Genomic DNA, 51,678 nt, shown 5'->3' on the forward strand with positions numbered 1-51,678 from the left:
TGAGAATTCAAGAATTTGTTTATCGTTTGCACCACTATCACCACTGCGAATAACGAAACCACCGTGTGGCATACCAGTGTGGTTCGCTTTGAATTCCTCTTCGGTAATGAAGTTTACTGTTGTGTTGTACTCGTCAAAGTAGTTTGGCATTGTCACAATTTCTTGCTCCACTTTTGCTGCATCTGCCCCTTCTTCTAGAACAACCCAACATTCACGTGCATGTTTTTCACGTGTCGTTAACTCAGGGTTTTCGCCATTGCGAACACGTTCTACCGCATCTTTAATTGGCAACGTATATTGCACTGCATTTTTTACGCCCTCAATACGACGCACTGCATCTGAGTGTCCTTGGCTTAAACCATCACCCCAGAATGTATAAGTTGTGCCTACCGGCAATACTGCCTCTCCAAGTATACGATTTAATGAGAACAAACCTGGATCCCAGCCCACTGAAATTACTGATATTTTACCAGATTTTTGTGCTACAGCATCAACTGCTTCGAAAAACTCAGGAATTTTCGCATGAGTATCAAAGCTGTCAATTGTATTAAACCATTGTGCAAAGTGAGGTCCTTGCTCTGGTAAATCAGTTGCAGAGCCACCACATAAAATCATTACATCAATGTCTTGTTGGAATTTTTCAGCATCATCTACTAAATATACGCTTGCGTTACTAGCAACGCTTACTGTTGAAGGGTCACGACGAGTGAATACAGCTACTAATTCCATATCTGGATTTTGTGAAATTGCGTATTCCACACCGCGTCCTAAATTTCCATAACCTACAATACCTACTCGAATTGCACTCATTAAAATTCCTCCTCACGTTAACGTGACTTTGTGAAAATTTTCACGTTAAATCTAATTACAATAATACTGTGTGTTAGAAAAATTCACAATAGTTTGAGTATGTGTTTTTCTTCGTAATCTATATAAGTTTTGTATGATTTCAATACGTCAACGGCATGAATACGGTTACATATACAAAACGTCAAAAACGGAACCATTAAGTTTTCGTAAAAGCCTTGTAAATGAAGACTTTTTCCATGGCAGGTCTTGTACAATAAAACTAACGACAAAGGGGGCATGTTGAATGAAAAGTACGGGTCACTCACCAAGCACAGCATTGGCACAAGAGGAACTATTTGCATTCCAGAATGCACAGAAATCTGCTGAAGCTCATAGTGCCAACAGTAATTTAATTCCAGATGAGGTAAAACACCAAAGATATTCACCCTACAAACACCTATGTATTGGGATTTTACCTTTTGACGTTATGCAAGAAACCCTAGACATCTCCATCAAAAAACACAAGGTCAATGCGATTGACTACTACCATAGTGGCAAGGAAATTGCACGCTGGTTCATTAAAAAAAGTGAATATAACAAGCCTCGTCCAGACTTCTTTATTTGAAGTCTGTCATAATGAATTTAACCTTTTTATTGCGCTTCTGCATCCTCGATATGCATCCTATCATGATTGAATTATTTATTCGGTGTTTGAATTTTTACAAATGATATGTGCTCCCAATTGATGCACTTTTGTCGATGTAGGTATGGAATCTCTCTTTTTCAACTTTGAAACCTAGTTAATAAATTATTTTTTTATGCCTAAATAAGTGATGGATCTCCAAACATATTCTAATGGTCCAAAGCGAAATTTCGATAGCCATAATTTACTCATAATTATTTGGAGCGCAAAAATGCCAATGGCGATGATGATGGCTGTTGTTAAATGTAGCTTCCCGTATACGCCCAATGCAAACGGCCCAAATAAAAATGTACAAATGATAGATTGACCAATATAGTTTGTAAATGCCATTCTTCCTGGGAACGCTAACCACTGTAAAACTTTCTTTCCTTTAACCGTGTGATAGATAAAGATTAAGCTAATAGCATAAGAGATGGTCAGAAGTGGTGAGCTAATATATTGAATTAGTTGAGCAGCTGATGAATTTTCTAAAAAGAAAGGTAGTATCCAGCTACAACGTTCCACCAAAAATCAATGTCAATAACCAAGTAATGAAAAAGCCTTTTCGATATTCTTCAAAACGATGAATCCATTTTTTCTTCGCAATAGCTGACCCGAATAAAAACATTAGTAAGAACGGAAGATTTGTCAATAAATAAAATATAGGGTTACCTAAATAAAGGACGTACAACCCATTACGCATTGTATAAAAAGTTCTTTCCATAAAATTTGCATCCATTAATTCTTGAATGCCTCCATTTTGATGGGCCTCTATCGTAGCTTGCGTGAGCTGACGATTTTCCTCTGACATTGTCATGGTCATCGTAGAATCGGAGGTTAGCGCTCCTAATGTTAATAGTCCGAAAAATAAGCAATATAAAGTAATGCTAATGATTAACATGGCATTAGATTTTAACTTATGCATGGCAAGGAGTAATAATCCTAAAATTGCGTAGTCTGTTAAAATATCTCCGAACCAAATGAAATAGGCATGGATACAACCGAAAATAAATAAAGCAAAAAGTCTTCGAGAATATATTCCCCAGAAGTTTAATTGCTTTGCAGCTGCTCTTTCCTGCATGATAACCATTCCAAAACCGAACAGCATGGAAAAGAGCATGACAAATTTCCCATCGACAAACATAGAAAGAAGAGTTTTGACGGTGTAATCAGCTTGATTCCAAAAAGAAGTCCATTCATTTTTAAAACTTGGATCTTCTTGCATGTAGACAGGATAAAGGAACCAAACAATATTTGCTAGTATGATTCCGAATAATGCGAAACCCCTTAATATATCGAGTGTTTCTATCCGCTCTTTGGCAGAAATGGGTGAAAGCTTTTGTTTCATATATATTCATCCTTTTGATTGTTATTTAGTTTTTTCAACAACCTTGTTATTGCTGATAAAACTTTACTAATAAAACTTTAAATTATAATTATCAAGATTTTATAAGGAAAACTAAAATATTATAATTTTATAAAATATTTCCTTAGAAAAATTTCATCTTTCTTTATGTATTTATGTAGAACTAGAAAAAATAAAGTGCTTGTCTTTAAGTTGGACATCCATTTTAGTCCTTAAGACCCGTTGTTTCAACGACTTCTAATGACCTCGATGTTAAGCCTCTTTAAAAAACTATCAAAAAGGAACTAAAATAATAGACAACGATACTTATGACGAGATGATAGAACCTATTGGAATATCTAACAGGATAAATGGCGCAGCATCCTCCATCTTTATTGAATCTCCTGCGCCAATTGGTTAAGGCGTTGCACATCGATAATGTGGTAGCCATTCTTTTGCTTTTCAAGGATGTTTTCTTCACAAAATTGGGCGAGGACATATAATAAATGGCGATAGGAAACGCCTAAATATTCGCAGATTTCCGTATGCTTTTCTTTATAGATACCTTGATCTGATGATAATTGGATAAAGGCAGCTAGACGGTTTTCCAGTGGATATGCCTGATTTTGTGTGTATTTCGAAGTCATAGTAGTGGCTTTTTCTCCTAAAAATACACATAATCTGCGTAAAAAAAGTGCATCGGCGAGTAGCCTTTCTTTACATGGCTGTGTTGCAATTGATAGACAAACTGTTTTTGTCACCGTTTGAATCCCCTTTGTATATCTAGCCTCATTGAGCAATTCTATTTCCCCCATAAACCGTGGTGCTTCTAAATATTCAATGAGCGATACTTTTCCATTCTTATGCGTCATATAGAGCTTTGTTTTCCCCTCGATCATGTAATACATCGTATCTGGGTATGATCCTTCTTGAAAAATCCATTCCCCTTTATCGAATTGACGGACTTCTAAAAATGGATAGATGTTGAAAGAGAAAAAATCATTAATCGGATAATTATCTATATAATATTGGCGTATTTCCCCTGTCAGTATTTGCATCTTTTTATTCTCTCCTATTCAAAATATGAGATATCTCACATTATTGTAACGACTATCGTGCTATCATTCAACATAGTTAATGGAGGTACATAATTTTATGAACAATCAACGATGGCTTTCTCAAAATTTCTTTACATTTTTTATTACGTGGGGTATTTTCTTACCTTATTGGACAGGTTGGCTGGTGGACGCCAAACAACTAACGGTCTCTCAGGCAAGCGTTGTGATGGGCTGTGGTCTTTTAGCAAGGGCCACTTCTAACCTCTTTTTCTTCCCAACGCTAGCAAAATATGTACACAACAAAAGACTTATTACGATTTTAGCAGTTGGGGCTTTGATGACAACATTACTTTACATACCGAGTACAAGTTTCATCATGCTCCTTGTCGTGACAATATTATTTAGTGTCTTTTACCCTGCTCTTTTACCTGCCGTTGAAAGTAGCGCAGCAACACTTGTGCAGCATGGCAATGTCCACTATGGAAAAAGCCGCTCCTATGGTTCAGTTGGATTCGTTATAGCGGTGTTAATTATCAGTATGTTAACTGGTGTCCTTGGTAAAAACGTAATCTTTTGGAGCATGATTATCGGTCTTATTGGTATGCTGTTGATGCAGCAATTAGCGACACCGAAGGAATTACTCGTTGTACCTACAAAAGAACAGCGTGCAAAATCATTATCGATGAAAACATTATGGCAGATTAAAGGCTTCCCTATTGTGTTATTCATTGTCATTTTACTACAAGGCGCACATGCCTCGTATTACAGCTATGGCTATATCTATTTAGAGGATCTGCAGGTTGATCCATTCTATATGGGGATGATTATTAACATCGCCGTGATTTGTGAAATCTTATATTTTATGAAGGCTGATACATTATTTACAAAATGGCGTCCTTCCTCATTATTACTGTTAGCAGCAAGTGGGTCTTCCTTACGCTGGTTACTTATTTATTTGTTCCCAAATGTTTGGGTGTTTATCGCCTCTCAAACCTTGCATGCATTATCGTTTGCACTGGCACATTTTGCCTTTATCGGTTATTTAACCAAAACATTACCAAAGGAACAAATTCCAAATGCACAGGGACTCTATTCTGCATTAGCAATGGGGTTAAGTACCGCAATCCTGACGTTTTTAGGTGGCTATTTATATGAAATTTCGCCGGGACTATCCTTTGCAGCCATGCTTATTTGTACCGTTCCAGCAATCGGTATCTTGCTGGTGACTAGAAATAACTATAAATTTTAAAAAAATAAGCAGGTGGGAAAGACTATTTGTCTTCTTCCACCTGCTTTGTTATGTTCACCTAGGATAATAAGAAAATCCAGGATATTTTACAATCGGCCATTTTTCCTTTCTTAAAACGTTGAGGAGTTCAGGACCTACACATAAGTTGCGTTGTACTAGCTCAGATGGGGTTAAAGCCATCCATTGATTTAACGACACATCTTGAAAACGATCACTTTTAAATATTTCAAGGAACCATAATGTTTCTGTTCCCGTGTTCTCAATGTAATGACCATTTGCAAATGGCACATATCCTACATCACCTGCACGATAATCAAATGTTCGAGCAGCACCGTTAGCTGCAAACACCGTCATACGTCCTTTTCCTTTTAGATAATATTGCCATTCATCATTATTTGGGTGCCAATGCATTTCTCGCATTGCGCCAGGTTCAACCTCAACAAGAGCTGCAGCGATATTTTGTGAAATGGGAAAGTTTGAGGAATCTACAATTCTTACACTACCACCCGGTGTTTTCATAGGAGCTTGGGCAAGCAGTCGATGTTTGAAGTTTCGAGGGACTTTGCCATAAGGTGATTGAACTTCCTGCGTTTCGATTGGTCCTGGTACCCTGTCTTGATAAATATATACCTGTTCAGTAGGGATATGATTAAAAGCGTTTATCGGAACGCCAAAATTTGATGAAAGCACATCTTTGGGCGTATGGGCAAACCAATCGGATATAGAAAATGTATTAAGATCTGAGAAATTCCCATCGTCAAACACAAGCAGAAATTCACATCCGTCTTCGAGACCCTGAATGGAATGAGGAATTCCTGGTGGAAAATACCATAAATCACCGGGCCCGACATCAGCAATAAAATTGTGACCATTTTGATCTACCGCTGTTATTCGAGCATGACCAAGTAACATATAAGACCACTCTGCTTGTTGATGCCAATGAAGTTCCCGTACGCCACCAGGTGTTAAGCTCATATTGACACCTGCCAATGTTGTGGCAATAGGAAGTTCACGAACGGTAATTTCTCGGGACCAACCACCTTTATTTAATGTCATATGGGTATCGGAATATGAGAATCTAAGATTTGGAATAAGTCCAGCATCTGTTTTAGGAGGGACTAGCATATCAGGATTTTGCATATCTCTCATAATATCTCTAGGTCCTTTATCCACACCCCCAGTACCATCATCACGAATGGGCTGTGGAATGTAATAATAGCCTTGTGGCATTTTCTCCAATGATTCACCTCTTTTAAAAAAATTAATTTACTGCTTTTAGCAGCAAACATAGTCGTTGTGTATTTAAGAATACTCATTTTAAAATGTATGGAAACGACAGGTGAATTATTCTATTACTTTAATGGCAAGCAATTTGTTGTGGCATACTAGCGGGCAAGTAGCCGCTATTGTTGTGTAATAAATTTAGATTGCGACCTTGATTTGGAAGAATAAAACTGAAGCGCATGTTCAAAAAGATGAATCAATAGATGCTTGTTTTTTCAACTCTTTTTTAACTAAAACTCTTGTCATGTATTACAGAGATTTTGGTGTTAAACAAATTTCTGTTGCGATTAATCCATTATGATTTAACCAAAAAAATCTAATGAGCCATTTTCTAAAAAAGTTATTTCTCTAGGTTTTGTTTTTTATGTTTTACAATCGCTTCATCCACGGTTTCATGTAATATTTGTAAGCCGCTTTTTAATTCTTCGTCTGTTGCATAGGCATACGATAAGCGAATGTGTTGGGTATCTTGTGGATTGTAAATGTAGCCTGGATTTATTAGGACTAGTCGATGTAATAGCTTAGTAAATAACTCTTTATCAACGATTGGTGCATGAAACTTTAGCCAAATATAGAAGCCTCCCTTTGGCTTATCCCATTCAGCAATATCACCAAATTTCTCCATTAAAATAGCCTCTACTAAATCTGCTCTGTGTTGTAATTTTTGGCGTAAGCTCACGATATACTGTTCATACTTTCCAGATTGTAGCCAATGCAACACAATTTCTTGTGAGATGGCACTTGAACCATAATCTGTTTGCATTTTTATATCCGCTAACCGTTCAATGACGGTTGTTGGTCCTATTAACCAGCCAATGCGTAGTCCTGGACTTAATGTTTTCGATACACTGCCAATGTAAAGTACTTGCCCACTATCATCTATTGATTTTATTGTAGGCGTTACTTCACGAAAGAGCAATTCATGATAAACGTCATCTTCAATAATGGGAATACGAGACTGTTTACATGCTTCATATAGGTGCTTTTTTTCTCGTGTCGTCCAAACTCTGCCAGTAGGATTATTTAACGTTGGCACGGCATAAAATACAGCCTGTCTTTTTCTTTTCTTTTGCGCCAATGTTTGAGTAAGCTGTTCATCACGATCGATAGCCATCATCTGCATACCTACAGATTGAAATGGATGAACTGAATTTAAGTAAGATGTTTTTTCCTGAAACACTATTGAACCCTGTTCAAGCAGGCCAACCGCAATAAGCTGCAATGCTTGTAGTGCACCCGAAACGATACAAACATTGTGTGGTTGTGCATGTATACCTCTTTTTTCAACATAATCGCAAACAGCTTTTCGCAGTCTATCGTTGCCTTGGGGCGATGAGTAGCCTAAAGTTTTAGGCTGTAAGGAAAGCGCCTTCAATGACGCTTCAATTTCAGCAGTGGGCAATAAACTCGGTGCTAACTCCCCAGTGCCTAACCGTATAATATCATCGCGTTGTTCGTATTCATTGATTATTTGAATGGTATGATAATTCGGCTTATGAAGGCTTGTATCAATATAACTTTGCCAATTTGGTTGGGTTTGTTTAATCAATGAATGCCAGGAATCATGTGAGACATATATTCCTGAGCCCACCTTCGCCTCCAGTATTCCAGCTGACTTTAACTCCTCTAATGCTTGCTGAATTGTACTTCGATTTACACCAAATTGCATGGCAAGTTGCCGCTGTGTTGGCAGCTTTGTGCCAGCAACCCAATCGCCTCGCTCAATATGTTCTGTAATCCATGTCGAAATTTGTTGTTGTAACGTCAGCTCTCCCTGTCTTGTTGGTTGCCAGCTCATGTAGTCACCTCTTAAATTGGTTGGGTAAAAAACCATCCAATTGGTCGTTTTCTTTTAGTTATAGCACAACTAAAATGAAGAATGAAAGGAGAGATACTTTTTGGAAGCATTTATTCACGGCATTATCTTAGCATTTGGACTTATTTTGCCACTAGGTGTACAAAACGTTTTCGTTTTTTCACAAGGTGCCACGCAACATCGTTTAGTTCGTGCCTTACCGGCTAGCATCACCGCAGCACTTTGCGATACATTACTTATATTACTTGCTGTTTTCGGCCTATCTATAATTGTGTTGCAATTTGAATGGCTACGCTTTACCTTAATGACTGTCGGAATCCTCTTCCTGTTATATATGGGCTATGCCATTTGGCAATCCAACCCGACAAAAACTGAAGACAGCGAAGCACTTCCAGTCAAAAAACAAATTTTGTTTGCACTCTCTGTATCCCTATTAAACCCACACGCTATTTTGGACACGATTGGCGTTATTGGGACAAGTGCCTTAAAGTACAATGGCACTGAGCAAATTATCTTTACTTCGGCGTGTATCCTTATTTCTTGGCTATGGTTTTTTGGCCTCACATTTGCAGGTGCATCACTCAAAAAAATCGACAGCTCGGGGAAGCTCATGAACGTCTTCAACAAATGCTCCGCGATCTTTATCTGGGCTACCGCCATCTATTTACTGATTGGCTTACTGTAAAACTATATGGTTTTACAGTAAGTTTTTGTACCATCTAAAAGTTGATTTCCGTGGCTATACTCGCTTTGTTTTGGAGACCCAAGTCTTCCTGTAGCAGACCTGAGCGTTCCTACAGCAGACCCGAGCGTTCGTGGTCCTTACCTGAGCGTATCTTCAGCAGACCCGAGCATTAATGGTCGCAACCTGAGCGGTTCTCCAGCAGACCCGAGCGTTCGACCCCCTGCTCACCTACTATCTCTTACTTTTTCTAAACCTTGTCTCGCCACTAATTACAGCATGAAATAAATTGTCACTTTTTCGTTAAATAGCTCAGTATCAATAAATGTATCGACTGTGCTATCTTGCACGAATTGTAAGTCATTTAGTAACACATTCGCTTTAAGTAGCGCTTCGTGTTGTTGGATAATTCTAGCTGTTTTTGCATCTGCTGAGATGGCAAGAGATATATACTTTTCAACAGGTAATGCCCATTTTTTACGAGTATCTTGAATGGTACGGATTAATTCCCTTATTTGCCCCTCCTGCAGTAAATCCTCTGTTAAATGTGTATTTAGCAGTACACGACATGACGTTTCCTCTGCTAAAATATAGTGTTCTTTCACTATGGATTCATTTAGCACGTGTTCTTGCATCAATGTTATCTCAAGCCCATCAATGTTAATTTTTACTGCGCTATCTTGTTGTAATGATTTTTTTTCGGTAGCACTTAAATTCACAACGTAATCTTTTACTTTATTGACGTTGGGTCCAAAGGCTGCACCAGCCGTTTTGAAATTTAGTTTATAATGAATTGTTTCATATGCTGAAAAATCATTTGTCCAAAGACATTCTTTAATATTTAATTCATCTTTGATGATAGCTGTATATTGCGCATAACTTTCTAGCTCATTTGTAACGGCAACAATTATTTCTCGTAAGGGCTGCTTCACTTTTATTGCTTGACTATTACGAAGACTTCTACCGAGCTCTACAATGGTTAAAACATTGGCCATTTCTTTTTCTAGCTGAAGATTAAGCAATGTTACATTACATGTCGGATAGTTTTGTAAATGTACACTTTTTCCGCTTAACTCCCTGTATAAATCCTCGGCAATAAACGGTGTGAATGGTGCTAATAGTTGACAAATAGTTGTAAGCAATTCATACAGCGTGCTAAATGCTCCACGTTTGTCTTCTGATAATCCGTTTGCCCAAAATCTTGCTCGTGAGCGACGGATATACCAGTTACTCAGCTCTTCCACCAGCTTGCCAATTTCACGTGTTGCTTGTGTAAATTGATAGTCGTCCATGTTCGACGTGACGAGCTGAATTGTATGATGTAATCGAGACAAAATCCAATCATCTAATTTTGTTCGTGTCCCTGTATTTTCTGGATCGTATTGGAAGCCATCTATATTGGCATACAGTTGATAGAATTTAAATGTATTATCAAGTGTATCGACCAACTTTGATTTTGCGTCCATGACAATTTTCTTTGAAAAGCGCTTAGGGTTCCATGGCGAGCTATCGACTAAAAACGACCATCTTAAAGCATCTGCTCCGTACTGCTCTATCAATTCAATCGGCTCTAATGCATTGCCTTTACTTTTCGACATTTTTTGTCCATGCTCATCTAGTACATGACCTAATGACAGTACATTTTTATAAGGGGCCTTTCCTGTAAATAATGTCGATACAGCTAATAAACTATAGAAAAAGCCTCGTGTTTGGTCGATGCCTTCAATGACCACATCCGCAGGAAATTGCTTGTTAAAGGTATTAAGGTTTCCAAAAGGATAATGATGCTGAGCAAACGGCATTGAACCACTATCAAACCAGACATCAATTACTTCAGGCGTGCGGTCCATATCCCCGCTACATTTTGGACAAGAACAGACAACTTCATCAATATACGGTTTATGAAGTTCTAGATTTTTATTGAAGGCTCCTTTCACTAATTTTTTTAAAGCAGCAATACTATTTGGCGCTTCTTCATGACCACAATCCTGACAAATCCACACATTGAGCGGTGTACCCCAATAGCGATTACGGCTAATATTCCAGTCCACTAAGTTTTCTAGGAAGTTGCCAAATCGACCATGTTTAATGTGCTCTGGATACCATGTGACGCGGTCATTATTTTGTAAGAGTTTATCTTTTAATGCCGACATATTGATAAACCAGCTGTCAGTCGCATAATAAAGCAGTGGTGAATCACAGCGCCAACAATGAGGATAGCTATGCTCATACTTTTCTTTCTCAAACAACAGCTCTTTTTCTGCCAGCATTTTAATAATATCGACATCGCAGTCTTTCACAAATTTTCCGGCAAGTTCTGGCACCTCTTGTGTATAACATCCTTTTAAATCCACAACGTTGACAAAGGACAAACCATTTTGTTGAACGGTTTTATAATCGTCTTCCCCATAAGCGGGTGCAATATGCACAAGCCCTGTTCCACTATGTTCTGTGACATAATCCGCTAGTACCACAACATGCCCCTTTTCAACTGTGACATAGGAAAAGGGCGGGATGTAAGAAACGCCTTCAAATTCATGACCATCATGCTCACTTAATACCTCAACTGGCTCAGACAATACTTTTTCAATGAGCGATTTTGCGAGGATATAAATTTTATCTTGTTTTTTTACACGCACATATTTTAAATGAGGATTTAAGGCCAACGCGACATTTGCTGGCAATGTCCAAGGTGTCGTTGTCCAACCAAGAAAATATTCGTCTTTATCTTTCAGCTTAAACATTGCTGTGACAGATAAATCCTTTACATCCTTATAGCCCTGTGCCACTTCATGGGAACTTAATGATGTTTGGCAACTCGGACAATAGGGTGAAACACGGTGGCCTTTATATAAGAGCTTCTTCTGATGTACTTGGCTTAAAATATGCCAAACTGATTCAATATAATGATTACTTAACGTTAAATAGGGATCTTCCATGTCAATCCAATAGCCTAGTTGTTCTGTAAAGGATCGCCATTTCTTTTCATAGGTAAAGACGCTACCTTTACATTCTTGAATAAATCGTTCAACGCCATAGTTTTCAATATCTTGCTTACCAGATATGCCTAACTTTTTTTCTACACCTAATTCCACTGGTAAACCATGTGTATCCCATCCAGCTTTTCGTTCAACGAGGTAGCCTTGCATCGTTTTATAACGAGCCACGACATCTTTAATGGTTCTTCCAAATGCGTGACCTACGTGTGGTAACCCATTGGCTGTCGGTGGTCCTTCGTAAAATACGAAAGGTTTATTGCCAGCACGATTCTTTACGGACGCTTGGAACGTTCCTTCTTGTTCCCATAATCCACGAATCCTCGTTTCTCTATCCACCGTTGTTTCTTTTTTTTCTTCCACTTGCATGTCATTTCCTCCTATACAATCCGTTTGTATAAAAGGCATACAAAAAACCCCGTCCCAAGTAAGGGACGGGGTTAACCGCGAATACCACCCTAATTCTATTGAAAAACGCTCAATAGCACTCAGCAACGTACAATCATACGTGTTCTTTTTAACGGTAGACACCCGAATTAGCCTACTGAAGCTTCAGCTAACCTTCTCAGAGAGGATCTTCATGTAACATTTGCACACCGACTTCCACCAAACTGTCAGCTCTCTGTAGAACAAAATGTAACACTACTCTTTCTCATCAACGAATTTGTATGCTTTTATTGTGACTCATCGTAACAAACTAACATTTAATTGTCAACAATTTCAAAATAATAATCTTGTGAGTTTTTTACAATTTATGTGACTAACCTTTCCAATCCAGTAGTGCTAATATGGCATTTTCAATTAGGGCATGTTCATCTTGCTGCACGAGCATGTCCCTTTTTGTGACAGCATGCTTGTTAAAAATTTTCTGTTGCACCTGTATTTTGCGGGATATCCAGCTTCGTAAATAATCTTTACTCTTATTAATAACGAGTCTCGATAAATAGGCTTTTAACTCCCCACGCTCCTCATAATTTTGTTGATTGTCGTAAAATTTAATGAACACATCTTGGACGATATCTTCCGCGCCTTGTAAATCCTTAACATAATAATAGGCAAGGCGAATCAGTCTCTCCGTATGCAATTCCATTATTTCTTCTAGTTCCACAATTTGTAGCAACTTCTCTTCCCCTTTCTCTGCCCTATAAATGGCGCTCACGATGTGGGGGTTTGCCTTTTTTGTCATTTATTCAAAATTTTCATCATAATAAGGTGTAATAACTGTTTTTTCGGCTGAAGACAGCACAATATTCGTTGAAGGCGTTCCAAAAGGCATTGCTTCATCGATAAATCGCTCTAATGTTTCCACTGAATAAGTAGCAATTTTAACAATATAACTAATTTCACCCGCTACCCGATAACATTCCAGGACATCAGCATGCGCATTACAAAAATTTGAAAGACTTTTACAATCAATGGATTTAAATAAAATAATGGCTTGTATAGAACGATTCATTTTTTTCAAATTTACCTTAGCGTTATATCCCTCAATAGCCCCCTGCTCTTCTAGCTTTTTGACGCGTTCAATAACTGCAGGAGATGATAAATGAACCTTTGCCGCTAATTCCTTCATCGAGATTTTAGCATTTCGCTGCAATTGCATTAAAATTTCAGTATCAATTTGATCCATCTGTATCCACCTTTTTTCGTTAATTAAAAATACAATATTTCCTTTTATTATAAAGGAATTTGAGTAAAATACGTACTTTACCTTCTGTTTATCTTAATTAGGTTTTAATACAATAAAGCTAAGCAATAAAGGAGGAAAAGGACATGAAAAGAATATTATTGTTGTTAGCAAACGGTTTTGAGGCTGTGGAAGCCAGCGTTTTTACAGATGTGCTTGGCTGGAATAAATGGGAGGGCGATGGTACGACGGAGGTCATATCAGTTGGGATGCATGAACAATTACAATGTACATGGAATTTCAAAGTAACACCTGAAAAATTATTTCATGACATTATATTAGATGACTTTGATGCATTAGCGATTCCTGGTGGTTTTGAAGAAGCGGGTTTTTATGAGGATGCCTTTAGTGAGGCATTTCAGGCTGTAGTACGTCATTTCGATGAACAGAAAAAGCCAATTGCTACTGTTTGTGTAGCATCCCTTATTTTAGGACAGAGTGGGATTTTACATAATCGCCAAGCGACAACCTATAATCACCCAACAAGTAAACGATTAGCACAGCTGCAATCTCACGGAGCAGTCATTGTTAATGAGCGTATCGTTCAAACAGAGCATATTATTACATCATCTAATCCCGGAACAGCCTTTGATGTCGCATTCACATTACTCGAAATGCTGACATCTGCGGAAAATACACAGAAAGTAAAGGATTTGATGGGATTTAAATAATCGAATGAAGCTGTCTCAACATATTCTCTGTGAGACAGCTTTGTTCTGTTAATGATGTTTTGTGATTAATTGAGATAAGTTCAAGCCAAGTTCTTTATTACGCGCGACTAATGCAATTGTTCTCATTTTTCCAAAATTCTCAATTGGTAAGGCACATAGATGGAGATGGCGGATATTCTTAGCCATTAACTCTGGTACGATCGTAATCCCCATTCCAGCAGTAACTGCACCAAAGATAAAATCACCAAAATTCACTTCACTTACTATATTAGGCTGATATCCTAACGTATTTATTTGTTTAACTATATCCTTTCTTGTATCACAAGGGGCTTGATGAACAATGAGTGGTTCCTTAGAGAGTTCTGAAAGATCAACTGTTTGTCTTGATTTGAATCGATGATTGAAATTAAACACCACATAGTAGGGCTCCGTAAACAACTCGGTACTCCACATAGACTCCCCTACATATTTAGCATCCACAAACACTGCATCAAGCCTTCCCTTTTGTAATGATTGCAACAGCTCATTGGACGTATTTTGAATCATAAGTGTCAGAGGTTTATCCATTTGGTTTAACTTTGGTGGTAAATAGTACGTGGCTAAACTAGGTAGACCACCTATAGCAATAGGATTACTCTGACTAAATTGCTGTAATTCTTGTCGAATGGCAGCAAGTTCAGCAATGACGGGTGTAATGCGCTTATTGAAACGTTCGCCAGCTGCTGTCAGTTCAATCCCCATCGATGTTCTATGGAATAATTCAACCCCAAGATTATTCTTTAAATTTTGGATATGTTTACTGAGCGCGGGTTGAGAAAGATTATTTGCTTGAGCAGCTTTAGAAAAACTTTTTTGATTAGCGGCTGCGATAAAACTATGTAACCACTCTACATTCATTGAATTCACCCCATACCCTATAACGTTTTGTTATATCCTTATAAAATAGTGATTGTTCCATATTCAGTGCTTTTTGGTAATCTATTAAACATGAAAGGTGTTTCGATTATAACATATTGTTATAGGTCATTTGCTAAAGCCAGGATTATTGGTAGCAAATATAACTCGACAAATATGCAGCACCTGTAAATTAAGGAGACTTTATCTATGAAAAATGTTTTATTATTATCATTTGGCATGTTTGCTTTGGGTTTCGATGCTTATGTTATTGCAGGCCTTATCCCAGGCATTAGTGAATCCTATCATAAAAATTCATCTCAAGTAGGACAGGCTGTTAGCATTTTTACTTTATTTTATGCTATATCAGCACCGCTATTTTCTTCCTTACTTGCCGGCAAACCCATTAAAAAAATTTTAATATGGTCGATGCTCATCTTTACCGCAGCTAATAGTCTGACAGCCTTGGCCCCAACATTTACTATTCTTCTATTATCGAGAGCAATTGCTGGGACGGGGGCTGGTTTATTTTCACCATTAGCTGTTGCAGCGTCTACAAAGTTCGTGTCAAATGAAAAGAAAGGAAGGGCTCTAGCGTTGACTATAGGAGGAATGAGTATGGGAACAGTGCTTGGTGTTCCTTTAGGGCTATATATTTCAGACTTATTTGATTGGACTTCAACAATGTGGCTATTAGTCATCTTCGGTCTAATTGCTGTGTTCTGTATGCATATATTTCTCCCGGATTTCCCAACGTCTCCTCCACCAGCACTAAACGAACGATTAAAGATGTTTCTAGATAAAAGAGTAACCATCACTGTATGTATAACATTTTTTGCTAGTATGGCTAGCTTAGGCTTGTACACATATCTATCACCATTATTAAAGGAAATGACAGTGTCCAGTCATTTGACACGTTATCTTTGGGCATGGGGTTTCGGTGGCTTGTTTGGAAGTATAATCATTGGTTACTTAATCGACTATTTTAAAAAGCCAAAAACTCTAGTTACAATCATTTTACTTACATTAACTCTTTCTATTATTTGTATACCACTCATGATACACTTACCAATATTCAAGTATTTACCATTCTTTGTCTGGGGAGCGATGGGCTGGGCATGTCAAGCTCCACAACAACATATTCTACTGTCATACCAGCCCAATAACGGCAGTTCGGCAGTGGCATTAAACAGTTCTATTAACTATTTAGGAAGTGCAATAGGTGCAACATTAGGCGGAACTGTACTGTCTTTACAGATGGGCTCCATAGCATTAATTTATTTTGCTAGTATTTCTATGCTATTTTCTCTTTGTTTACAATTTTATAGTATGAGAAACAAATTCAATGTAACAGAGGTCAGTAAAATATAAAAAAACGATCCCCTCAGAGATCGATTCAGTTGACGAACAAAAGGTATTCGGAATGATCACATGCCGAATACCTTTTGAAATTTTATCAGAAACAAATAGCCCCTATTAACGACAGTAGTACACTATGAGCTACTACTTCTCTGCCATTTTTGGACTTTTCCATGTCCAATTAGCTAGCCTCTTCAAATTCATGGCAGCAAATACACATTATCGTTTCTTTTTCGACGTGCATGGAATTGTTTCATGTCACGTTGATGACGTAAATGATTGGCTTCTTCCTCATGATGCGCCCAAATAGGACGTTCATTGATTTTCCGATGTCAGCATGTCTAATGGAGTTCGTTCATTATTACTATTTTTCGGCATTCATTTATAAACGTACACGAGTTGATTGGAGCGCAGGCGGCGACTTCTGCGGGAATAGCATGAGCGGAAGGCCTCGCAGGAGCGTAGCGACGAGGAGACTGAAGCCATGACCGCGAAAAGCGTCCACCGTAGCGGAAATCAACGGGTTTCTAGAAACTTCTATAAAAAAAGACTGTAGGCAAAACTCAAATTTCTTTGAGTTTGTCTACAGTCTGAACCGATCTCCTAAGAGATCCATTTTTTACTTCAATAATGATTATTCAGCAGCTTTCGCACGAAGAACCATTTGTAGGATACCACCGTGACGGTAGTAGTCTACTTCTACTTCTGAGTCGAAACGAGCTAAAGCTTGGAAAGTTTTAACTGTGCCGTCTTCAGATTTAGCAGTTACTGTTAGAATATCACGTGGTTTTACATTGTCAGTAATGTTAACAGAGATTTCTTCTTTACCAGTTAAACCTAGAGAATCAGCAGATTCACCGTTTAAGTATTGTAAAGGAAGAACACCCATCATTACTAGGTTAGAACGGTGGATACGCTCGTAAGATTGTGCGATTACAGTTTTCACGCCAAGTAGGAATGTACCTTTCGCAGCCCAGTCACGAGAAGAACCCATACCATAGTCGTTACCAGCAAGAACTACTAAGCCAGTACCTTGCTCTTGGTATTTCATACATGCGTCATAGATGTACTCTACTTCGCCTGTTGGCCAGTAAGTAGTGAATCCACCTTCTGTACCAGGAGCTACTTGGTTACGGATACGGATGTTTGCAAATGTACCACGCATCATTACTTCGTGGTTACCACGACGAGAACCGTATGAGTTAAAGTCACGGATTGCAACACCGTTTTCGATTAAATATTTACCTGCAGGTGTATCTTTACCGATTGCACCAGCTGGAGAAATATGGTCAGTTGTAATTGAGTCACCGAACTTCGCCATGATGCGTAAGCCGTCTAAGCCTTTAATAGCTTCTGGCTCTTTCGCAAGACCTTGGAAGAATGGTGGGTTTTGGATGTAAGTTGATTTGTCATCAAATGTGTATAGAGACTCAGTTGATGTTTCAATTGCATTCCAAGCTTCGTTTGCTGTGAATACAGTTTCGTATTCTTTTTGGAATAGTTCACGGTTAACGACAGTACCTAATACAGCGTTAACTTCCTCAGTTGAAGGCCAGATATCAGCGAAGAATACTTCGTTGCCATCTTTATCTTTACCGAATGAATCTTTTTGTAGGTCGATATCTACAGTACCAGCAAGTGCATAAGCAACAACAAGTGGTGGTGAAGCTAAGTAGTTCGCTTTTACAAGTGGGTGTACACGGCCTTCGAAGTTACGGTTACCTGAAAGTACAGAAGTTACGAATAAGTCATTATCTTTGATAGCGTCTTCGATTTCAGGAAGTAATGGACCTGAGTTACCGATACATGTTGTACAGCCGTAACCTACAGTGTTAAAACCGATTTGGTCAAGGTAAGTTTGTAAACCTGAATCTTCTAGGTAACCAGTTACTACTTTTGAACCTGGTGCTAAAGAAGTTTTAACCCATTTAGGCACAGTTAAACCTTTTTCTACAGCTTTTTTCGCAACTAAACCAGCAGCGATTAGCACGTATGGGTTAGATGTATTTGTACAAGAAGTGATCGCAGCGATTGCTACAGCACCTGTTGGGATTTCTACATCACCTTCAGCAAATTTAGCTACAGAAGTTTTTGCGAATTCGTCTTCCGTTAAACCGAAACCTTGCGTACCTTGTGGAGCCACTACTGCTTCTTTGTAACGAGAACGCATTTCAGATAGTGGAATTAAGTCTTGTGGACGTTTAGGACCAGAAAGGTTTGGTTCGATTTCAGCTAAGTCTACTTCTAAAACGTCTGTGTAAACTGGCTCTAATGATGGGTCAAAGAACATGTGGTTAGCTTTTAAGTAAGCTTCTACAACCGCAAGATGCTCTTCTTCACGACCTGTTAAACGCATGTAGTTCAGTGATTCTTCATCGATTGCGAAGAAACCACATGTAGCACCGTATTCAGGCGCCATGTTTGAAATTGTCGCACGGTCAGCTAGTGGTAATTTAGATACGCCAGGTCCGAAGAACTCAACGAATTTACCAACTACGCCACGTTGACGTAATACTTGAGTTACTTTTAATGCTAAGTCAGTAGCAGTTGTTCCGTTTGGAAGATCGCCTACTAATTTAACACCGATAACTTCAGGAATCGGGAAGTAAGATGGTTGGCCAAGCATACCTGCTTCAGCTTCGATACCACCAACGCCCCATCCAAGAACGCCAAGTCCGTTGATCATTGTTGTATGTGAGTCAGTACCTACTACTGAGTCTGGGAATGTTTCGAATGTGCCATCAGCATTTTCGTTTACGTGTACAACTGGAGCTAAGTACTCTAAGTTTACTTGGTGAACGATACCAGTTGCTGGTGGTACAGCACGGAAGTTGTCATAAGCAGTTTGTGCCCATTTTAAGAAGTTATAACGCTCAGCGTTACGCTCGAATTCAAGATCCATATTAGCTTGTAATGCAGATGCGTTACCATATTTGTCAACTTGTACAGAGTGGTCAATTACAAGGTCAACTGGAATAGCAGGGTTGATTTTGCTAGCGTCTCCGCCCATTTCTTTCATTGCTGAACGAAGAGAAGCAAGGTCAACTACTACTGGTACACCAGTAAAGTCTTGTAATACAACGCGAGATGGTTTGAATGGTACTTCAGCTTCTGGATTAGCGCCATTCCCCCATTTTGCTAATTCGTTTACGTGTTCTTCTTTGATTACGTATGCGTCATATTGACGTAAAACAGATTCTAATAAAACTTTGATTGAGTAAGGAAGGTTTGAAACTTTTGCAACGCCAGCTTTTTCAATCGCAGCTAAGTCAAAATAGTTATAAGTTTTACCATTGACTTCGAATGATGCGCGGCTGTTGTGTAAATTACCTTGTGCCATTTGCGGATCCCCCTAAATATCTTTTTGAAAAGGCCTATGTAAAGCATCTTTTCTCCAATTCCCATGATAACTCAATTATATTCATAAGTAAATTACATTAATATTATCTTTTTCAATAAGAAATTCTTATCACCTTACATCCCATTAAAATTTTTATAATTTTTAAGAAGCCCATAAAATAAAGGATGTGCAAAAAACAACTCATCTACACCTATGTATTTACATGTTTTTAACTGGGGTACAAATCAACCTTTTTCAAAAATCGTTCCCACTATGGATATGCATGGACTATGTATTGTGCTATCAAAAGGACACAAATAAATTATTCTCAACTTTCAATGATAATCATTTAAGCTTGTTCCATTTGTGCTATCACTTTACTTCAAGTGACCCTTTAAATTTTTTCTTTTATAAAAAGTATTATTTCTCTTTTTTCATCCAAACTATCTTCGTTTGAAAATAATCAATATTATTGAGGATATCATTGATGTTTTAAGAGACGAAGTGAAACCGTTAGAAAAAATATTAAAAAGTAACGGTGTTGGTTTACCACCTGCACCGCCCGAACGACCGGTAGCAAGACTGGAAGACATACCTCCAGGTGCTAAATTTAACGACCCAGAAATTAGTGCTGCACTCTCAGCAGATCTTGCTGCTGGGTTAGTTGCATGCAGTCAAGCAATGGGCATGTCTACTCGAGAAGATGTTGCCTTAATGTATGGTCAATTCCATACAAGCAAGGCACAGCTGGGTGCTAAGCTTTTACGACTTAATAAAAATAAAGGTTGGCTTGTTCCACCACCATTGCATGTAGATTACCCAGAAAAATAATTATTACTTAACCTCAAGTTAGTTCCCCAGTGTAAAACTTGAGATTCAGACTGTAAACAACTCAAAAAATTGAGTTGTTTACAGTCTATTTTCCTTTATGAACCCGTTGCTTTCCGCAACGGCGGACGCTTTTCACGGGCATGCTTCAGTCTCCTCGTCGCTATGCTCCTGTGGGGCCTTCAACTCATGCTATTCCCGCAGAAGTCGCCGCTGCCGCTCCAATCAACTAGTGTACGATTAAGGTGATGGAGAGGATGACAGTACATATAAAAGATGAACGCGATTAATTAGATATACTGATAACGGACCAACTGTTACCTGAAGACCATTTAGTACGAACAATTTGCAGCTGCATTTGATTTTAATGTAATAGAATGTTGTAGCAACGCCGAATGCTTGCATCTTATCCTTCGAACCTATTGTACATATCTTTATTTGTTCCTTTAATATAAGTATTTATTTTGCTACACTAAGCAAACAGACCGGTTGGTATATCAGGAGGAATACATTGAACTATGGATACTAAATCACTAATGATTGATACTGCGACAACCCTTTTTCAGCAAAAAGGCTATAAAAGTGTAGGTCTCAGTGAAATCTTAAAAGCCTGTAACGTCACAAAAGGTGCGCTTTATCATCATTTTCCAAACGGGAAAGAGGAACTATTAATTACTTGTTTGCATGCTTTACAAGAAACCATTACCACGGAAATCAACACTATTTTTAGTGCTCACCAATCAACAAAGGAAGCGACACAAACAATGATTGATAAACTAATTCACAAGTTAGACGAAGAAGGTACCATTACCGGCTATACATTTAGCAGTATTGTCAGTGAAATGGCAACGGTGAGTGAACCTGTTCGCAAAGCATGTAGTGCATTATATGAAAATATTCAACAAATTTTCTGTTCGAAACTCGCAAATGATGGTTATTCGCAGGAATCTGCTTCCGCTACAGCCTTGTTGATGACAGCTTCCATTGAAGGTGCGATGATGCTTTGTTTAACGCAAAAATCCACACAACCTTTAATAACGATTGCCACACTCTTACCCAATATATTGAAGACGGCTTAAATATGTAACAAAGGAATTCACAGATTTTATAATACTTGTAACAGACATTTTAAAGCGAAAAATATTACACAACAATCGTCTATCACCCTGTGATTTTTAAAACGAAGATCAGACTGGCTAATTTTAGTTGGCTGGTCTTTGGCATTTTTCACGTTTTGAGCAATTCAATTTTTTCATTACTTGACTAGCATTCGTCCAAATGCCTTACTCCCTTTGTTATTTTTGCATAGAATGCAAATAATAATATCATTTGGGAGGATTTTGATGACAAACAACAAAGCTGGTAATTACAATAAACAAAATCCTAAAAAAGAAAATCAAGCTGCTAAATTAGCAGTTATTGCAGGTGCAATAACTACACTCGGTGATGCATTAGCCACAATTGCTGCTGGGATGGCCTTAGAAGATGAACTAAATGAAAACAATCAAAACAATCAAGATAGCTTAGATAATATGCAACAGCAGATTGATTATTTAAAATATGAAATGTCACAAATGAAACGTTTAATGCGTTAGTTGCGATTAGTATTGCAAAAACTTAACCTCATTTTCTGTATCTAAATGATTGATATAGAATGAGGTTTTTTCTATAAAAATGCAGGAAGATTTTTAATAATCCTCCTGCTTTAGAATGCTATTTAATAGATAATGTATTATTCGTTACAAGTGACTTTAAAATCACACTTAACCCTTGGATATGGTCAGTCGTGGTCGTCATCATTTCAAGCAGCTTATTTTCGTCCTCTATAGAATGTAAAATTGCCTCAGTTGAGGATGCATTTTGCTCTGTTATGTGATTCAACGTTTCAATCTGTGCTTGAATATGTTCAAACTGCTGTATCGCACTGCTTAATTCATTCATGCCTCTTGTTAAATCCATATTTGTGACTGTAAAAGAATTTTTTAATGTATTGAAGAAACTACTAATATCTTGTAGTAGTGTTTCACCCTGCTGCAATGCTTTTTCCCCTTCTTCGGAACGTTGATGGGCTTCAGTTGATTTTTCAAACAATGTGCTCGTTACATTTGTAATGCTCACTGTAATTGCAGCACTTTCCTCAGCCAATTTTCGCACCTCGTCCGCAACGATGGCAAAGCCTTTGCCATGTTCACCAGCTCTCGCCGCTTCAATGGCCGCATTTAGCGCAAGTAAATTAGTTTGTTCAGCAATATGCTGTATGCCCTTCAATAACGTATCTACTGTGTGCAAACTAACTTGTAGTTCATTCACCGTTTCAGCAGTTGAGTGCATGGCCAGACTCATTACGCTCATTTGTGCCATGGCTTTCTGCATTTTTTCCCAACCTTCCAAAACTTCCTGCTGTAGATTACTTGATTTGGCTACGGTTTGCTTAGAAATCGTCAATGTTTCATTCACAAAATGCACTGATTCTTTCATCGTGCCGTGAATCAATTGCAAACTGGATGACTCTTGCTGAACGCTAGCAGAAATATCCTCTGTGGCTAAAAGAATCTCCTTACTTGAGCCTGAGATTCGGTGCATCGTATGTTGGAATTGTGTGACGTGTTCATCCAATGTATGACTACTCTTTTCAATTTCATTAAAGGTTGTCTGTAGCTGATTCAGGGAGCTCCTCACTTCATTTTGTTGGAGCGTAGCAAGCTCGATTAGTTCATTTCCCCATTTTGCAATTAAGAAAAATACGATAATCACCCCATTCATGATGGCTAGGAGCGTAATAAATACGATGATATCATCGAATGGTCCTAACAGTGATTCAGAGTTAAGGACATATAAAATAACAAAGCTGACGTTTGTAAGGGCACCAAAAAATACAATTAATTCTTTTTTAAAGTACAACGCAATAATGGCAATTGTACAAAGTAATATGTAGTGCTTGTTCAATGAAAAGCTATCAAGTAAAAACAATGTAAACACTACACTTGAAGGTATCATGCAAAATAAAGCCTTTGACATATGTTTTTATCGGTAAATAGTAATTACATACAGCTAGCGCAATCACTGCTAGCCCGATAAATAAGTAAGTAATACCTTTCGAAAGTATCATTGGCCCACAAATAAGAACAGCCAATATTGAAATGATAGCTAAATTGACCCGATGAACCTTCCTTGTATCGTAGCGAATCTTTTTCTCCATATATTCTCCCCCCTAAAAAATGAATAGACATTCAGTTTATGTTTCTATTATTATATAGTATAGTGGTTACTTTTTGTAGCTAAAAAATGTATTTTAGAGAATTTTTTGCATTAAACTTCGAAATAGAAGGGAGATAGTTTACATGGGCGGCATACAAAAAATCGCACCAAATTTTTATTGCATTGATACGCATGATTTAAATCGTGAGGAGCGCACAAGTTCCTATTTGCTTATCGATGAAAAGATTACGTTAATCGAAACATCGGCAAGTCCATCCGTTCCATATATTATGGAAAGATTAAAGGAATTAGCAGTTGCATTAGAAGATATTCACTATGTCATTGTTACGCATATTCATTTGGATCACGCAGGAGGAGCTGGTCTATTTTTAGAGAGCTGTCCAAATGCTAACCTGGTTGTACACCCACGTGGCGTAGCACATATGATTGATCCGAGTCGATTAATCGCGAGTGCTAAGGCGGTTTATGGCAAAGAATTTGATGGTCTTTTTGATCCGATTTTACCTATCGCCTCGAATCGGATTATGGAGATTGGACATGAAGATGTATTGTCATTAGGTAAGCATCAGCTAACGTTTTATCATACAGAAGGTCATGCAAAACATCACGTATCGATGCATTTTTCCGCAACAAATGGTTTGTTTGTTGGTGATACAACCGGCGTTCGTTACCCAGAAATGGAGAGTGAAGCAATTGATTTAATCATCCCTTCCACTTCTCCAAATCAATATGATCCCGAAACGATGGAAAAATCTCTACAATTATATGAACAACTAAATGTCTCAGAATTATATTTCGGCCATTATGGCGCGTACAAAAATCCAAATGAAGCTTACAGACAAGTACGCTATTGGACGCCATTATTTTTAGCTGAAGGACAAAAAGCTTTAGCTGCTTCTAACCTTATCGAAGAGCAAGTGAAGTTTTTAGATAGTCGTTTGCGAGCGATGCTACAGCAATATTTACAGGAACATGGTATAGCAGAAAACCACCCGGTCTATCAAACGATTCCTTTGGATACAGTGGTCTCGGCAATGGGCATTCTCGATTATCTAGGCAAAAAAGGCGCTGTCCTAAAAGGATAAATTCAGTCATAAAACTGTCTCAAAGCTCTTTGAGACAGATCATTTTTTCTTTTCAAATAGAAATATCTATATGAACCCGTTGATTTCCGCTACGGTGGACGCTTTTCGCGGGCATGGCTTCAGTCTCCTCGTCGCTACGCTCCTGCGGGGCCTTTTGCTCTTGCTATTCCCACAGAAGTCGCCGCCTGCGCTCCAATCAACTAGTTTACGTCTAGTTGGGCGACCAAGTATTGATCTTATTGTGAAAGTTTGGCTGCATAAAAGAAAAAACAGAATGGAGAAATCCATTCTGTTTAAATTTTACTTTTGAGGTTCACAACCCTTTCCGCGGAAGAATTAACTAGCCTCCTCCTTCGTTAAGCTTCGTGTTTCTCAGCTTTTTCCTCTCGTTATGGCACTTCACAACGTTTGAACAAAAAACTATGTCCGCCAATGCTCTTTGAGACAGTTTTTTACGTTCGTATTATGAATTTCTTAAATGGTGAAGCACCGATTTAAAATCCTGCTTCTCCCCGATTTCGCGAAAATTCCTAAAAGGATTTCCTATGTCTTTCATACGCGCTAAAACAGTCGGAATAGTAAATTTTTCTGGGCGCAATTGTTCATTGACCTCGTCCCAATTTAACGGCGTTGCAACTAACCCTTTATTATTACCCCGAGTCGAATATGGTGAAATGATTGTCTTCCCCTCAGCATGTTGAACATAATCTAAGTATAATTTTTTTTGCCTATTTTTCTTCAAACGTTCGATTGTATAGAAGTCAGGCTGTTGTTTACATAAAAATTTACACACAAATTCTGTAAATATCCTAACTTCCTCATACGAAAAAGCATGCTCTGGTAAGGGGATATACAATTGCAAACCTTTGCCTCCTGAAGTTTTAACGAAGGATTGTAGATGAAAATAATCACATATTTCCTTTAATTGTCGTGCACCTTGCATAGCGAGTGAAAATTCATCGACAGAAGGCGGATCAAGGTCAAAAACAATCTCAGTTGGTTTCTCTGTACGAATCGTTTGAAAAGGAATATGAAATTCGAGTGCAAGTTGATTGCCTAGCCATAGTAGCGTCTCGATATTATTGCACAATATAAAATTAGTGTCGGCTATTCTTGCGGTTGTAACAAAATCAGGGATCTTCTCCGGACTACTTTTCTGATAAAAGCTTTCCCCTGGTGCGCCATGCGGATAGCGGATTAAAGTGAGCGGACGGTCATAGAGAAAAGGCAATAAATAGGAAGATATCATTTGTAAATAGTGCAAATAACCATCCTTGGTAATACCTATTTCTGGCCACACTGGCTTATCGGGATGGGTTATCTGAACGTTATTTGGAATCGGTAAAAGTTGACGTTGCATTTGTAACCAGGTACATGCTTCAGGATTTATTTCTAATCTAAATGCATGGAATCTTGGCTCTCTTAATTTACTACCATCAAAATCAATACATGCTATATCCACACAGATTGACGGCTCCAATTCCCAAGTCTCCTGTCGCTTTGTCCCATTGTTTTGAAAAAAAGTAACTAATGTCTTCCGCTCTTTATCCGTCATACCATGCCTAAATATAACAACCTCATTAAAAGTTCCCTGTTGATAAACGCCCCCATGAAAATAGCCATTTCCTTTATCATATTTGTTGACAATAACGGTGATATATCGCCAATTTTTTAATTTTAACCAATCTGTGGACCGTATATTACTTACCCATTTACTGGTCTTTTTCTTGGCAATTATACCTTCTCCATTGTTTGCCCTTATAGTTTGTAACAGCATTTCACTATCTTCAAAATTCTCGATCGCTTGGAGCAGCTGTCCATCCTGATAATTGATAGTGGTTGGTAGCTTTACAGCAGTAAAAAATTTAGTTAATTGTTGTTTACGGGTCTTTAAATACCGATTGCTTTGTTCCTCACCTTTTAATTTAAGTAAATCAAATACGACATAATGGAATGGAAAATGCTTGGCATGTTCAGCAATAACGTCTTTATTTTGCATTCTTCCTCTTTTTTGTACGATTGAAAAATTACTTTTAAAATGATTTGTTAGATACACCACTTCTCCATCCAGTACTAATGGTAATAATGGTTTTATACGATCATATATACGCATACAAAATTCTATAATCTCAGGAAATAAATGATTAAGTACATTGTCGTTTCTACTTTTCAGAATAGGCTCTTCTTCTTCCCACACTAGAATGCAGCGAAAGCCGTCATATTTCGTTTCGTAAAGCCACTCTTCCCCTATAGGCGCTTCATTTACATCCGTCAATAGCATGGGTTTCATTTTAACAACTACTTTCATTCTTTTCTTTCAGTTTTTGATTATTTTCTTATTAGATACATAAAAATAATCAAAATATAACATAGTAATAAAAAACGAGGTGACGCTATGCATACAGTCTGGAAAGGCAGTATATCATTTGGACTTGTCAATATTCCTGTTAAACTCCATGCTGCTACTGAAAATAAAGATATAAAATTACGCCAGCTCCATAAAGAATGTCATACACCGATAAGCTATAAAAAAATATGTGAAGGCTGTGATCAGGAAGTGAAGGAAGAAGAGATTGTGAAAGCCTATGAATATGCAAAAAATAAGTTTGTCGTGCTTGACGAAGAGGAGTTAGAAAACTTACGCAAGGAAAATGAAGATAAGGCTGTAGAGATTATTGATTTCGTGAAATTACAAGAAATTGATCCTATTTATTTTGAACGTACTTATTTTTTATCTCCTGATACGACTGGCGGTAAGGCCTATACTCTTTTACGTAAAACACTAGAGGAATCTGGTAAAATAGGCGTAGCTAAAATTACAATTCGTTCAAAAGAGCAGCTGGCTATCGTACGTGTCTATCAAGACGCCCTCGTGATGGAGATTATCCACTTCCCTGACGAAGTGAGAAGTGTGAGTGATGTTCCCAATATTCCAAGTGAACAAACGGTTGTTAAGAAAGAGCTTGATACGGCGCTCATGCTAGTTGAGCAACTAACAACTATATTTGATCCTGAAAAATATACGGACGAATACCGTACCGCACTAATGGAATTAATAGAAGAAAAGAAAGAAACCAATACAATAGCAGCGAACGACAAACGTCCATTACCTGATAATGTAACGGACTTGATGTCAGCACTTCAAGCGTCGTTAGATAAAACAAAAAAACCTAGCCCACGAAAAAGAGCGACAAAAACGAAGAAAAATGCTTAACGGTCTTTTCAACATCACCATAGAAGCTACAAATAAATAATAACAAATAAAAAATTCGCGATACTTCTGTGAGGCTAGCCAACTGCCCACGTAGAAGAAGCGAATTTTTTTGTGTTAATTTTTAAAAAATGTTATGTGAATCAATTTCTTAATTCATTTTCATATCAATAAAGGCGAATATCAAGAAAAGAAAATAAAGTAATTGTTCATAGGTTAATTCCGCTACAGGCGAACGCTTTCCAACAAGCACGCACCGAGTCGCTTCCTTCGTTACGCTCTCGTTCCGCTTGCTTTTCCCGCTGAAGTCACCACCTTACACTCCTTCCAAAAATGCTCGTGTTTCTTTATAGAAAAACGATTTCTGAAATTAATTCAAGTTATATTGTTATGCACCCCCGATGACATAAATTACAAAAAACAGAACGTACATTTGTATATTTTGTTATAATTAAGACAGAAATTGGGGGGATGTAAAGATGACAAACATAGACATCAAGCAACGCATGCAACATTATCATGTTACCGGACTAAGCTTTTCGTTAATTGAAGATGGTCAAATCAGTGAATCTAGGCACTTTGGATGCTTTGAATCCGGCTCTAATAACAGAGTGGATGCCCATACTCTTTTTAATGCCTGTTCCATAAGTAAATTTCTAACAGCCCTGTTAGCGATGCGATTAGTAGAACAAAATTATTTACATTTAGATGAGGATGTTAACAATCAGTTACTATCGTGGAAAGTACCTGATAATCATTACACAAAGATAAAAAAAGTGACATTACGCAATTTACTATGCCATCAGGCGGGAATAAAAGATCCTCGTGATAGCTTTTCGGCATTGCAATTACTACAAGAGCAACCTACAATGGTCGAAATTTTAAATGGACAAACCCCCTACTGTTCTATCCCCATTGAGGTGAGCTATGAGCCAGAGAGTGAATTTCACTATTCAGATGCTGGATTCTGCATCATCCAGCAATTGATAGAGGACGTAACTGGAAAGCCATTTCACCTCGTGGTGGATGAATTTATTTTTACACCGTTACATATGAAAAACAGCCTATTTGCCACAAACATTCATGACATAACAAAAAATGTTGCCTGTGGTCATCATAAAAATGGTGAGTTAGTGCTCGGCAAATACCCCATCTATCCATACCTAGCAGCCTGTGGTTTATGGACTACCACAGCTGATTTAGCGAAGCTAGTTCTTGAATTAATGCATGCTTTAAAAGGTACAAGTAACTTGGGCATCTCTGTAAGCCACATAAAAGAACTGATACATCCACAAGGGTGTAAGGAGTGGACGGGCTTAGGCGTATTTATTGAAGGCGCACAACAAGAGATCGAGATGTCTTCTCTTGGTTGGGGTGTTGGATTTCAATGTATGATTGTTGCTTATCCTTATAGAGAAAAAGGCTTAGTTATCATGACCAATACAGATTTAGGCGTACACCAAATGGAAGGGTTAATTGGCGAAATATATAAATCCCTCCTCCTCTAAAAAGTTAAAAAGCGTGTTTTGTCATCAAAACACGCTCATAAAATTAAACTGTTTTCACTTTATAATGCAGCTGTACCATCTGACCAAATCGTTGTGTATTTATTAATTTTAACTCTATTTGCGGATTTTTTTCTTTAAATAACGGAATACCTGAACCTAGAATATGGGGTGTGACCGTGATAATATATTCATCAATTAGGTTTTCCTTCATGAAAGCATCGAGAATACCTGCTCCACCAACCATCCAAATTTTAGAACCTTGTTGTTCCTTTAACTTTTTAGTAAACGCTACAACATCTTCCTTAACGAATTCTACATAGTCATCTGTCCCATCTTGTGAGGTAGTGAATACATAGCATTTTTTATCCGGATATGGAAAAGACTCTGTATGTTCCAGTACGTAATCATACGTTCTTTTGCCCATAATGATTGTATCGATGGATTGATACATCTCTGTATAGCCATTGTCCCCTTCCCCCTCTGCATCGTATAACCATTGTAAGTTATCATCTTCTTTTGCGATAAAGCCATCTAAACTAGTAGCAATAAATAAAATTACTTCTCTTGTCATATGTTTTTCTCCTTTTATCTTTAGGGTATTGCTTTTTGATAAAATCATCAGCAAAACCTATACTAAACATAAAACATGACAAGTAGTGGCATGTTCAAAAAGAAAAGGTGAGGAAAAATGTCAAAAGCAAAGCGTTTATTAGATATTTTAATGTTTGTGAATTCAAAAAGAAAATTTACGGCACAAGAAATAGCCGATGAATTTCATATATCTATCCGTACTGTCCATAGATACATCCTAGATTTAAGTGATATGGGTTTACCCATCTACGCAGAACAAGGCAGAAACGGAGGCTATACCGTCATAACAAATCGACTACTTCCACCTATTTTATTTACAGAAGACGAAGTTGTTTCGATCTTCTTTGCCTTTCAATCTCTCAGTTACTATCGTGATCTGCCGTTTGATGCTGAAATCCACTCAGCCGGTCATAAATTATATAACTCACTTCAACATGATACCAAAATAAAAGTAGACAAAATTCGTTCTTACATCGCTTTTTGGAATCCTAAAAGAATGATTCATACACCCCTGTTAAAAGATGTTTTAGAGGCTTCGATAGCAGGTAGTCATTTACATATTCAATATGACTCGAAATCTGGTACTACAACCAAACACATTCGCCCTATTGGAGTATACGCTCATGATGGTCTCTGGTACTTGCCTGCCTATGACTTTAGTAAGCAAAAAGTATTGCTCTATCGTGTGGATCGTATTCTATCTATTATAGCAACTGACAAAGATGAAGAGTGCTTTATGAATTTAGCGCAATGGTTTGATAGTTATGAAGTAAAAAACCCAATTCGCTTACATGTTCAATTAACAATGGAAGGCGTACGCCAATGCAAAAGTGTGCCAAGTTTTGAGGAGCTTGTCGTAATAAAAGAAGATGGTACTGGCTCCATTGATGCCATGATCGACAAAGGGGAGCTTGGTTTTATCACCCCACTCTTTGTCAGATTGGGTAGTCATGCAAGAGTTTTAGAACCAAAGGAATTAATAGCTAATTTACGTACGCATGCACAAGAGATTTTAACGATGTATCCTGATGATACACAGCATTCTTGATTTTTGATTGCTTTGGTCTTCATGCTTTTGGAACCATCTCTATCGTGTCTTTTTGTGTCTGTATTGACTATCTGACGATTTTGTAAGATTGGCGTAACATAATTCGTTACTACTTCTTGAGGAATTTCCGTATACTTTGTATCAGTTAGGAGGAAAACAATATGCAACCAATCGATTTAAACAAACGAATTCATACTTTGGATTATCTCAGGGGATTTGCGCTATTAGGAATCATTTTAGTTAATATCCCCGCACTCTTGTGGATTGAGCCACCAACAACTTCAGTTGATATTGCTTACAGCCATTTTTTAGCTCTATTTGTTGAAGGTAAATTTTTTACAATCTTTTCATTTTTATTCGGCATTGGCTTTTTCATGTTTATATCCCGGGCAACTGCTAAAAATGAAAGGGCGTATCTATTGTTTTTAAGAAGAATTGCCCTGTTATTTTTATTTGGTATCGTCCATGTATTTTTTCAGCCGGGAGAAGCGTTAACAGTCTATGCTCTATTTGGTTTAATTGCTTTACCATTTTATAAAATGCGGAAAGAACTAAATCTAGCCATAGGGCTTATCCTTTTAGCTGTTACTGCTTATTTTGGTATAAAAATTGCCATGCCGTTCCCGTTAATTTTACTTGGATTAGCAGCAGGACAGTATCAGCTATTCGAAAAAATAAATGCTCATCAAAAGAAATTAATTGTCTTGACAAGTATTCTGTTTTTACTAAGCTTAGGCGGATGGCTTTATCAATGGAGTTATGTACCTGATGCAACACCCTCTTCTGTTGATACTATGTCAAAGGAGAAATTAGAAGAGTATATAGCTAATATTGAAAACTTTTCATTAATCGGGATGCAAATTAGTCCATTTGTTTCGGCTTTCTATGTAGGGATACTCGTATTATTACTTCAATATCCATTAGTACAATTGTTATTATCCCCATTAAGAGAATACGGTCGCATGGCTTTAACAAATTATTTAGGGCAAACGGCACTTATTTTATTACTTGGGCATACATTTCAATTAATTTCACATATCAACCTAATGTCATCACTTTGGATTTGCATAGGCATTTATATTTTCCAATTGCTATTTAGTAAGGTTTGGTTGAAGTTCTATAGATTTGGACCGATTGAATGGCTATGGCGAATGGGTACCTATTGGACAATTCCCCCACTAGTAAAACGATGTTAGAAAAATAGAACTAGGCACACGAATTAAAGTGTTCCTAGTTCTTGTGCATGCGATTGGATGTAAGCGAATCAGCGTTAGGATTCAGTTTTTTTATAAATAATTTCATGTGAATCCTTTAGTTTTATAAGGAGCGGGACATCTTCTCCCGTACCTATTTCTATGTACTGATAACTTCTAAGGTCGATAACTAATGCAAGATGATATTCTTTATAATTTTCATCTTCATTTCTAACCCTTTATCTGAATCATAATATGTGTCAATTTCGTACAAGCTTGTTTGCGTATTTTCCCATGTAATTTCCACAACAGTTTTACATTTATAATGAAGTAATGCGCTTACTGATTTTTCAATATGCATTCCTACTTCTCTTATCTGTTTTTTCATAAGTCTGAATCCCTAAATCTTTAAAATCTATTTTTTGAATATTTTTCAATTTAATGCTATATTTATCATAATTATTTTATTATAAGGGGTATCATTATGGCAACAATTGAAGATTTTATATCGCTTGATATCAGAATCGGTACGGTTATCCAAGCTGAAGAACTTCCTAAAGCAAAGATTCCTGCAATTAAAATGAAAATTGATTTTGGCGAAACAATAGGAACGAAACAATCCTCTGCACAAATTACGAAACGATATAGTCCGGCAGATATCATCGGCAAACAAGTAGTAGCTATTGTCAATTTTCCACCTCGTCGAGTGGCAGGTTTTAAATCCGAAGTTCTAGTGATTGGTGGCGTTCCTACAGAGGGCGATGTTATTCTTTTAACTCCCGATCAAGTAATACCAAATGGCACAAAAATTAGTTAATGAAAATAACTTCAAAATTTTCACATCGGTTAATACGAATTCATCATCAATTATTCATTTGTCTTTTTAACATGTTTTGTCCGTCATGTGTTATAATGCTGTTACTGACTAACCTGAAAAGGGTTTAAATCAAGATGCTGTAGCGAGTGACGACGCTACAGCATCTTTTTATTTAATATTTTCTTTTTGCGCCTTAAGTAGTTCAGGAATTGTTACGAATTTATATCCTTTCTTTTCAAGTTCTGGCAATATTTTCTCCATGGCTTTTACAGTTTGTTGACGATTTCCACCACCGTCATGAAAAAGAACTACATTCCCTTCTTTAACACCCCTTAACACAGTATCAACAATTTTATTAACACCAGGATTTTTCCAATCCAAAGTATCGAGATGCCAAGACCACATCACTACTTTATATCCCTCTTTTACAACGGCAGATATCATCGCATCCGTATATTGCCCTTCTACAGGCCTGAATAAAATGGGTGAATACCCGCTAATACTATAAATTGTTTCATGAGTCTGTTTTATTTCTTTCATTAAATTAGGCACGTTCGTTTTTAATGGATGTGTATAGGTATGATTCGCTATTTCGTGCCCTTCTTCATACATGCGTAAAACTACCTCAGGGTTTTTTTCTGCATTTTGACCCACAACAAAAAATGTTGCTTTTGCATCGTATTGGGCTAATAAATCTAAAATCTCAGATGTGTACTTTTTATGAGGACCATCATCAAAAGTCAAGGCGACAATTTTTTCTTTGGTTTGTATTTCCCACACAATTTGTCCTGCCTCTTCATAATACTTTCTTCCTTTATCTGCTGATGAGCTTTCGTTTACATAAAATACGGAAACAACTAAAATACATATAGGTATTAAAAATAGATAAAATTTCTTCAAATTTCCACCTCCCAAAGCGTTTTGTTAGTTCTTATTATTGGTTGATTTATCTTAAAAATGCTTTATTTATTAACAGGAATGCATGTATATTTTCTAGGAACAAAAGACTAATTACTGCTGTGAAGTGAACCTTTATATTTTCATCAAATCGTTTTTCTGCAGTGGCCTTTTCTTCAATTCGTATGATGATTTGATGCATCAATATCATCGTTCTTTACCACAATGTCCAAAGGCTCTCTTTCCATTCACATATAATTCATTAGAGGTAGCAAGCAGCAAAATAAAACCGCACAGGCTGTGAGCTATCTCGAATTGCTGAAATCTAACAGCTATTTCCCTCTAAAAATTTAGACAACTCACTTTTACATTGTGGTAGAGCTACCAAAAGCAAATGGTATTTAATTTATAGCTACATATTGAACACCCTAGACGCTATCTTCGTCTGCTTTTACGATGTTCGCCATTAGGAAATACCATACGGCTACATGCTTCGATAAAAATAAACGGAGCAATGAAGCATTTTCTCTAAATTCTTAATTTCATATAAATGTTGACAAAAATTCCACATCCATCTGTGCTAAAATCAACTTGTACATTGTTCCTATTGCTTTATCGCTGCAACCGATGAAGCAGTAACTTTTATTATCTCCATTCTCCTGTAACAACAAATGTAATATCATTTGTTGTTACATTTTGCTTTTATTTTTATGCATGCTTCTTTTACGACCTTCGCCAATATTCCGTTTTTAAGAGGTGCTTAACATGTATCCTATAGCAGATTACGTTTATGCAAATTTTTCTACTTGATACAACGAATTATGTAGATCCTTATCAATTGTTTCACCATTTGATTTAGTAGCTAAATGTGCTAAGTGCTTGTTTAAGTAAAAAGAAAAACACCACTTATCAAAAGTAGTGTCGCTAATTTTATTCACTTGAAGCTTTTCATCACTCGAAACTTTTATTGAAACCAAATTCTTTTAATTACTTCTCAAGGAAATTTGGAGAAGACTTAACTTTTGTTAAGTGAATAGCCCTATTGTTCACTTTATCTTTTTCATTTATCGCGTGTTGAGGAATTGTTTTCGTTGCGTCGTTTCTCTTTAGTTGCATTCTGAATCTGTTCATTTGTTAGATCATTTTCTTCTCGCACATCTAAATCGTCAGGACTTAAATCTGTCCCATATTCTTCCCTGTCCAATTCACTGTTGTTTCGCTTTTCTTTTGTCAAATTTATCACCTCCAATTAATAAATTGTCCCTTTTGGCTTGGTTTATACTCTTGTATTGCCTACATGCAACAGATCCCTCGAATTTGTAGTATGATTCACCTATAAAAGCTAACGAAAAGTATGGTGCCAAAAATGATAGAGACAAAGCTGATTTGAGGAATGCTGATGGATAAAATCGCAAGACGAGGTTGTACGTAAGAAGTATGACATACAAAAATTATGGCTATCTAATGCCGTTTTCAAAGCAAAATAAAAAGCACTCCATACGGGAATGCTTGTAAAACTTATTAATTATTTAGTCCTCCTCCCAAAACGAGTCATCGTTTCGAAAAGCTTCTTCAACTTTTGATTTCAATTTATTTTATTTAGCTTATCTAAAATTTCAAATAGATACTTTAATTTTAGCTCAAAAAATAAGATGATCTATTTCTAGAATAAAAAAGCCTTACCGTACTAGAGATAAGGCCCGTCTATGGCGGTAAAATATTTGATTGTGGATTGCTCTTGTTCTCACAAAATAGAGCTAGACACGATAGGAAAGTATTTGTTTAAATTACTAAGTACCCCACATTCTCATATAAAAAATTATTCCTTTGTAAAAAATTTTGGATCGATTTTATCAATAAATAAAGAAGAATTATAAAAATATCCCATTTTATTTTTGTCTTCATATGTTAACGTTTCACCATTTTTAATAAAAACTACCCAATCATTTTCTATCTCACTAATATTTTTTTCGTATATTTCCTCTATTTTTTTAGCCAAGTCCTCTTCGTTGTATAGCTGTTCAAACTTTTCTAATCCATACGTGTCAATTAAATAAGTAATAAAAGAAGCTGAATGCGTATAGCTCATCCATTGAAGGATGTACTCTTCTTGATTTGTAAGTGCTGGGCGAAAATAGGAATCATCTTGATTCGGATCTATCAACTTGCTAATTGGTATTAATTTGTTTGAATCGATAAAATACTTCATCACCTTATGGGAATATGATTGTTGTTTTCCATACTTATCTTCCATATAAGAAGCAAAACCCTCTTGCGTAAAATAGCCACTGCTTGCATCAAAATTGTTGCCATAACCAAGTAAGGAATGTGTCAGTTCATGGACAAGTGGATATTGATTTTCCTGAATGCCATATAGTTTGAGTTCCGATCTCAAACCCCATGAATGTTCATTTCCTACATTGAGATATACATTTATCCTCTCGGATGGAACATATCCAGTATGTATTGAATTCTGAATTTTATCATAGGCATTAAGGAGTTCGTCTTTTATTGATTCTACTTTTTCTTGTGGAACCTTTATTTCATTAAAAATCTCAAAGGTTATTTTTCCATCTGCTGTAACAACAATATTTTCATCATCTTTTTCTTCTTGTTCTTTTTCTTTAGGAACAACTGTATCCTGAGTACAGGCTGTTAGTAAGAATATAGATATAAGGAAGAAGCCTCTAAACTTAAACATTTTTACCTCCTGAAAAATAAGTATTTTCCAATTATACGAACTATAAATCCAAAAGTTTCATTTTTTAAGGATAAAAGGAAAATAATAAGGAACAAAAGTTTAATCAAACAAATAAAAGCAGGGTGGTTGGAATTCCCCTGCTTATTTACTATTGTAATGAAAAAGAATTGTGTTTTAGTGTTATAGTGCATTTCCGTATTCAGCTGTGGATGCAGCAACAGTCAATGAATCTAATTCATCCTTCATTCTCTTATATTTACACATGTTGTCATAATACTTCTTGATTGCCTTGTCCAAATGAATAACGATTTAATTGTGTTTGCCCTTGTTTGCCAATTAGGTTTGCCCTCCTAAGTTGTGCTATAATGCTGTTGAGTGCAACATTAAAGGGCATGAACCAATTCAGGCTGTAGCTTATGAGAACGCTGCGGCTTTTTATTTTTTTGTTATATTCTCATAAAAAGATATAAGGTAATTGTGGAAATCTAGGTATAAAACGAAGGAATGATGTTATGAATCAATTCATCCTGTATATCAGCTCAATACCAAGCTTGTAGGGAGTGCTGTGTAATCCCTTGTCTCTCCCTGCAAGCTTGGGTTTCTCAAGGGAGCTGATATTTTATATGAAAAACCGTTCAAAAGCCTATATTCGTCATCAGAGAGAGCGAACTATTCGAAAAAAATGGGGCATTTTAAAAAATGTATTTTTACGAGAAGACGAATACATGCCGATACGCGGTACGTTAAGTAAAGGAAAAATTCATTGTTCGTGTAGAATGTGTCGATACGAGCAGTATCACGCAATTCCTAAAGCTAAACATAAAGCTAAATTAAAAGCTATGGAACAGGAAATAGACGATTATGTCTATTTCCTCTTTTTTATTCTCAACGAACCACTTTCTCTTTACCTAACACCCCACCAGTTCTTGGCTCAATCCTGCCTGTCATCTCCCAACCCATAGCAATCAATACCACGCTAACCTTGCTTACATTAATCCTGCGAGTTTTTTTGAATCGGTAACCCTAAGTTCCAAAGCGTGATGAACGTCTCAATCTGATGTTTTGTAAAATCGAACTTAACCGTGTCATGTGCATCGCCAGTAAACAGAATACATCGTCTCGCTACTGTTGTGCCCATTCGATTGTCACCGCTGCTCTCAGATTATCTGAATAAAACTTACAAGCAACCACCTCTGTTGAGTTATCGTCCTGACATAAAACCTTGCTTAGACCGTCCTTGATGCCTTTTGCTAGATTGTCGATGTTCGGTATTGGTTGTAAATCGTAACGTGCCTTCAACAGCTTGCTGATGCACCTTTTAAAATGATTTATGTACATTGATGCTCACCTGATTTCTTCGGTAATAAGTTCATCTGGTGCACTTGTGAAACTTCTAATCTCACGAATAATTTGTCGTCTTTTAATTCTTTTGGTACGAATGAGCAATTCCGCGTTATTCGTGATCTTTGTTGCGCCATCATCCCACCTGGACCTGGTATGGTATTTCAAATGTAAGTACGTTCATGTCTGCCTTTCTTTTAGCAAAAAGAGAACTATATTAGTATTATTAAGATAAAAATGTAAATGGAGTGAAAAAATGTACACAACCAACCGTTCGTTCTTTATAGTAGCCTTTACTTAGATTTTAGTCAGACAAAACCGCCTCAAAAAAATGCATTGAAAACAAAGCATGAAATTGAACGGTTTTCTGCTCATATTCTAAGGCAGGACACTTATATGAGTATTTTAATTGCGGAGGGTGCAACAGTAGCAAAAATTATTGGGGATACACCAGAAATATTCATTCACTTGCCCGATGAAGAATTACAAGCAACCAAGATTTTATCATCATTGTAAATTTGAGTGCTTTTCAAACAAAAAAGCGAGGTGCAAAGTATATTTGCACCCCTCAAACCTTGATATATCAGTATTTGTATATCTATTATGTTCATAAATGTGATGTGAATCATTAAGGTTCAAGAATTTTAAGAAATGTTATTAATTAAACACAACATCCAATAAAGCTTCTTCTCTTTTCATTATTTCATACAAGAATATCTGTTTGCATTCGTATGCCTTTGAAAAAGTGCCTCTCATGACTAATACCTAATTAATAATACCTGTTGGGTATAATGTAGTTCCTCCAATTGAAACTTTTATTTCATTAGATAATGGAACATTGTGTTCATCAATAATTGTTCTCCACCAATCCCATGCAAGACCTGTACATTCTCTTGCATAAATTCTTATATTTTTTGAATTAGGCGGGAGTGGTATTACTGTAGAGAAATGAGCTGTTTTGTCTTTCCAGTTTCCATCCCAAGTTTTATGGGTTAGTACTTCTTTTCCATTTTCATCATATGAAAATTCATCCCAGGCTACTTCAAATTGAGCAACATATGCACCATAATGATCAAGGATGATGCTACCTTTAGAATATTCTGTAGATGTCGTCTCGATATAATCTGTACTGTTATGAACAGCGGCAATTGAATTATCCTTTAAGAAAACACTTGTATAGGATATTGGGTATGCTGGATTTTTAAGACTAAATTCTGCATTATCTTTAATTATGTTTCTAATATCATTAAAGTCTTTTGAGACAACCTGGTTATGCTGTTGTGAATCTCCGCCTAATACTACAGCAGTAAAGGAACTTTCTTCAAAAATATCTTTGTACTGTGCACTAGTTTCTACATTGGTATTAACATTATTCAGTAAGGCTTTAAAAGCAGCTTGTACATCCTTGCTCTTAGAACTTGTTTCTAATTTCACATAAATTGTTCTGCCATAAGCTACATTTGACACCATAACTGGAGGGGCCTCATTACTTACCCCTTTACGGGTTAACTCTTCAAAAAGAACGCTATCATCAAAAAGTTCTGATGGATTGTTAGGTAGTTCTGCACTTACGGTATAAAATATTTGTTTATATGCCGCAACCATCACTTTTTTCTCTCCATTTGCAATCGCATTAAAGTCAATTCCCAGTGAATTGTCAAGAACTTTGGCGTTAACATTCAGAGTGCTTGCTATTTGAGATTTGCTATATACCATAGATTCTGAATATTGTAGTCTTGCAGGTAAAGTATGGCTTGTTGAATATTTTTCACTCCAAGTAGATATTAACTCATCTACTGCCCCAGACACATTACCATATGTTGGATTATCTACAGTCATAGTATTTTCTCTTTTCATGCCAGGTAAATCTATGCTAATATTTAGCGGTTTTCTTTTGGCCACCAATAAACTAGGTTGATTGTCTGCAAAAGCTTTGTTTGCAAGTTGTAAGGCTCCTGGATAGGCACGATTCGCAATAGAATCGATAATTGAAATATCCACCGGTGAAGTTGTAAGTGATTTTTTGTTACGTTCAACCACTATAAATTTATTATTTGAGTTTATTCCTTCTTTTGGAACAAAACTATCAATTTTATCACCATTCACTGCTAAAACTTCGCTACTATTATAGTTCAAGTTTGCTATACCAGTATCAATGTCATTAGATTTGCTCGTTTCACTAGGCAAATTAGTATCAAGTGGTTCAGCAAAGGAAATAATCGGATAAGTTATAATACATAAACTAACAGATAAACATACTAGAAATTTTATTACTTTAAAATAATTTTGAATCCTCAAAAAAACCACTCCTTTTTTAGGAAATTATACCACAGAAACATTTGGTTTAAATACAGTAGTTTAGTTGTGTATTTGATTTGTTTCAGAGTAGATAAATGGTAAAAATGACACACTTTAATTACTCTAGTCATAAATGATCCTTCTGGGAAAGGATATCCACGTCCTTCCCCTTCCAACCATAATGTGGAGTGATTCCACTTTACCATTCTGGTATATTCACTTATCTCTTACGTTTCTTACCCTTACCTTTACCACATTAATTAGGTTTAGGAAAAAGAGAACCTAATATAATAAAAACTTAATTATTGTCATCCAAATCATCTGGATAAACAATTGTGTTAATTACTTCTCCATTTGATTCATCTTTAAAAATTACTGTAACTTTAAATTTTTCAGGATCAACACCACTGAAAAGTTGATAATACATACCTGTAATAGCAAGCCCAAATGATGCCATTGCGTCAAAACTATTTTCAAACTCCTCTTTATTTACCATTAATGTGAATTCAGAAAAAGATTTGTTGTAAGTCACATCTTTTATAGAAGTTGGGTTATCGGTGCTAGTTTTAATTTCTTCTACAGTTTCTAAAATACCGGTTTCCAGCTCTTTTATCATTTCTTTATGCTTTGATTTAGTCATTTTATAAGTCACAGAACCATCATCGTTCTTGACGGCTTCTTTGATACCTTCTTTTTTTGCCTCAGCAATCGCTGAATCAATGTCCTGGCCCTCAAAAAACGAAGCTGGTATTGTTACATCAACATTTAATAGTCCTTTGTCAACTTTAAATGATTCATCCTGAGATGTTTCTTCACTTGCATTTTCAGCACTTTCTTTTTTCTTACTACTATCCTTCTCTTGATCTTGACTACATGCTACTAAAACAATGCCTAGTAGAATTACTAATGGTAATACAAACAATTTTTTCATAGTATAATATCCCTCCTCCATAAATATACATAAAAGGATGGGTTTTTACTATATCTTTTATGAAAATACTAGAGAAATATTCCTAACATGTCGAACTTTGGCGATAGGAAATATGAGATAAATGACTTACTTCCTTTCCCTTTACTACCACGTTTTGCTTCTTTCTCTGCCTTTTCATTCTTAGGCAAACTATCGAATTCGAACAGCCATTTATGAAGTTTGTGTAAGCAGGAATATGCCACATTTGCTTCATAGTCAGCGTCCTCGATTAGTTTTTTGCTTCTTCTACTGCGTCATCCACACCTGCATGAACCTTCTCGTTCCTGCTTCAATTCGTTTTGCGCTAAAAAAGCTGTTAAATCAGTCATATATAATCACCTTGTCCTTTTCTTTTTTGAATTAAAAAGAGACTAGATTTATCTAGTCTCAAAAGCTTTTTCTATATCCCTTCCGCTAATAAACATACGTCTGTATAATTTTCCATATGATAAACCTAATTCCTTTGCCCATTCACCCAATAGCTTTCGTTGCCCTTAGTGAATCGGCTTCCAGTTGTGCTGACATACCACAATTCCAGAACTTGAGGAACGATTATTTTATAAATAAAAAAAAGACGCAATTACCCCACCAAATCGATATTTTGGTGGAGAAATGCGTGCTGTTATTCTTATTCAATTATTTTAGTATCCGCAGAAAGAGTTTCAAATTCAACAGGGATTGTTTTTGTTTCTAGCATTACTGGTTTTTTTGAATTTGTAATATCAGTTATTTTAGCATATAATCGCGTTCCAAATTCTGTGCTAAACTGTCCTACGCCCGTAGCTCTAATTCCAAATCTATCATTCCCTACTGCGTTATTTCTGATGACTGGCTCGAATCCCTGTTTGTCTGAGGCGAAATTCAGTGCAGAATATAAAAGTTGAGGGGACATCGGTTGATTATTAAAAGTATAAGTAGCATCCCCATATAAATCTGCATTAATTTTATTCTTACCCGAAATTGTTATTTTTTCAAACACATATTCTACTTTATATTTTTTACCAGCTGGAACAGAAAAACCTTGTGGAGGAATAATAAACTTTCTATCTTCTGATTTTTCTGTAGTGTTTGAAGTGGACATATTATAATCAACACTAAAACTATGTGAAGCTGTCAGCATCATAACAGAAAGGCTTGCATTATAATTATAACCAAATGTCCAACCGGAAGTATTAGTCGTACTAGTCGTTTCTTTAAACCCATGTTCGTACCCACTAGTATATAATGTTACCTCATGACCTAGGGTATTTTCTAATATGTTTTCTCCAACTGTCAAAAGTTGAGAGTTCTCAATTATAGAACCTTCTATATTACTACCATTTAATTCGGCATCTTTTATATCATGATTTCTCAATACTGTACCTGGACCAGCAGCACTGATCAACATTTTTTTCACTCTTTCATCAATATCTTGATAGGCACTATTCTTATTTTGACTTTGTTCAGCCGCTTGAACGTTGCTTGGAACAACTCCAATATTACTACCCATAATTTCTTGATTTTCAGCAGCACTTGCAGTATTAGTAAAAGTACCGCCTCCTAATAAAGTACTAGCTACTACACCATACAATATTATTTTCTTTTTCATTATGAAACCCTCCTATTAGTAAATTTTTTATTAGATTCTAATATCTAATGTTACTACTGTATCTAATGTCACTAATTTTTACAAAATGAGTGTAAAACAATCCCTAATAAAGTAATACGGATTGGTTTTATTGTATTTTTTAACAATATAAGCTCTAAATATATTGTTTATTCTGAATTTAGGGTGAATAGATGCAAAAAATAGCAAAATTTAATATCAATTGTCACTAATTTTCACAAAAAATAATTGTGGTAATTCACTTTTGCGGAGTATTTATATGTATATATATTGAATTATAAAAACTCTCTATCTATCATTTGTAGGGCATTAGTCATAACTCAGTGTGTGATACTTGCATGATAGAAAATCATGAGTGTAATAGGTGCAATGCGATGTATACACACTGTTATCTGGCCCAAGAGACTTACTGAAATGGACGTTTACTCTTATGAATGCCTAAACTGTTCAAAAGTGTATTTGTTCTCGTTCTTTATAGCGTTTGCGAGATGAAAGCCTAAATTCATCTGGACTTACAATATTTAGTTAACTTATTATTAAATGGAGGTGATATTTTGTCAGGCATTTATAAATATGCAAAATATATTCTTTTGCTCATTTCAATAATTAATTTAAATAGTTTCAGTCCAGATTATTTAGAACCAATACTTCTTTATGAGTATCTTATATTTGTAGGATTTTGTTCTTTACTTGGTATACTTCACGATTTTTTTAAACCTAGTAAAAAAACGAATATTTTATTACTTGTATTCATTATCATTAGTTCTCTTGTTTTATTGATTACATCAATCTTCTATAAATCCACTCCTTCAATTATTTTTTCTATAGTAATGTTTATTGCAATTAATTACGCATTATTTTTAGAAATAAAGCAAAAGGAATAGTACCTTTTGCTTTTTACGCCTCTCCACTTTATTGTTTTCTCCATTCTTCATAGCTTATAAATGGCACCACAACACTTGGCGGCTTTACCTCTTTATAAGCTTTATTAAAAGCTTGTTTATAAGTTAATCCTAAGTCGCTCATATAAGCATCGATTCGAGCGGCTAGCTTTTGTTGGTACTTATTATCCATGTAATCTCCACCACGCCTATACTCAGGTAATTTACCGTTTACCATGAATATTGTTGTGCATCTAAACTGAATGTCCATTGAAGCGAGACCCCATAAACCATGGCGCTTTAGATAACCAAGTTCCATAATGGAAATATCCATCTTTCTCAGCTTTCTGCCCGTCTAACTTTCTATGAGACATGCGCACTCTCGATGTCGAGACAAAAAAACTTTATGGTTCTGAACTAGAAGAAAGCGATTATGTATTTATCACCGCTAATTTAGAACCAATCAGCAGTGGTTATATTGTGAAAATGTTTAACGCATTAAAAACCAAGCATCAAATTGAACGATTATCAGCTCATATTCTAAGACACACTTATGTGAGTATTTTAATTGCTGAGGGTGCAGCAGTAACAACAGTAGCAAAAATTATCGGGGACACACCAGAAATGGTGATAAAGGCATACGCTCATTCACTAGTTGATGAAGAATTAAAAGCAACAAAAATTTTATCATCATTGCTTAAATTTGAGTGCTTCTCAAACAAAAAAACGGGGTACAAAGTATATTTGCACCCCACAAACCCTGATATATAAGCATTTATAGACTATCTAAATATATTATGTTCATAGAGAAAATCATAGGAAAGATCGACAAACAAATATTCATGTTCATTAATCGCTATTGAAAATGTGCGTGTAATCTCTCCGGTTTCAATATCTCGATACAGTTCAGAAATTTCCCCACTTTGATCATTACGCATTTTTATAATCGTTTGGAGGAAATAGGGACGCCAACTCCAGTTTTTATTGATCGCACTTGGTTGTAATTCCCACTGTCCTTCTACACGCATCACGTTTGGCGTTAGCTGAAATCCATCCTCATTACAAATATATAATCGGAAAGAATAGCCATCTAACAGCTGTGCTAAATGTTCTAACTGGGCAATGTTTTCACTAGTAGGTTTGACACGATGGACAATCGCCTCTAGCTCCTCCTGCAACTTCTTTAGTTCAAAATACTGCGCCTCAAGCATTTTCTTTTCTGAGGTAATGAATCGTTGACATTCCTGTTTAAATCTTTCCTTCAGTACATCTTTTTCCACAAAATTTATTGCCGCATTTGCCAAGTAGGGTCCTTGATAGAAGCGTCCCCCATTTTTCCAGGCAAATTGCAATTGATAAACAGTCCCGATACCTTCAAATAATAAGTTTGCACCAATTTTATATGCTAAACTTCCAATTGCTGAAATCATATCTGATTGGGCTGACCATGAATCATAATTCAATTCACGAATATCCACTTTTAAAATCTGTGGAGAAAGTAAAGCAATGTGCTCTAAATGACTTTCAGCTCCTACTTCCTGTACAGCAATTTTCACACCGTACGTTGTAAAGTAACGCAGAGCATGATGTAATTTATTGATATCACCTAAAAAGCGATGTTCAGACACAACCAATACAATACGATGTAAATCTTCTTCTCGTAAATATTGTTGAATAATACTAAAATGGCTTTCACCGAAATCTTGCATCAACAAATTAGGGTTACTTGGAATATAAATATCAATGTCATTCGCTACTTCCTCAATTTTTGCTAAAGCCGCGTGCAAAATTTTATGTTCCATATCAATTCGATATTCTTCTGGAATATCTTCATTATTCACAAAATCTTTTAAATTAATTTGTTGACCTTCAATTTGTAAATGTCCGGAAATTTCGTAGGCAATCACCGTATGCGCGTCTGCGCTAAATATAGGTTGAAAATACCCATGTATTTGATCTAAATTTGTTAACACTTCAATTGCATCCATTGTCGAAACCCCCATACTTGAATAACCTGCCTATCGTTATTCAAAAATAACATTACATTCACAGTTGATTAAATGAAAAAGCTCTCTGACTGTATAATAATTTGTTTATAGGAAATTCGCAACTTCACATGCCGTTATTTAAGAAAACATCCGTTTTATAGTGTTACTAATTCTTTTTCCAGTTGCTTGTACGCTGCTAGCTCTGGTTGACATACCCAGCTCAATCCAAGTGTACCTTCCCCTGCATGAACCCCCACACATGCACTCAATGGTAGAACATGAAAAGTGATTAGAGGGTACGCTTTTTCAAGAGATGCTTGCCAACATCTAGCACCTTCTTCATTGTTACAGTGGATGACAGCCACCTCGGGAATCATACTGGATTCTAAATCTATAGTTAAAAGGTTTTCTACATATGCTTTTGCTTTTGTTGCTGTGCGTATTTTTTCTTTCATCACAACTTTTCCATTATCAAAGGAAATAACGACTTTAATGTTCAAAAGGTTGCTTAAAAAAGCCTGTGTACCTGTAACTCGCCCACTTTTATGCAATTGCGATAAACTCGATGGGATAAAAGATAACTTACTCAGGTCGGCAAGCTCATTAATTCTTTCAACGATAGCGGCTGGTTCGAAGCCCTCTCTTTCCAACTGCTGCCCAAGCTCAATCATCTTCATCATTGGAAAAGAGCCAATTTTTGAATCGACTGGATGCACTTCAAATTGTGCTTGCTCGGCTGCTGTGAAAGCGCTTAAATAAGTGCCCGATAAATGCTGCGATGTATGAATAGCAATTGCACAGGCATAACCTTGTTGCTTTAATGATTGATATAATTCCACCACTTCACCAATGGCAGGTTGCGACGTCTTTGGATGTGTTTTAGCACTGCGTAATTTATCGTAAAACTCGTCATGTGTCATATCAACCGTTTCACGTAATGCCCCTTCTTCAAATACAATATTCAGTGGCAATACGTGAATATGATTGTCCTGTATGTATTTTTCATCTAACAATGCTGCTGTATCTGTAACCCATGCAATTTTCTTTTTCATTAAATGCTGTGCTCCTCGTCTATCGTGAAATATTATTATCTATATAGCTTATGCAACTATACATAGATAGTGCCGTGATGAATAGTGACATTTATCATGCTCACTAAATTTATTTACACGATTCGACATCATTTCGACAATTTTCTCTATAAAAAAACAGTATTCCCTCAGTAGGTTAACCATACTTTTGGAATACTGTCGTGACTATTCAGACATAAAAAAATACCAGATACAGGAAATAACAATTAATGATAAGAGAACTGCAAATGTTACCCGTAACGGTGAAATCGGTGCATCGCCACCTACACGACCTGTTTGACCATTCACCATAAAGCGGTAAATTTTATCCTTGTAGCGGAAGGATGATAGCCAAATTGGTAACATTAAATATTTATATGTAATGTCATCATGGGTTGTAGAGAAACGCAAATTCGACACAACATCTGCATGTTTTTCTAGACGGATTTTCGTCGTTATTTGCGCATGTAAGTGATCTTGAATTTCTCTCTTCGCCTGATGCCATCCATCCTGCAAACCGATGCTATATCGTTCTGACAAAAAACCAGTGACGTATTCAGGCTTATAGGATTTATTATTCAGCAAATTAAAAGGTTCGATTTTTCGCATCATATCTCGATCATATCGTGTCGTAGCACTTATCAAATGATCGTCAATAAACTCTTGATAAAATCCACTTGTCGCATACCAATCGGTTTCAGTACGCGTATTGCCGTCTTTATCTGTTACTGTTCGATGTTTACCATAGCTAGCTGAGTATCGTGCGCTTGTTTTCGTATCAAACGTCCAATAGGGTAGGTAGACACCCTTAAAGGAATCAGGCTTTGCACCCATTTTCGCAGCTTTTGGGGTAAACCATCTTCCTTTAATCCATTTTTGAAAATGATCTCCCGCTTGCTTGTCTGTGACCTCGAATGCACAAACACCATTTGGTGCGAGTGTGTTTTCTGCACTTGCCTCCATTACTTGGTTAGAACCACAATAAGGGCAACTGTCGGCGACTTGTAATGCATCGTAAATCGTTTCTGCCGCGCAAGCTTTACAAATAACAGTTTTTTTCTCCACACCCCAATTAAAATTCCCACGTTCCTCAGCTAGTGCAAAATCCATTTCCTGTGCAACTTTTTCTTCTTCTTTTTCTGGGGTTGCAATGGCTGTCTCAAAGCCACAATAAGGGCAAGATAATTTTCCTGTTGCTGGGTTAAATTCAATTGATGCACTACATGATGGACATTCAGCGTCAAATTCAAGCTTGGCCTCTTTGACGTTTTGTGCTTCTTGTGTCGTCATCATTAGTCATCTCCTTACTTACTATCATTTTCATCGAAAACATCGCCACACTCTGGACAGAATTTTGGTGGATTTGTCACATTTTCTGGTTCCCATCCACATTTATCGCAAGCATATTGCATTGCACCAACTGGTTTTTTAGAACCACATTCGCTACAGAACTTTCCTTTATTGACCGTACCGCATGTACATGACCAGCCTTCTGTCATTGGTTTTGATGCCCCACAATTCGAACAGAACTTCCCTGTATTTTCATGTCCACAAGCACATGTCCATGCATCCGGAGTAGCCACTGTTTGTGCTTGCATTGATGCCTGTGCCATTTGCGCTTGTTTATGTTGCTCGTTCATTTGGAATAGCTGCCCTGCATTGACACCGCCTGCTTGTGTCGCCATGTTCAAGCCCATGAAGCCAGCCATTGCCCCACCTTCATTTTTAGCAGCTGCAATCATTGCCTCAGCCTGTGCCCCTGTTAAATGAGCAGCTGCCATGCCAGGGTCACGCATCACCGCATTACGTTGCAATTGTTTCAGCATGGCTTCATCTTCTTCAGACGCTTTTAAAGAACTTATCCCTAATGACACGACTGCCAGGCCACGTGTTGCTAGCCATTTTTCCGATAACACCTTGTTTAATGCGTCTGCTAGGGCAATTGTATGTGCGGGTATTTCACTGTAACGCACACCACTTGCAGAAATTTGTGCAAATGCCGGTTGTAAAGCTGTCATGAGTTCTGTTTTTAATTGGCTATCGATCGCATCACGTGTGAATTCACGTTCCACATTCCCACATACATTAGTGTAAAATAATAATGGATCCACTATTTTATACGAATACTCCCCATGACAACGAATGGCAATATCAATATCTAAACCAATGTTTCTATCAATGACACGGAAAGGAATAGGAGCTGGTGTACCATACTTATTGCCGATTATTTCTTTTTTATTGAAGTAATACACGCGTTGATCCTTCGCTATTTCACCGCCAAATGTAAATCGCTTTCCTATTTGCTTGAATGTTTCTATAATGTTCGAAGAAAGATCATTGCCATACATAATTGATGGCTCTGTTGATGTATCATATACATATTCGCCAGACTCCGAAGAAAACTCTACCACTTTCCCTTGCTCGACAATCATCATACATTGACCTTCATTAATTGCAATGATGGAGCCATTACTAATAATATTATCATGCCCTTTATTCGAGCCACGTTTTGAAGTACGCTTTACACTCTTCGTTACGAGTACGTCTGCTGTCAGAGACTCACAATAGAAATACTCACGCCATTGATCTTCTAATACGCCTGCTAATGCACCAACGCCTGCTTTTAATAAACCCATATTATTCCCACCTTCAACATATACTTAAGCCCATTTTATCATTAAATATAATTTGCTCACTACTGTATTACGTAAGAAAAGACAATTTGTTTCATCATTTGCAATCAACCGAAACAACTTGTACTTTCCTTTCACCAGCCTCTCGATGAAATCAAAAAAGATGCTGCACAAAGTGTACAGCACCTCCTCTTAAGCAAAAGCATTCATTGCTACAAGAATCCAAGCAATAATAAATAACATACCGCCAATTGGGGTAATGGCCCCTAGCTTTTTAACCCCTGTAACCGCAAGTACATATAAACTGCCTGAAAAGAAAATAATGCCTGCGAACATTAAATAACCTGCCCAAGAAAGTATACTGGATGTTCCTAAAAGTGCATCACTTGATAAAATCCCAAGCACGAGTAGACCGAGTGAATGATACATATGATATTGCACAGCCGTTTCCCAAATCGCCGCATATCGAGGGGTTGAAAATTTATCCTTTAATGCATGTGCTCCGAATGCACCAAGTGCCACCCCAAGAGCAGCCATAATAGCGCCTAAACCTAGTAAAATTCCCATATGCTACTCACCTATCTTTGCTCAACAGCAATTTCTTTATATTTCGCATCCCAAACTGCATCGATTTTACTTAGCGAAACAGGTCTTAGCGTGTCTTTATGAGCTAAAATATGTACTGACTGAGCAGTAGCAGCAACTGTTCCATCCTCATGTAAAATCTCATAGCCATATGTTGTGCGTAAACGGTCGTGCTTTTCCACCCAAGTGCGCACCGTTGCTACCTGGCCGTAATGCATAGCTGCCTTATATGAAATAGATAAATCCATCACTGGTGATACATAGCCTTCTTTTTCCAATGCGGCATATTCAAACCCCGCATCACTCACTAGTTGTGAACGTCCAATCTCCATCCATATGATATAGTTTGCGTGGTACACAACGCCCATCTGATCCGTTTCGGCATATCGAATCTCAATCTGTTTTTCACTTACAAACATTTTCTTCACCTCGAGTATCATTATAGCGTAAAAATATTGAATTGGCGGGGATTTTGCTCTAGGAGTGATGAACGTTGAAAAATGAAGAGGTGCTCTTTTTAGTATTTTATTTAAAAATTGATTTTTGATATGAATAACTTAACATATTAACTCTTTTAATTGGGGTACTTTCTGGGGTACCGTGGGTTACTAATCATGTACGTTCTTAGGTGCATCGAAGTCTGTTTAGAACAACTATTGGGGTCCACCAAATACAAAAAAATAAAAAGATTAAGCACCGGGCATGTACGTACATATATATAAAGAAAAGTCACTCATTATTTTTCGAATGAGTGACTTTTTAATTATTCTAAAATATTCCCTCATTTTAATAGTCATATTTGTACTTATGGTTCTTTGACTATTCTAAGTGAGGTTTATACTAAGAACATTATAAATTAATCTTCTTTGTATAATTGATAAATTGATTAAACTTTTCTGTAGGGAAATCTACTCCTAGTTCTTCCATTTGCACTTTTGCTTTTTCAATTAACTTTGTAACTTTTATTTTCGTTTCATCATCTAAATTTGCGAATTTATCACCTTTTCCGAAAGAAGTATGATTAAGAGATACACCAAGTTCTTTGAGTTGCGTATTAGCTTCCTCTTGAGTTAAAGAACCGTCTTTAACTTGTTTCATAATTTCTTGTACCTGTGTGTTCGTTTCATCATCTAAATTGGCGAATTTATCACCTTTTCCGATGAAAGCATGAGTAAGAGATACACCAAGTTCTTTGAGTTGCGTATTAGCTTCCTCTTGAGTTAAGGAACCGTCTTTAACTTGTTCCATTATTTCTTGTACCTGTGTGTTCGTCTCATCATCTAAATTTGCGAATTTATCACCTTTTCCGAAAGAAGTATGATTAAGAGATACACCAAGTTCTTTGAGTTGCGTATT

Annotated in this window: 47 protein-coding genes, 2 pseudogenes and 1 other annotated feature (1 of these 50 running past the window's edge); of the genes and pseudogenes, 17 read left to right on the plus strand and 32 right to left on the minus strand. The window is 36.7% G+C overall.

All coding sequences use genetic code 11. From position 1 onward, the window contains the following. A protein-coding gene (locus tag H131_RS11955; RefSeq protein WP_010859399.1) for a diaminopimelate dehydrogenase crosses the window boundary here: on the minus strand, positions 1-810 show its 5' portion. It extends 171 nt beyond the left edge of the window; only the first 810 of its 981 coding nucleotides appear in the window; its start codon is at positions 808-810; its stop codon lies off the left edge, out of view. Between the two features lie 283 nt (positions 811-1,093). On the opposite strand from H131_RS11955, the gene H131_RS11960 reads away from it, so the two are divergent. Next, entirely contained in the window at positions 1,094-1,414 is a 321-nt protein-coding gene (locus H131_RS11960) for a hypothetical protein (RefSeq protein ID WP_010859400.1), read from the plus strand. Between the two features lie 183 nt (positions 1,415-1,597). On the opposite strand, the gene H131_RS23670 is transcribed toward H131_RS11960, so the two are convergent. The 3 genes from H131_RS23670 to yeiL all read right to left on the minus strand — a co-directional run bounded on the left by H131_RS23670 (position 1,598) and on the right by yeiL (position 3,874). Further along, positions 1,598-1,996, minus strand: coding sequence for a DUF418 domain-containing protein (locus H131_RS23670; RefSeq protein ID WP_230491898.1), 399 nt, complete (start codon positions 1,994-1,996; stop codon positions 1,598-1,600). Continuing rightward, complete coding sequence (locus tag H131_RS23140) at positions 1,983-2,819, minus strand: DUF418 domain-containing protein (protein WP_051112150.1); 837 nt, start codon at positions 2,817-2,819, stop codon at positions 1,983-1,985. The genes H131_RS23670 and H131_RS23140 overlap by 14 nt, the downstream gene beginning before the upstream one ends. A 389-nt stretch (positions 2,820-3,208) precedes the next feature. Next, a complete protein-coding gene (gene yeiL, locus H131_RS11975; protein ID WP_010859401.1) occupies positions 3,209-3,874 on the minus strand; it encodes a transcriptional regulator YeiL in 666 nt (221 codons plus the stop codon). A 97-nt stretch (positions 3,875-3,971) separates the two neighbouring features. On the opposite strand from yeiL, the gene H131_RS11980 reads away from it, so the two are divergent. Then, positions 3,972-5,123 carry an MFS transporter gene (locus tag H131_RS11980; RefSeq protein ID WP_010859402.1) on the plus strand — a complete coding sequence of 384 codons (1,152 nt, stop codon included), beginning with the start codon at positions 3,972-3,974 and terminating at the stop codon, positions 5,121-5,123. 54 nt (positions 5,124-5,177) lie between these two features. Here H131_RS11980 and H131_RS11985 read toward each other — a convergent pair whose 3' ends face one another. Together H131_RS11985 and H131_RS11990 are read right to left on the minus strand one after the other, a co-directional pair. After that, entirely contained in the window at positions 5,178-6,353 is a 1,176-nt protein-coding gene (locus H131_RS11985; protein WP_155242492.1) for an oxalate decarboxylase family bicupin, read from the minus strand. A 394-nt stretch (positions 6,354-6,747) separates the two neighbouring features. Continuing rightward, on the minus strand, positions 6,748-8,205 hold the full coding sequence (locus H131_RS11990) for an aminotransferase-like domain-containing protein (protein WP_010859404.1): 1,458 nt from the start codon (positions 8,203-8,205) through the stop codon (positions 6,748-6,750). Positions 8,206-8,305: 100 nt separating this feature from the next. On the opposite strand from H131_RS11990, the gene H131_RS11995 reads away from it, so the two are divergent. Continuing rightward, complete coding sequence (locus tag H131_RS11995) at positions 8,306-8,908, plus strand: LysE/ArgO family amino acid transporter (RefSeq protein WP_010859405.1); 603 nt, start codon at positions 8,306-8,308, stop codon at positions 8,906-8,908. A gap of 269 nt (positions 8,909-9,177) precedes the next feature. On the opposite strand, the gene ileS is transcribed toward H131_RS11995, so the two are convergent. The 3 genes from ileS to H131_RS12010 form a co-directional block, all read right to left on the minus strand. Next, positions 9,178-12,270: an isoleucine--tRNA ligase gene (ileS, locus tag H131_RS12000; protein WP_010859406.1), complete on the minus strand. Its 3,093-nt coding sequence runs from the start codon at positions 12,268-12,270 to the stop codon at positions 9,178-9,180. Between the two features lie 58 nt (positions 12,271-12,328). Then, positions 12,329-12,569 (minus strand) — a binding site (T-box leader). Between the two features lie 92 nt (positions 12,570-12,661). Next, complete coding sequence (locus tag H131_RS12005; protein ID WP_230491843.1) at positions 12,662-13,021, minus strand: sigma factor; 360 nt, start codon at positions 13,019-13,021, stop codon at positions 12,662-12,664. Between the two features lie 66 nt (positions 13,022-13,087). After that, entirely contained in the window at positions 13,088-13,531 is a 444-nt protein-coding gene (locus H131_RS12010; protein ID WP_010859408.1) for an Lrp/AsnC family transcriptional regulator, read from the minus strand. Between the two features lie 143 nt (positions 13,532-13,674). Here H131_RS12010 and H131_RS12015 point away from each other — a divergent pair, with 143 nt between their 5' ends. Beyond that, positions 13,675-14,259 (plus strand): DJ-1/PfpI family protein, encoded by a 585-nt coding sequence (locus H131_RS12015; protein ID WP_010859409.1) that lies wholly within the window; start codon positions 13,675-13,677, stop codon positions 14,257-14,259. Between the two features lie 48 nt (positions 14,260-14,307). Here H131_RS12015 and H131_RS12020 read toward each other — a convergent pair whose 3' ends face one another. Next, entirely contained in the window at positions 14,308-15,156 is an 849-nt protein-coding gene (locus H131_RS12020) for a LysR family transcriptional regulator (protein ID WP_010859410.1), read from the minus strand. A gap of 207 nt (positions 15,157-15,363) precedes the next feature. Here H131_RS12020 and H131_RS12025 point away from each other — a divergent pair, with 207 nt between their 5' ends. Next, positions 15,364-16,524 (plus strand): MFS transporter, encoded by a 1,161-nt coding sequence (locus tag H131_RS12025; RefSeq protein ID WP_010859411.1) that lies wholly within the window; start codon positions 15,364-15,366, stop codon positions 16,522-16,524. A gap of 622 nt (positions 16,525-17,146) precedes the next feature. On the opposite strand, the gene acnA is transcribed toward H131_RS12025, so the two are convergent. Further along, the gene (acnA, locus tag H131_RS12030; RefSeq protein ID WP_010859412.1) at positions 17,147-19,852 is read right to left on the minus strand and encodes an aconitate hydratase AcnA; all 2,706 of its coding nucleotides are present in this window, start codon (positions 19,850-19,852) and stop codon (positions 17,147-17,149) included. A 468-nt stretch (positions 19,853-20,320) separates the two neighbouring features. On the opposite strand from acnA, the pseudogene H131_RS12035 reads away from it, so the two are divergent. The 3 genes and pseudogenes from H131_RS12035 to H131_RS12045 all read left to right on the plus strand — a co-directional run. After that, a pseudogene (locus H131_RS12035) lies at positions 20,321-20,683 on the plus strand (DUF3231 family protein); the annotation flags it as partial. A gap of 515 nt (positions 20,684-21,198) precedes the next feature. Next, entirely contained in the window at positions 21,199-21,759 is a 561-nt protein-coding gene (locus H131_RS12040; protein ID WP_010859414.1) for a TetR/AcrR family transcriptional regulator, read from the plus strand. A gap of 264 nt (positions 21,760-22,023) precedes the next feature. Then, the gene (locus tag H131_RS12045; protein ID WP_010859415.1) at positions 22,024-22,275 is read left to right on the plus strand and encodes a hypothetical protein; all 252 of its coding nucleotides are present in this window, start codon (positions 22,024-22,026) and stop codon (positions 22,273-22,275) included. Between the two features lie 118 nt (positions 22,276-22,393). Here H131_RS12045 and H131_RS12050 read toward each other — a convergent pair whose 3' ends face one another. Next, positions 22,394-23,677 (minus strand): methyl-accepting chemotaxis protein, encoded by a 1,284-nt coding sequence (locus H131_RS12050; RefSeq protein WP_230491844.1) that lies wholly within the window; start codon positions 23,675-23,677, stop codon positions 22,394-22,396. Continuing rightward, the gene (locus H131_RS25380) at positions 23,637-23,879 is read right to left on the minus strand and encodes a hypothetical protein (protein ID WP_010859417.1); all 243 of its coding nucleotides are present in this window, start codon (positions 23,877-23,879) and stop codon (positions 23,637-23,639) included. The genes H131_RS12050 and H131_RS25380 overlap by 41 nt, the downstream gene beginning before the upstream one ends. A 142-nt stretch (positions 23,880-24,021) precedes the next feature. On the opposite strand from H131_RS25380, the gene H131_RS12055 reads away from it, so the two are divergent. Beyond that, positions 24,022-24,984: an MBL fold metallo-hydrolase gene (locus H131_RS12055; RefSeq protein WP_010859418.1), complete on the plus strand. Its 963-nt coding sequence runs from the start codon at positions 24,022-24,024 to the stop codon at positions 24,982-24,984. Between the two features lie 463 nt (positions 24,985-25,447). On the opposite strand, the gene H131_RS12060 is transcribed toward H131_RS12055, so the two are convergent. Then, complete coding sequence (locus tag H131_RS12060) at positions 25,448-27,274, minus strand: DNA ligase D (protein WP_036131417.1); 1,827 nt, start codon at positions 27,272-27,274, stop codon at positions 25,448-25,450. Positions 27,275-27,379: 105 nt separating this feature from the next. Between H131_RS12060 and ku the strand changes: the two genes are divergently transcribed. Then, positions 27,380-28,198: a non-homologous end joining protein Ku gene (ku, locus tag H131_RS12065; protein WP_010859420.1), complete on the plus strand. Its 819-nt coding sequence runs from the start codon at positions 27,380-27,382 to the stop codon at positions 28,196-28,198. Positions 28,199-28,674: 476 nt separating this feature from the next. Then, a complete protein-coding gene (locus tag H131_RS12070) occupies positions 28,675-29,703 on the plus strand; it encodes a serine hydrolase domain-containing protein (protein WP_010859421.1) in 1,029 nt (342 codons plus the stop codon). Positions 29,704-29,746: 43 nt separating this feature from the next. Here H131_RS12070 and H131_RS12075 read toward each other — a convergent pair whose 3' ends face one another. After that, positions 29,747-30,274 (minus strand): dihydrofolate reductase family protein, encoded by a 528-nt coding sequence (locus H131_RS12075; protein ID WP_010859422.1) that lies wholly within the window; start codon positions 30,272-30,274, stop codon positions 29,747-29,749. A gap of 117 nt (positions 30,275-30,391) precedes the next feature. Between H131_RS12075 and H131_RS12080 the strand changes: the two genes are divergently transcribed. Continuing rightward, positions 30,392-31,342: a helix-turn-helix transcriptional regulator gene (locus tag H131_RS12080; protein ID WP_010859423.1), complete on the plus strand. Its 951-nt coding sequence runs from the start codon at positions 30,392-30,394 to the stop codon at positions 31,340-31,342. A gap of 161 nt (positions 31,343-31,503) precedes the next feature. Continuing rightward, positions 31,504-32,538: a DUF418 domain-containing protein gene (locus H131_RS12085; RefSeq protein WP_010859424.1), complete on the plus strand. Its 1,035-nt coding sequence runs from the start codon at positions 31,504-31,506 to the stop codon at positions 32,536-32,538. A 187-nt stretch (positions 32,539-32,725) separates the two neighbouring features. Here H131_RS12085 and H131_RS25385 read toward each other — a convergent pair whose 3' ends face one another. Next, positions 32,726-32,923, minus strand: coding sequence for a hypothetical protein (locus H131_RS25385; protein ID WP_010859425.1), 198 nt, complete (start codon positions 32,921-32,923; stop codon positions 32,726-32,728). Positions 32,924-33,019: 96 nt separating this feature from the next. Between H131_RS25385 and csaA the strand changes: the two genes are divergently transcribed. Continuing rightward, entirely contained in the window at positions 33,020-33,352 is a 333-nt protein-coding gene (csaA, locus tag H131_RS12095) for a chaperone CsaA (RefSeq protein WP_010859426.1), read from the plus strand. Between the two features lie 168 nt (positions 33,353-33,520). Here csaA and H131_RS12100 read toward each other — a convergent pair whose 3' ends face one another. The 3 genes from H131_RS12100 to H131_RS12105 all read right to left on the minus strand — a co-directional run bounded on the left by H131_RS12100 (position 33,521) and on the right by H131_RS12105 (position 36,950). Next, a complete protein-coding gene (locus H131_RS12100; RefSeq protein WP_010859427.1) occupies positions 33,521-34,252 on the minus strand; it encodes a polysaccharide deacetylase family protein in 732 nt (243 codons plus the stop codon). 1,057 nt (positions 34,253-35,309) lie between these two features. Further along, positions 35,310-35,492, minus strand: coding sequence for a hypothetical protein (locus tag H131_RS24980; protein WP_419185166.1), 183 nt, complete (start codon positions 35,490-35,492; stop codon positions 35,310-35,312). 576 nt (positions 35,493-36,068) lie between these two features. Next, positions 36,069-36,950 carry a gluzincin family metallopeptidase gene (locus H131_RS12105; RefSeq protein WP_010859430.1) on the minus strand — a complete coding sequence of 294 codons (882 nt, stop codon included), beginning with the start codon at positions 36,948-36,950 and terminating at the stop codon, positions 36,069-36,071. 623 nt (positions 36,951-37,573) lie between these two features. Between H131_RS12105 and H131_RS12110 the strand changes: the two genes are divergently transcribed. Beyond that, positions 37,574-37,912: a hypothetical protein gene (locus tag H131_RS12110; RefSeq protein ID WP_010859431.1), complete on the plus strand. Its 339-nt coding sequence runs from the start codon at positions 37,574-37,576 to the stop codon at positions 37,910-37,912. A gap of 29 nt (positions 37,913-37,941) precedes the next feature. Here the strand turns inward: H131_RS12110 and H131_RS24440 are convergent, their stop codons facing one another. The 5 genes from H131_RS24440 to H131_RS12135 form a co-directional block, all read right to left on the minus strand. Beyond that, the gene (locus tag H131_RS24440) at positions 37,942-38,088 is read right to left on the minus strand and encodes a hypothetical protein (RefSeq protein WP_155242421.1); all 147 of its coding nucleotides are present in this window, start codon (positions 38,086-38,088) and stop codon (positions 37,942-37,944) included. Further along, positions 38,073-38,288 carry a RusA family crossover junction endodeoxyribonuclease gene (locus tag H131_RS12115; protein ID WP_010859432.1) on the minus strand — a complete coding sequence of 72 codons (216 nt, stop codon included), beginning with the start codon at positions 38,286-38,288 and terminating at the stop codon, positions 38,073-38,075. The genes H131_RS24440 and H131_RS12115 overlap by 16 nt, the downstream gene beginning before the upstream one ends. A gap of 768 nt (positions 38,289-39,056) precedes the next feature. Next, positions 39,057-40,589 (minus strand): thiol-activated cytolysin family protein, encoded by a 1,533-nt coding sequence (locus tag H131_RS12120; protein ID WP_419185149.1) that lies wholly within the window; start codon positions 40,587-40,589, stop codon positions 39,057-39,059. Positions 40,590-40,887: 298 nt separating this feature from the next. Further along, positions 40,888-41,520 carry a hypothetical protein gene (locus H131_RS12130; RefSeq protein WP_010859435.1) on the minus strand — a complete coding sequence of 211 codons (633 nt, stop codon included), beginning with the start codon at positions 41,518-41,520 and terminating at the stop codon, positions 40,888-40,890. 667 nt (positions 41,521-42,187) lie between these two features. Beyond that, positions 42,188-43,147, minus strand: coding sequence for an ETX/MTX2 family pore-forming toxin (locus H131_RS12135; protein ID WP_010859436.1), 960 nt, complete (start codon positions 43,145-43,147; stop codon positions 42,188-42,190). Between the two features lie 572 nt (positions 43,148-43,719). Here H131_RS12135 and H131_RS12140 point away from each other — a divergent pair. After that, on the plus strand, positions 43,720-44,049 hold the full coding sequence (locus H131_RS12140; protein ID WP_010859437.1) for a hypothetical protein: 330 nt from the start codon (positions 43,720-43,722) through the stop codon (positions 44,047-44,049). Positions 44,050-44,077: 28 nt separating this feature from the next. On the opposite strand, the gene H131_RS12145 is transcribed toward H131_RS12140, so the two are convergent. Further along, a complete protein-coding gene (locus tag H131_RS12145) occupies positions 44,078-44,380 on the minus strand; it encodes a hypothetical protein (protein ID WP_010859438.1) in 303 nt (100 codons plus the stop codon). A 38-nt stretch (positions 44,381-44,418) separates the two neighbouring features. On the opposite strand from H131_RS12145, the gene H131_RS12150 reads away from it, so the two are divergent. Then, a complete protein-coding gene (locus tag H131_RS12150; RefSeq protein WP_010859439.1) occupies positions 44,419-44,817 on the plus strand; it encodes a tyrosine-type recombinase/integrase in 399 nt (132 codons plus the stop codon). Positions 44,818-44,828: 11 nt separating this feature from the next. Here the strand turns inward: H131_RS12150 and H131_RS12155 are convergent, their stop codons facing one another. The 7 genes and pseudogenes from H131_RS12155 to H131_RS12185 form a co-directional block, all read right to left on the minus strand. Beyond that, positions 44,829-46,034: an EAL-associated domain-containing protein gene (locus H131_RS12155; protein ID WP_010859440.1), complete on the minus strand. Its 1,206-nt coding sequence runs from the start codon at positions 46,032-46,034 to the stop codon at positions 44,829-44,831. Between the two features lie 155 nt (positions 46,035-46,189). Next, positions 46,190-47,086 (minus strand): DegV family protein, encoded by an 897-nt coding sequence (locus H131_RS12160; RefSeq protein ID WP_010859441.1) that lies wholly within the window; start codon positions 47,084-47,086, stop codon positions 46,190-46,192. Positions 47,087-47,290: 204 nt separating this feature from the next. Beyond that, positions 47,291-48,394, minus strand: a complete 1,104-nt coding sequence (locus H131_RS12165; RefSeq protein ID WP_010859442.1) for a TFIIB-type zinc ribbon-containing protein — start codon at positions 48,392-48,394, stop codon at positions 47,291-47,293. Positions 48,395-48,408: 14 nt separating this feature from the next. Next, positions 48,409-49,740 carry an SPFH domain-containing protein gene (locus H131_RS12170; protein WP_010859443.1) on the minus strand — a complete coding sequence of 444 codons (1,332 nt, stop codon included), beginning with the start codon at positions 49,738-49,740 and terminating at the stop codon, positions 48,409-48,411. A gap of 189 nt (positions 49,741-49,929) precedes the next feature. Next, on the minus strand, positions 49,930-50,304 hold the full coding sequence (locus tag H131_RS12175) for a DUF423 domain-containing protein (protein WP_010859444.1): 375 nt from the start codon (positions 50,302-50,304) through the stop codon (positions 49,930-49,932). Between the two features lie 11 nt (positions 50,305-50,315). Continuing rightward, a complete protein-coding gene (locus H131_RS12180; RefSeq protein WP_010859445.1) occupies positions 50,316-50,741 on the minus strand; it encodes an acyl-CoA thioesterase in 426 nt (141 codons plus the stop codon). A gap of 430 nt (positions 50,742-51,171) precedes the next feature. After that, positions 51,172-51,678, minus strand: a pseudogene (locus H131_RS12185) (hypothetical protein); the annotation flags it as partial.

It is taken from the genome of Lysinibacillus sphaericus OT4b.31 (assembly GCF_000392615.1).
Lineage (GTDB): Bacteria > Bacillota > Bacilli > Bacillales_A > Planococcaceae > Lysinibacillus > Lysinibacillus sphaericus_B.

Bases quoted from the DNA above. Each gene is read 5' to 3' on its own strand.
- H131_RS11960 (WP_010859400.1), top strand. From the start codon at position 1,094: ATGAAAAGTACGGGTCACTCACCAAGCACAGCATTGGCACAAGAGGAA.
- H131_RS23140 (WP_051112150.1), bottom strand. From the start codon at position 2,819: ATGAAACAAAAGCTTTCACCCATTTCTGCCAAAGAGCGGATAGAAACA.
- yeiL (WP_010859401.1), bottom strand. From the start codon at position 3,874: ATGCAAATACTGACAGGGGAAATACGCCAATATTATATAGATAATTAT.
- H131_RS11980 (WP_010859402.1), top strand. From the start codon at position 3,972: ATGAACAATCAACGATGGCTTTCTCAAAATTTCTTTACATTTTTTATT.
- H131_RS11985 (WP_155242492.1), bottom strand. From the start codon at position 6,353: ATGCCACAAGGCTATTATTACATTCCACAGCCCATTCGTGATGATGGT.
- H131_RS11990 (WP_010859404.1), bottom strand. From the start codon at position 8,205: ATGAGCTGGCAACCAACAAGACAGGGAGAGCTGACGTTACAACAACAA.
- ileS (WP_010859406.1), bottom strand. From the start codon at position 12,270: ATGCAAGTGGAAGAAAAAAAAGAAACAACGGTGGATAGAGAAACGAGG.
- H131_RS12010 (WP_010859408.1), bottom strand. From the start codon at position 13,531: ATGGATCAAATTGATACTGAAATTTTAATGCAATTGCAGCGAAATGCT.
- H131_RS12015 (WP_010859409.1), top strand. From the start codon at position 13,675: ATGAAAAGAATATTATTGTTGTTAGCAAACGGTTTTGAGGCTGTGGAA.
- H131_RS12020 (WP_010859410.1), bottom strand. From the start codon at position 15,156: ATGAATGTAGAGTGGTTACATAGTTTTATCGCAGCCGCTAATCAAAAA.
- H131_RS12025 (WP_010859411.1), top strand. From the start codon at position 15,364: ATGAAAAATGTTTTATTATTATCATTTGGCATGTTTGCTTTGGGTTTC.
- acnA (WP_010859412.1), bottom strand. From the start codon at position 19,852: ATGGCACAAGGTAATTTACACAACAGCCGCGCATCATTCGAAGTCAAT.
- H131_RS12040 (WP_010859414.1), top strand. From the start codon at position 21,199: ATGGATACTAAATCACTAATGATTGATACTGCGACAACCCTTTTTCAG.
- H131_RS12045 (WP_010859415.1), top strand. From the start codon at position 22,024: ATGACAAACAACAAAGCTGGTAATTACAATAAACAAAATCCTAAAAAA.
- H131_RS12050 (WP_230491844.1), bottom strand. From the start codon at position 23,677: ATGATACCTTCAAGTGTAGTGTTTACATTGTTTTTACTTGATAGCTTT.
- H131_RS25380 (WP_010859417.1), bottom strand. From the start codon at position 23,879: ATGGAGAAAAAGATTCGCTACGATACAAGGAAGGTTCATCGGGTCAAT.
- H131_RS12055 (WP_010859418.1), top strand. From the start codon at position 24,022: ATGGGCGGCATACAAAAAATCGCACCAAATTTTTATTGCATTGATACG.
- H131_RS12060 (WP_036131417.1), bottom strand. From the start codon at position 27,274: ATGAAACCCATGCTATTGACGGATGTAAATGAAGCGCCTATAGGGGAA.
- ku (WP_010859420.1), top strand. From the start codon at position 27,380: ATGCATACAGTCTGGAAAGGCAGTATATCATTTGGACTTGTCAATATT.
- H131_RS12070 (WP_010859421.1), top strand. From the start codon at position 28,675: ATGACAAACATAGACATCAAGCAACGCATGCAACATTATCATGTTACC.
- H131_RS12075 (WP_010859422.1), bottom strand. From the start codon at position 30,274: ATGACAAGAGAAGTAATTTTATTTATTGCTACTAGTTTAGATGGCTTT.
- H131_RS12080 (WP_010859423.1), top strand. From the start codon at position 30,392: ATGTCAAAAGCAAAGCGTTTATTAGATATTTTAATGTTTGTGAATTCA.
- H131_RS12085 (WP_010859424.1), top strand. From the start codon at position 31,504: ATGCAACCAATCGATTTAAACAAACGAATTCATACTTTGGATTATCTC.
- H131_RS25385 (WP_010859425.1), bottom strand. From the start codon at position 32,923: ATGAAAAAACAGATAAGAGAAGTAGGAATGCATATTGAAAAATCAGTA.
- csaA (WP_010859426.1), top strand. From the start codon at position 33,020: ATGGCAACAATTGAAGATTTTATATCGCTTGATATCAGAATCGGTACG.
- H131_RS12105 (WP_010859430.1), bottom strand. From the start codon at position 36,950: ATGTTTAAGTTTAGAGGCTTCTTCCTTATATCTATATTCTTACTAACA.
- H131_RS12110 (WP_010859431.1), top strand. From the start codon at position 37,574: ATGAAAAACCGTTCAAAAGCCTATATTCGTCATCAGAGAGAGCGAACT.
- H131_RS24440 (WP_155242421.1), bottom strand. From the start codon at position 38,088: ATGGGCACAACAGTAGCGAGACGATGTATTCTGTTTACTGGCGATGCA.
- H131_RS12115 (WP_010859432.1), bottom strand. From the start codon at position 38,288: ATGTACATAAATCATTTTAAAAGGTGCATCAGCAAGCTGTTGAAGGCA.
- H131_RS12130 (WP_010859435.1), bottom strand. From the start codon at position 41,520: ATGAAAAAATTGTTTGTATTACCATTAGTAATTCTACTAGGCATTGTT.
- H131_RS12135 (WP_010859436.1), bottom strand. From the start codon at position 43,147: ATGAAAAAGAAAATAATATTGTATGGTGTAGTAGCTAGTACTTTATTA.
- H131_RS12145 (WP_010859438.1), bottom strand. From the start codon at position 44,380: ATGGATATTTCCATTATGGAACTTGGTTATCTAAAGCGCCATGGTTTA.
- H131_RS12150 (WP_010859439.1), top strand. From the start codon at position 44,419: ATGCGCACTCTCGATGTCGAGACAAAAAAACTTTATGGTTCTGAACTA.
- H131_RS12155 (WP_010859440.1), bottom strand. From the start codon at position 46,034: ATGGATGCAATTGAAGTGTTAACAAATTTAGATCAAATACATGGGTAT.
- H131_RS12160 (WP_010859441.1), bottom strand. From the start codon at position 47,086: ATGAAAAAGAAAATTGCATGGGTTACAGATACAGCAGCATTGTTAGAT.
- H131_RS12165 (WP_010859442.1), bottom strand. From the start codon at position 48,394: ATGACGACACAAGAAGCACAAAACGTCAAAGAGGCCAAGCTTGAATTT.
- H131_RS12170 (WP_010859443.1), bottom strand. From the start codon at position 49,740: ATGGGTTTATTAAAAGCAGGCGTTGGTGCATTAGCAGGCGTATTAGAA.
- H131_RS12175 (WP_010859444.1), bottom strand. From the start codon at position 50,304: ATGGGAATTTTACTAGGTTTAGGCGCTATTATGGCTGCTCTTGGGGTG.
- H131_RS12180 (WP_010859445.1), bottom strand. From the start codon at position 50,741: ATGTTTGTAAGTGAAAAACAGATTGAGATTCGATATGCCGAAACGGAT.